Source organism: Pseudomonas syringae (assembly GCF_023278085.1).
GTDB lineage: Bacteria > Pseudomonadota > Gammaproteobacteria > Pseudomonadales > Pseudomonadaceae > Aquipseudomonas > Aquipseudomonas syringae_Q.
This window is the reverse complement of record NZ_CP066265.1, coordinates 3,696,110-3,750,907: the sequence shown is the minus strand read 5'-3', so window position 1 is coordinate 3,750,907 and position 54,798 is coordinate 3,696,110. Positions and strand designations below refer to the sequence as shown.

Here is a 54,798-nt window from a genome sequence, read left to right as displayed (position 1 = left end):
GGACGCTCTTCTTGCCGATGAAAGTGGTGCTGCTCCGACCTCTTTCATTCGAAGGGCTCGTGAGCTTGAAGCAGAGCAGGCCGAGGCGCTCAAAAGGGTGCAGCAACTCGAATATGAGCTTGCCGCTGTGTCCGGATCCGGTAAGCCGGCTCAAGCAGATCGCTGGGTTGAACTGGCAGAACTCGTCCGCGCTGGAGATTATCCTTCCAGGGAGAAAGTACGGCAACTCGTGATGGATACATTTGAAAGAATCGTTGTATTCATGCGCGGGATGGGTGCAGAGGACAGGTCCAGCAAATTCATTGATGTTCAGTTGCTGTCCCGTACGGGGCAACACAGGCTTTTGCAAATCAACCGTAAGACAGGTGCCTGGGTCGCTAGTGAGGATTGGGACTGACGGTTGCGTGCCTCGCCGCAGTCAATATACTGTACGTTCATACAGTTACATTTTGGAGTATTTATGCTGCAGGAAGTCCCTATAGGTGTCGCTCGCCAGCCGTCCACGCCCTTTCAAAGGCTGCTTAGGCGCATCTACCGACAGATCAATAGTCCTGCTTCCCAAAACACCCGACATACAACCATAGCCAAGCAACCCGATGAGAGCGCGTCAGACTGGGACGTGTTCCTGGAGCAACTGGAGCTTGAAGAAAGCGTACGTGTCACCCGCGTTGAACGCGGAGTCGCACGACTGAAATGGACGAATCAGCACCCGAGCTGACGTTTACCGCAGGTTAATAAAAGTAACCTGCGGTATTGCTTATTTGCGTTACCTGAGGTTAATCTACGCTCATCAGTTCAGCGCCAGGCGCTGCAGCGATCAAAGCGGAGATTAAAGATGCACCTGGTAACCCTTTCCTCGGAAGCAAGATCCCACCTAATCGTGCAGCTGGATAATAGCCAGCAACGTAGGGCAGGCTTCGTCTGTGCCTATCCGCTTAACGACACCTATGACCAAGTTATGGACGTCGCACAACTCATGGTGATTCCAGGCTCGTCGGAATGGCACGTCTGGATGACCATGGCTGGACGAACGACAACCGTTGCTATCCCGTGCAGCAGCGCAACGCCAGAGCGTATTACTCAAGTCATGGAAGACCATGTCAATTCAGACGTCGAAAAATCGCCAGGTCCGGATGTGATTCTGCATGCTCAATGTGATCTGGAGTGGACAATAAGAATTGCTATCGTAATGAAGCACGGCTCCTATCTAATCCCATCTGCTGAACTAGCTGATTTGTATCTCGTGATTGAAGGGGCGTTACAGGGCTATAAGCGGCCAAATTTTCGATTTGTGTTGAGCGGCGTGTCGCTGACTTTACCGATGCATCTTCCTCGCTCAAGTGACTTGGCTTTTCAATTGCTGATTGGCTGCACTAGAGAATTTATCAGTAATTACAAAAGCTGATGAGGAAAGGTAGATGAATGTTCCGCCAAACGAAAACGGTATGAATCTAAAGATTAATATCACCGAGCCTAGCACTCTTAAATTGCTTGTAGACAGCATCGAAGGATATCGAGTTGCAAACGTTGCTCTTGATGATGCTGTTGGCAGCGGGGACTGGGGGGCCATTTGTGGAATGCAAGGACTGCGCACAATGCACGCAAGCACGATTGCTCTTATCGTGAATCAATACGCAGATATTCGAGTAGGAGGGGTACACTAATGATTGGTATTCCAAAAACAGGTACTTTGGCCAAAGGATGTGTCAGTGCCAACGTAACGACAGGATACAAGTTAACGACAACCGATGGCAGGCCAGCACGTTTAGCTATCATCGATGACGAAGGCAACGTCGTTGAAGCTGGAGAAGAGGTGGCCAAAGAAGTTTGGAATGTCGCCATTGCAGTAATGAAGAACTTCAGGATCGGCAAGGGTCACATTGTTGTGCATAGCACGCCACCGGGCTCCTCATGACAGTCTAAGTGAGTATGAATAGGCCGTTACATACCTGTGATTTTGGCATCTATGGCGCGGCCAATAATTTCCCAATTACCCTCAAGCTGCACGGTTTGGTAAGCCTGATTCAGTGGCACAAGGTAACCAACACCTGCGTCCAAAATGTACTGTTTGAAAGTCGTATCACCTGTAGCGGTGTGGCGGGCAATGTAGAATTTCCCGCTGATGATATCGAATCCTTCAGGCCGGATCAGGATGGGCGTACCTTCGGGGAAGGTAGGCGGGGTATCAGATGTCATCGACTTGCCCTTCACCCTCAACCAGTAGCCACTCGGCCCCGCATTCTCGGTGGAGCTGAGCCACTCATCAGCGATCCCCAAGGGATAGGCCCCCGCCGATTCAATCCCAGCGCCTGCGTCAACCCAAGTAATAAGTGGGTAGTCCTTCGCTTCCCTTCGAGGCTGCACCATAGGGGTCACGTTGCTGTGATCGGTCGTAGCTGCCAGATCTGCAATCTCCGCTGCCAGGCGCGGACTAAACCGATCAACTGGTTCACCTAACAGCCTCGCCAGGGCGGATGCAAACCTAGCATTCAATGCGTTGGTCCCGCTGAGGTAGTGCGCCACTGCAGCAGGACTGACGCCTATCTCGTCCGCTATCTTTCTTTTGTTGAGCTTCAGCTCATTTTTTTTTGACAGGTACAGGGCGTTCGCCGCTTGGCATTCGGCTAATAGCTTGGGGGGGAGAGGGGGCTTTTTGGTCATAGGAGGCAATGATAAACCGGAGGTTAATCTAAAAAGATTACCTGCGGGTTCGTCTTCTCCGTTTTTATGGATACCTAAGGTTACTTTCGTCTTGTTTAAAAAATTACCGGAGGTTAACATTTAGACATCCAGTCAGAGAGTTCTGCCATGAATCAAATCCCATTGCCCGATCTGGTCGCCAAGATCGGTCAGGCATCGGTTGCTGAAGCGTTCGGTATCAGCCCTGCAGCAGTGCACAAGGCGATCCGTTTAGGGCGTCAGATCATGGTCACAGTCAACGATGACGGTACCTACTCCGCGCACGAGCTTCGCCCATTCCCGCATCACAAAGCGGTGAACGTCGTGCAGGCTAAAGCCAGCAGGCTCCTGTGACTATGTCCAACTCCGGACAGCTATTGGTCTCGCGGGATCAGGTGCTTGTGGCCCACGCCGCAGAGATGATTGCGCGCACTGGTTTCAGCCAAGACGACTTTGCGCAGTCATTGAGCGTACAGCTACATTCCCTGGTCCCTGAGAAAGCGGTTAGCAAGGACGTTCCCGATTTCACCCTGCTTGCCCAGGGAAACGACACCGTCGCTTTCTTGAAAGCCTCCGGAGCCTGGCTACGCCGGTTAGGCCGTTGGTTGAGCGGGGAGGTCGATCTGCCGAGCTGGATTGAAGAATCATGGGTTCTTTCTCTGGACGCTGATCATCAAGAGCGCTGCATCAACGAGCTGGCCAGCCGACACGGTCTGACGGGAGCGCGTGAATTGAACGGTGACGGGAATCCCGTCGGTGTGTTCGGGCAATTGGTGGCTCGCCTGGGGGCAACAGTGCAACTCGGTAGCGAGATCCTCGAGGACGGTCGGATCGACATTGATGACCTCGAAAAGCTACCCGAGTTTGTCGACCGGCTCCGGGCTGTAGAGGCTCGTTGCAGTGAGCTGCGTTCTCGTGCTCAGACAGTTATTGACGACCGTCCAGGCGTCACCTTGCTTCATCAGGTGAATTAGCGTCTGTGACAGTTCTCGATAAGGACATCCCCTCACGCGATCGAAAGGCCAGCCCCGGAAAGGGCCGGCCTACTGCCACGCCTCGCGACAAAAAAGATCCTCACGCCGCGCTCCATGCGCCAGTGCGTCCCCCTCGTTTCAGAGAAAAGCGGAACCTAACTGCTGATCAGCTGAAAATTCCTCTTGTTCGCATGGCGTTCTCCAGGCTCAGCCAGATCTTAGATCTGCGTGGCAAATACCTCCGGAGCCTTGACACTATCCACGGTAGCCGTCGCACGCGTTCAGAGCCATTTGTGGCGCTTTCTAGGGTTGCTGAGCAATTGTTGTTGCGCCTGGACCTGGCTACAGGTGTATTGGGTTGGCTCGACGTAGAGCGTGGACAATTCTTTCTCAACACCCAGTGCGGTGTTGCCGAGGACAGCGATATTTCGCCAGCGTCACTTAACCGGCTTATCTGTGGGCTTGAAATCGCAGGGCTAGTCTACCGAAGGATCGAGAAGGTCCGGCTCGATGAGAAAGATAATGCAGGCTTGAACCTGGTTCGTACTCGATGCCTGATCCGGTTCACTGAAAAGTTCTTCAGTGAACTCGGCTGTCGGTACCTTTGGCACAAGGCCAAGAAGGCTGCAATCAAGAAGCGTGAGCGCCAGTTACGCGAGGTTGGTGCCCTTCGTGCGGTTCGACAGGAGAAGGCATCTATTGAGACCCTACGGCGGGAGACGTCGAGGCGCAAGTGGCAGCAGAGCGAGGCGCGCAAGGCGTCTCCAGACGCCCAGGCTGCCCCTAGCTCGAACAGCCAGCACCGACCGCCATTAACGCCTGGTGGTGGGTCGTCAGGGCCTGACGACGCCTTAGCCCGCCTGCTGCGAAGTGTCCAGGTCAAGAAAGACACGTAACCCCCCGAACATATCGCGCCCCATGCGAGGCCAGGTCACGCCTGGCGTCTGAAAAACTCCCTCTCCCAACCTTACTCCCCCCTGACGTACCGGCAGAACGCCACGTTTGTGTCCGTTTTCTGTCGCCATTTTTCGGCTGCGCCGGCGGAATTCGCCCACGTCCAGGAAGCATTTGAATTAAATGGAATTTTAAACCCCCTACAGTACCCCCGTTGGGTAAAGAAAGAGGCTTCCGGAGTCGTTCGGGGTATCGCGTGTTGGGTACATGATTATGCCTTCGCCCAAGGGCTCAGCTCGCTGCGCTCAGCTTTCCAGAGGATCGCGGGCTACGCGCCCGCCTAGCGGCAGGGCAGTGCCCTGCACCCATCGCTGGCACTTCGGCACAAGGTGCCTAAGGTCCATCGGGCCAAGAGCGGTAATTGGGCGCGCCGAGGCGACATCGAAATATTGAGAGAGGCGCTCGCGGGCTTAACGCTTGGGCGCGCTTCAGAGTTCTGGGTAAGGTTTTGTCGGACAACCGGCCGCTGCGCGGGTTCCGCCGCGCCGGATTTTTATTCAGTCAAGGGGGATTGTGTTGGCGGCTTATATGCCTGCGGAGCAGGCATGGCGGCGGATGTTATTGCGAGGGTAGCCTTGGGTAGGCGAGGGAGTGCGGTTAAACAGACGCAGTTCTGTCCAAGCTAGCGAGAATTTCCTGCTGACGCTCGACAGGCATGTCCCGCAGTCGATCGAACAATGCTGATTCCAGCGTCCCTACTTTACGAGCAGATTCCCTCAGTGTGTGTGAATACACAAGATTTGCGACCCAAGTGTGGCCGCAAGTTGCGTCCAAGCATTGGCAATACAACTTCACATATTGGCACGTCACTTCCTCTCTTGAACCGATCCGGCCCTTGTGACCGCACGATGTACATTTGATCCTCATAAGTCCCTCTCCCAAGGTAATAATCTATGGCGTCATTTTGCCATGTTTTTAATGTGCTTACTCGATTTGTTGTTTATTTATACAGTGGTTTCCGATGAGGCCGGGACTGCCTTCCAGGCAAATCGCCTGTCCTCTCGCAGCGTCTCATTGGCTTGGTCAAACAACTGGCAGATCGGCCTAATCTCGTTGCTGGTATAAACGCGGTCTATCTTCTCGATGTCGCCGAATCCGCCGCTGTTCTCCGGGATGATTCCGGCCAGCGCCGGGTTCATGCGCCAGGCCGCGATCACGTCATTGCGCGTGATGTTCTTCACCTTCTCCAGTTCGTCCTTGGCCTGGAAGTCGCCCACCGGGATGATCTGAATGGCCTTCTCGGAGCCGCCTGGAATGTTGACGAACATCGATCGGAAGTTGCCCACGCCTTTGCTGGCCGTGATCTGGGCACGCAACTCCTCTTCGTCCTCCTCGGTCAGGTTCGGGTCGTTGGTGTAGAAGATGTATCCCGCGTGCGCGCCGTTGCTGTAGTAGCGCCGGCGAAACAGCGTCGCGGCTTCGTTGAGCAGCAGCGCCTGCAGGCCGCCCAGGTACTCAGGCACGCCATAAATGTTCTGCTCTACGTCGTAGTTGAGGACGTGCTCGATCTCGTCGGCGTCAAACTCGGTTTCCTTACCGTTCTGTTCCAACTGGACGAACCCACCGTCGACCTTCACCCGCATGTTGATGGCAGGTAGGTGTCGCAGCTCCAGGATCTGGCCGAGCATATTGGGTACGCGGTAGAAGTACGCTTCGCCAAACACCATGAAGTCCAGCGCAGCCCGACTCATATCGGCCACTGACAGGCCGGCCGAAGGGATGAACTCACGCAGCAGCAGATTGCGTTTGAACCCTGGTATCGCGCCGTGGTGTGCGTTGGCCTTGAGGAGCTTGGCCAGCCCCCTGCGTGAGACTGGCGGCGTGAAGATGCGACCGTCGTCGCTGGCGAACACGCCCAGGTACTGCGCGATGTTGTCGGTCAGCACGGATTCCGGCGCACCGAATGTGAATGCACGCATGGGCCGTTGCGCCGGTTTTTCCTGCTGCAGGGTTTTGGGTTTTGCCATGGGAAGTTGATCCAGTGAGTGCGTAGCGACTGCGCCGCTTTTTGTCGGTGTTGAGGGGTTCGTACTGCAGGGCGTGCATGACCGCCCAGGCCACGTCCGCGTGACCGGTCGCGTCGGTTCGCGACGCGCTGTAGGTCACCTGGCCGCTGGCGGTTGTGCCGCGCTTGATTGTCAGGAAGGCCTGGGCGATATCGTTCCAGCCGGCGTCCCATTCGATGCGGCTGCCCTGGATGGTGTCCTGCGCCTTGAGTACCAATAGGTTCTTGGTTTCCAGGCTGTAGTGGATCGAGGTCGCACGCGGGTAGAAGTCGCGCACCAGGTCGAAGACGCCGTAGCCGATGCCGGTCGTGTCGATCCCGATGTGCTGAACGTTGAAGCGCTCGGTCAGCTTCTTGACCTGCTCGGCCTGGTACTTGAATGACTGACCACGCCAGCTGTGCTTCTCCAGGATCCGGAACTTGCCGCCGTTCTGCAGCGGCGGTGCGATGACCACGCACGTCGCGTCGTCACGTGTCCGGCTCGGGTCGTAACCGATCCAGACCGGGCTGTTGCCATACGGGCGCGGATCGTCCGGGTCGAAGTCGGCCCACAAAGACAGGTCCGAGTAGCAGCGCTCCAGATCTGCCAGGGAAAACGCGCTCTGGCTGCTGTCGATGAATTTGCACATGAACAGCTGCTGGAATTTGTCGTCGTCGTACTCTAGCTGCAGCTGCTCAAGGTCGAACAGATCGCAGCCGCCGGCGATGGCGTCCAGGATGGTGATGACCTTGCGCCACTGACCGTCCGGACATAGCGCGCCGGCAGAGATCTGTTTGTCGCTCGGCCAGGGATCTTTGGCCGCCTTGCGTTTGCTGTTGCGGAATTTCTCACCCTGCCAGAACGGGTACGCCTGATGCGATACGGCGCTAGGCGTGGAGAAATAGGTTTTGCGCCACTTCTTATGGGTCGCCATGGCGCTGGCCACGGTGTTCAGTTTCTCGAAGTCGCGGATCCAGAAATATTCGTCGACATACACATGGCCATGGTGGCCCTGCGCAGTGCTGCTGTTGGTACTGAGAAAGCGCAGCTCGGCCCAGGGCTTGCCGTCCTTGCTGAGTACGATCGGGTTGCCGGTCAGCTCCAGGCCAAACCACGCCTGGGCGAAGGCGATGATGTAGCTGCGGAAAATCTCGGACTGGGCGCGGCTGGCCGACAGGAACACCTGGTTATCGCCCGTCAGCACCGCGTCCATGAAGGCTTCGCCGGCGAAGTAGTAGGTCAGGCCCACCTGGCGGCTTTTGAGGATGTTCCGGATCCTGGCGGTCAGCGGGTTCTGTTTCGCGGCGAACAGCTCTTTCTGGTAGCCGTACATTTTGCTGATGAACTTGTCGAGAAAGTCCACTTCGCGCAGCTCGCTGACGTCGTTCTTGACCTTCTTTTCCCGCTTCTTGCCGTCGCGCTTGCCACGCTCCCGACGCTCACCGCGTTGATCATCGCGGCGATGACCATCGTCGTCCTGGTCATCACGGATCGGCGCAGCCACCGGCTTTACACACTGCTTGACCAGTCGTTCGCGAACAGTCGTCAACCGGTCCAATTCGTCCAGTTCGCCCTTGGTCAGCGAGTCGGCTTTCTCCAGAAGCAAGGTGATACGCCTGCTGACGGCGGTCAGCGGTTCTTCATCCGTCAGCATGTCTTCCCAGCCACCAACGCGGATCCAGTGGTACACGATCCGGATGTTGGGCAGGTTCAACTGCGCCTGAATTTCCTTGGCCTTGTGACGGCGTAGAAACAGGCGTTTGGCGGCTTCTTTGACTTCGGTTGAGTAGTACATGGGCCGAAGTCTATGCGGCGAAAACGCGGAAAACGTGCAGTTAAAATCCGTGTTTCTCCTATAAATCAAATATAGGAGAAACGCGAAAGTAAACCGTTTGTTGGAGGCGTTGCGGCTCCCTATCTTGGGGCCTCAACTTACCGATGAGCGCAGTTCTTCACATGCCCCGTTCCCTTGTCAGCTTCTGGAAACGCGTCGCCACCAGCGGTCCTACTGTCGATGGTCGCGTCATCACGCCCCAAGAACTGCGCGACATCGCCGAGACGTACAGCACTACTACTTACACGGCCACCATCTGGTCCGAACATGACCGCTGGCCAGGCTCCTACGGCACCGTGTTTGCCGTGCGCCTGATCGAGGACGTCGAGGGTCTGGCCCCCGGCCAAGTAGCGCTCGAAGCGCAGTTGAAGCCCAACCAAAAGCTGCTGTGGCTCAACGACCAAGGCGAAAAGCTCTTCACCAGCATCGAGATCATGCCCGACTTCGCTGGCACCGGCAGGGCGTACCTGACCGGCCTGGCCGTCACCGACGAGCCGGCGAGCCTGGGCACTCAAGAACTCTACTTCTCCCGCAACCCCGGCAACCCCGGCAATCCCGGCAAGCGCGTGCATTACGCGGCGGCCGTCCCGCTGGGTTCGATTGGTGAAGACGAACCGCAGGGCGAGGTGGCCAAGCTGTTCAGCATGTTCACCGGCCTGTTCAAGCGCTTTGGCATTGAAGAGGTGCCAGCCGAAACCACCCCGCAAACCCCTACCGAGAGCAAACCCCCAATGGATGAAGCTACAGCCAAAGCGCTGCAGGCCTTGATCGAACAGCAACTGATCGTCACTGCCGGCATTCAGGCGCTGATTGACAGTTTCGCAGAGGCACCGCCGGCACCCGACCAGGCCCCGATTGACGACGTACAGACTGCGGTCGATGACATCGTGGCCACCGCCGAAGACGAAAAGCAGTTGAGCCGCAAGGGCTCGTCCAACGCTGCAGTGCTGGCCGGCATGAACAAGCTGCAGGCGCAATTCAGCGCGTTGCTGGACAAGCCGGAAGGCCGCCACCTGTCACGCACCACTGGTGCCGCTGACCCTAAACCGAAGCGGGTACTCTGACATGGCCCAGTCACTGAGCGCATACGGCGCGAAGATGTTTGCGGCCTTGCAGGTTTCCCTGGCTGAGTCTTACGGTGTCGAGTTGGCCAGCAAGACGTTCAGCGTCGAGCCATCGATTGCCCAGGAACTCAACGAGGCGATCACCCACAAGTCCGATTTCCTGCAGCGCATCAACGTCATCGGTGTGACCGAGATCAAAGGTCAAAAGGTGTTTCTGGGCGTGTCAGGTCCTGTGACCGGTCGCACTAACACCAAGACCACCGATCGTGAAGCCAAGGACGCATCGGCGCTTGATGACAGCACCTACGAGCTGTTTTCCACCGAGTCCGACGTCAGCCTTCCTTACGCCAAGATCGACGCCTGGGCCAAGTTCCCGGACTTCCAGCAGCGTTACTCCGCAGCGGTGCAGAAGCAGATCGCACTCGACCGTCTGATGATCGGCTTCCACGGCATCAAAGCGGCTGCGCAGACCAATCTCACTGAATTTCCGATGCTGCAGGACGTGAACAAGGGTTGGCTGCAGATCGCTCGTGAGCAGATCCCTGAACAGGTTCTGAGCCAAGGCCTGGAAGCGGGCAAGGTCAGGATGGGCGAAGGTGGCGACTACGCCAACCTGGACGCTCTGGTGCATGACACCAAGCAGATGGTCGACGAGCGCGTTCGCGATGGCGGCGACCTGATCGCAATCATTGGCAGTGACCTTCTGGCAGCCGACAAGGCCAAGCTGTACGCCAAGCAAGGCGACGTGCCGACCGAGAAAGAACGCATCGAAGACGCTCAGGTCATCGCGACCTACGGCGGTCTGCCAAGCTTCAGCGTGCCGTTCTTCCCGGTCAACGCCGTTGTGGTCACCAGCTTCGACAACCTGTCGATCTACTTCCAGGACTCCAGCTGGCGCAAGCAGACCGTTGATAACCCGAAGCGCTCCCGCGTCGAGGATTACAACAGCCGTAACGAAGGCTATGTGATCGAGCAGCTGGAAAAGTTCGCCATGACTGAAAACGTCGAATTGGTGAAGGCATGAGCCTGGCACTGGCGCACAAACGCCGCTTGATCGCAGAAGGCCCAGCGGCTGCGGTCGCCGGTGCACAGATGGCTTATTCGGCTGACACCGCGTTGTCCAGTCCTGCCAATGCACGCAAGCACTTAAAGCTGATGGAAGACGCCTTGGCGGGCGATCTGGAGCGCATCAGCGCGATCAACAGCCGCGAACAGCGCCAGCTGCTCAAGCGTGACGAGCTGCTGCCCAAGTACCTGGATTACGTACAGCGGTACCGCGATTCGGAATTGAATTTCCAGAACTCGGTGCTGGTGTATGTCCTGATCTGGCTGTTCGACACCGAGCAGTTCACCCAGGGCCTGGAGCTGGCCGACTTCGCTATATCCCAGGGCCAGGCGCTGCCTGAGCGCTTCAACCGCGACATTCCGACCTTTGTTGCAGACGAGGTGATCGACTGGGCCGAGGCTGAGTTCAAGGCCAGGCGCAGCCCTGAGCCCTACGTTTCCAACCTGCTGCCCCGTGTCGACGGCGAATGGCAGCTGTTCGAACGCATTCCGGCTCGTTACCACAAGTTGCTGGGGATGATCGCGCTGCATCGCAAGGACTGGCCTGTCGCTATTCACCACTTCGAGCGAGCCGAACAGCTCTACGAAAGCATCGGTGTAGGGACGCGCCTGGCTGACTGCCGCAAGGCCCTGGCCAAAGCCCAAGCCACAGAAAACGTCGGCAACGGCACCGAATAACCGACTACCCCCCCCCGGCGAGAAACTGTGGATGTGAGCCAACCATTTTATGGCCCCTGACCCACTGAAACAGTTTTCCCGCCCCTAATACAAAAAGCCCCGCATTGGGCGGGGCTTTGTGAGGCACAGATGTTTAACGGATCACTGCGAGAGCTTATCTATCGCCATCTTCCCCTCAGGGAAGGTCGCGGTGACTTCCAAACTACTGCCTCCCAGCACGTGGACGCACTCCCTCAGTGCTATGACGTACCGGTCAGCGACTTTCAGCGCTGCCTTGATCGTCGCCACATGATCACCTTGGGTGCGCATAAACATAAGCGCCATTGCGTGTGCGTCCTCAAGTCTTCTATCGGAGAGCTGCTGCTTACGCCTGGCAGCGGTCTGGCGCGCCTTAAGACGCTCTTTCATAGAAACAACCTTTCCTTGTTCGTCGGTCATGTTGAGCAGTCCTCCTTGGCTTGTGGGGAAAGTGTATGAGCTTTTCCGGAAAACCCACGGTGCTGGTAGACGAACGGATCGGGAACGATGGTTTTTGGCCCGACCTATCGATAGCCGAGTTCCAGAAAGGTTACCGCCTGCCGGCGGAGTACCTGGTAGAGATGCTGGCCGCCGATCTGAACATGGCCATGGTCGAGGTCAATACCGATCTGGCCAAGTTAAAAGCGCGCTGGCAGGGCGCTGGCGTGTCCAACGTTGAATCCGCAGACACCACCGTCCTGCCAGAGCGCACCTTTCAAGCGGCGACCTATAAGCGCGCCGTCTACAGCCGCGCCAAAGCCAGCCTGCTGACTCAGTTCGCCACGGTCAACCGCCGCGAAAGCGCCGAAAACCTAGGCAAGGAATTGCCAGAGCGGTCCGAAACCTTCCTCGCTTTCAGCCAGGCCGCCGTGCGGTCGCTGCAGGGCCGTGGCCGCATCACGGCGGCGCTGCTGTGATCAAGCTGAAGGCGTTGACCGCCTACCTGCTCGAACGCCAATTGGTTGCCCCTGAGCAGCTCGACAGCTGGACCGACCAGGTGCAGGTGGAGCTGATCTGGAAACCTGACACCCAAGGCATGCACATGGGTGACATGAATTACGGCGCGACCATCTCGATCGAGCGGTTCGCGGATCACCCGGCGCGCCTGTTTGCCCTGGTAGGCAGCTGGCTGGAAACCCACGACCAGGACCGCGACGGTCTGCCAAACGTGGTGTTCGACGTGGTCATGCTCGACAACGACCTGGCCGACGTCGACATCAAGCTGCAGTTCACTGAAGCGCAGTACCTGGCCGAGGATCCTGCCGGCGAGATCGAGGCGTTCGGCAATACCTGGTCGTTCGTGCCGTTCGAACTGTGGGTGGCTGAAAGCGGCGAGGTGACCGGTCATGGCCTTTGATCTGGACATTCGCGGCATGCTCGAAGCCCAGGACCTGCTGGCTTTGATGGAACTGCCGATGCCCAAGCGCAGACGTCTGTTGAACAACGTGGCCAAGCGCGTGCGCAGTCTCAGCCGCCAGCGGATCCGCAATCAGCAGAACCTGAATGGAACCCCATTTGCTGCCCGCAAGGACACGTCCAAGGGCAAGAAAAAGATGGAAACCGGTCTGGGCAAACTGCTCGATGTCACCCGCTTGACCGGCACCGAAGCCGAACTGGGCTGGCGCAACACGCTGACCCGCTGGGTTGCCTCGCAGCAGCACAATGGCGTATCCGAACGACGCACCGCCGCGCAGATGCGCCAGTGGAACAAGGTTCCGCCGGGCACCGCCGCTACCGAAAAGCAGGCCAAGACCCTGCGCCGTCTGGGTTTCAAGACCCGTCAGAAAGGCAAAAAGACCCTGACCCGCCCATCCGTGGCGTGGATCCAGCAACACCTGAACTACGCCCGGGCGGGATTGCTGATCCGCGTTCTGGACGACGAACGAGCCGAATCCACCGGTGCGCAAAGCTGGAACATCCAGCTGCCTGCGCGTCAGTTCCTCGGTGCCAGCGACAGCGAAACCAGCCAACTGGTGAACCTGGTGCTGCAACAAATCCTTAATTCACCCCGCTAACGAGGCACCGCTTTATGGCACTCGGCAAAGTCAGCGTTAACAATCTCAACCTCGGCCAGGGTGCCGTGAGCGAGATCGAACGCTATTTCCTGTTCATCGGTCCCGCTGCCAAGAACGTCGGCAAGCTGGTCCCGTTGGACACCCAAAGTGATCTGGACGTCCAGCTGGGCGTTGCGGACAGCGACCTGAAAACCCAGATCCTGGCGGCGCGCAGCAACGGCGGCGATCGCTGGGCCTGCATCGCCGCTCCGATCGCGGGCGAAACCACCTGGCAACAGGCGCTTGAGAGCGCCATCCGCAGTTATTCCTTCGAAGCGGTGGTGATCGTCAATCCGGTGACCTCTCAGGCCGAGCTTTCAGCGATGCACGTTGCCGCCAATGACCTGAGCAACAAGCTGGGCCGCCGCGTCTTCGTGCTCGCCGCGACTGCCGGCATTGCTCCGCAGTTGAGTTGGAGCGCTTACGTTGTCGAGCAGAAAGCCATCGTCGGCGGCCTGGCTGCGCCTCGGGTTCTGCCGGTACCGCAACTGCACGGCAATAACCTGGGCGTGCTGGCCGGTCGACTGGCCAATGCCGCAGTGAGCATTGCCGACACTCCGATGCGCGTTGCCACCGGCGCGGTTCTGGGCCTGGGCGCTGAACCCAAAGACATGGACGGCATCCCGCTGAGCACCGCGGTGCTTTCGCAGCTCGACGCAGCGCGTTTGTCTGTGCCGCAGACGTACCCGGACTATCCGGGCACCTACTGGGGCGACGGCAACATGCTGGACACCCCCGGCAGTGACTTCCAGGTGATCGAGAACCTGCGTGTCGTGGACAAGGCAGCCCGCCGCGTGCGCGCTCTGCTGATCCGCTACGTAGGCGATCGGACCCTGAACAGCTCGGCCAACAGCATGGCGACCACTACGTCCAAGCTGATGGCCCCGCTGCGCGCGATGGCCAAGTCCACCAAGTTCGCCGGCCAGGTGTTCCCGGGCGAGATCGAGCAGCCCAAGGACGGCGACATCGTGCTGACCTGGACGAGCAAAACCTCTGTCGTGGCTTACCTCAAGCTGCGCCCCCTCAATTGCCCGAAAGACCTGACCGCGAACATCGCGCTGGACCTTTCCGTTACGGATTCGGAGTAACCCATGGCCGCAAAAATTGGCGGTAAGAACTTCGACGTGAACCTGGGCGATCTGCTCGTTCACGTCGAGGCCGGCACTATCGATATCACGGACAACAGCACCGTGGCCCAGACCAAGGGTGTGCCCAATGGTCACGTCGACGGCGATGTCGCTGCAGCCGGCGAACTGGAGCTGGACACCACCAACTTCAATCTGCTGATCGAGCAGGCCAAGACTGCGGGCAGTTTCCGCGAGCTGGAGCCGTTCGACATCGTGTTCTTCGCCAAGGCCGGCGAAGAGGAACTGCGCATCGAGGCCTTCGGCTGCAAGGTCCGCGTGTCGAGCCTGCTGAGCATCGATCCCAAGGGCGGCGCGAAGAACACCCACAAGGTGCCGTTCGACGTCACCAGTCCGGACTTCATCAAGATCAACGGCGTGCCGTACCTGGCTGCTGCTGAAATCGAGGGCCTGACGTAATGGTTTGCCCGTTCGATCGTGCGCAGGCTCTGGAGCAGCGACAGCGCGACCAGGCTATTGCGGCCCAGTTGGCCAAACCGCGAGCGAGCGGGCCGAGCCTCACCCATTGCCAGGACTGCGACAAGGAGATCCCACCGGCGCGCCAGGCGTTAGGCGGCATGACCCGTTGCGTGCCTTGCCAAACCGTGACCGAAAAAGGACTTCGCTGATGAGCACGAATCAAGTTGCTCAAGACACAGCCATTGCCCTGGTAAAGGCATCGCCAGCCATTGGTGTTGCCGCCACGGGCGCGACCGGTGCCGTTGACTGGTCGACAGTGGCCTACATGCTGACCGCGTTCTACATGGTGCTGCAGATCCTGCTGCTGATCCCCAAGTACCGTCAGATGCTGCGCGAGTGGGAGACCAAGGCATGAGCCTGCGCGTCAAGATCACCGCCGGCTTCCTGCTGCTCTGCAGCGGCACGTTGACCGCCTTCCTGGGCACCTGGGAAGGCAACGGCCAGAACGTGGTGTATGCCGACAAGCTGGCCGGCGGTTTGCCCACGGTCTGCAAGGGCATCACCAAGCACACCAGCCCGGATCCAGTGGTGGTCGGTGAATATTGGTCCGATGCGCGCTGCGCCGAGGTGGAGGGCCTGGTGATCGCCAAGGGCCAGTTGAGCCTGGCCGACTGCTTGAGCAACCAGGCGATCGGGCAGAACACGTTCGACGCCTTAAGCAGCCATGGCCACAACTTCGGCGTGCCGACGACGTGCGCAAGCCGTGCCGTGGGCCTGATCAATTCGGGCCGCATTGCCGAGGGCTGCAAAGCGCTGGCCTGGGCTTCCGACGGCACGACGCCGGTGTGGGCCTATGTGACCGGTGCCGACGGCCGTAAGACCTTCGTTCGTGGCCTGCACAACCGTCGGCTGGCCGAAATGAGGATGTGCCTGCAATGACCATCAGCCCGCTGCGCCTTGCCCTGGTTTTGCTGGTGGTCGGTCTGCTGACCTGGTGCGCTTTCGAGTACCAGGGCAACCAGCTCGTCGCTGCCCGCGCTGATCTGGTCGACGCTACTGCAGATCTGCACACCGAGCGAGAGGCGGCGCGCCTGGCCCGCGATCAGCTGGCAGCGCGGGACCAGCTCGACACCCACCACACCGAGGAACTGAATCGTGCCCGCGCTCAAATCAACACTCTGCAGCTTGCTGTTGCTGATGGCAGTTACCGGATGCGCATCAAAGCTTTCTGCCCCGCAGTGCCCGGTACCGCCAGCGCCGCCGGCCTGGCTGATGCAGGCAGCGCCGAACTCGCAGCAGACGCTCGATCGGATTATTTCACCCTCAGAGACGAGCTTGCCCTCAGCCGGCAAATGATCCTCGGCCTGCAGGACTACATCCGCCAGGTCGTGCAACGCACGCCGGCACAACCCTGACCCTTTACAACTCAACCTTACGGAAACACCGACATGAGCGAAGTAAACCGCAGCATCACCCTGGAACGTGGCGACAAGGAATTCACGTTCAACCTGACCCCGCAGGTGATCACCAAGTACTTCAATGCCACGACCCAGGCCAACAAGGTCGCGCCGGCCCACAACCTGCTGATGTGCACCGTCAAGGACGAAGACAAGGCCGCACTGAAGGCGCTGCTGGAAAACCCGATCACCACCATGACCCTGGCCGGTGCGTTGCTTGAAGAGTATTCGCCGGACGTTGAAGTGATCGTAAAAAAGCCCTCGAACATGCCGAAGGCCTGACCCAGGACGGGCTGGGCCAGTTGCTGGCCCTGACCCAACGCTGGCTGCCTGGCGCCGAGCCCACGATTGAAAGCATGGGCACCGCCAAGTGGCTTGAAGACGAACACTGGAGACGCATGGAAATTGCCGTCGCCAACGGCATTTCCACTGCCTTTAACGGATAACCCTGATGGCTGACCGTTCCGCCCGCCTGGCCTTCATCCTGAAACTGACCGACAAGGTCAGTGCCCCGTTGGGCAAGGTGAAAACCAGCTTCAGCGACCTTGCCGCCAAGAGCCAGCAGAACATCATTCAGATGGGTGCAGGCCTGGCCGGCATGGTGGGGGCGGGCAAGGCCATCACCGAATCATTGGAACCGGCGCTGGAAGTGAACCGGGCGCTGGGCGACATGCGCGCTTTGGGCACCACCGAAGACGCGCTGGCTTCGCTGAACCGGACGGCCCTCGAATTCTCGATCACCTACGCCGCCAGCGCCGCCGAGTTCGTGGCGTCGTCACGCGTCATCGATGGCGCGATCAAGGGCCTGGTAGGCGGCCAGCTGGCCACCATCACCAGTGCCAGCAATCTGTTGGCCAAGGTCACCAAATCCGACGCCGAAACGACCGGCGCTTACCTGGGCACCATGTACAACCTGTTCAAGTCCCAGGCAGACAAGATGGGCCGGGTGGAGTGGGCGCAGCAGTTGACCGGCCAGACCGCGCTGGCGGTGAAGCTGTTCCGCACCGATGGTGCCCAGTTGAAAGACGCCTTCAAGGAAGTCGGGGCGATCGCGACCCAGGCCGGTGTCAGCTTTGCCGAACAAATGGCGGTGGTCGGTACGCTGTCCAGCACCATGGAAGGCGGCGACGCCGGCGGGCGCTACAAGGCGTTTTTCGAAAACCTCAGCGCGGCTGCCGAGAAAACCGGCCTGAGCTTCACGGACGCCTCCGGCAATGCACTGCCCATGCTGCAGATCATGGACAAGCTGCAGGGCAAGTACGGCGACCTGACCAGTGCTGCTGCCGGCACCAAGCTGATGGAAGTGTTCGGCGGTGAAGGTGCCCAGGTGATCGGCGCGCTAGCCAAGGACACCGATCGGCTGCGCAACGGAATTGCCGAACTGGGCAAGGTCCGGGGCCTGGAGAACGCCGAGAAGATGGCCAAGGCCATGGTCGACCCCTGGGAGCAGTTTGGCAAAGCCGTCGAAGCGCTGCGCATCGCTTTCGGTCAGTCCCTGATTCCGACGCTGACCCCGCTGATGGAACGTCTGGTGGGCATTGCCAAGACCTTGACCCGCTGGACGCAACTTTTCCCGAACATCACCCGGCTTATCGGTATCACCACGCTGGTGGTCTTTGGCTTCATCGCCGCGATGTCGTTGCTGACCCTGGTAGTCGGTGTCAGCAAAATGGTGTGGCTGGGCATGCTCACCGTATGGAAGCTGCTCACCTGGCAGGGCTTCAAATCGATCGCCATGTTCCTGTTCCACACGGTCATGGTCGCGGCTTTCGTGGTCGGCCTGATCGGTCTGTACACCTGGATGGCGATCGTGCGCGTCGGCATGCTGCTGTGGCAGGGCGCAATCTGGCTGGTCAACGCCGCCATGCTGGCCAACCCGGTGCTGCTGATCGTGGCCGGCATTGTCCTGCTGGCCGCTGCCGTGGTCGCAGCGGTCGTGTACTGGGACGAGCTGTGCGCCGCACTGATGAACACCACCGCGTTCCAGTGGATCAGCGATCAGATGGCCAAACTGTCCAGCTGGTTCGACTCGATGGGCGGCTGGTCAGGCATCGCCAAAACGGCCTGGGACAGCATCCTGTCTACGGTCAAGGGCGCAATCAATGGCCTGATCGAGATGGCCAACAAGATCCCCGGCATCAACATAGAAACCACGTTTGGTGATCTGCCAGAGCCGCCGAAGGTGCCAGATCTGCCCGGTCAGGTGGGAGCACCTGTACCGGGTCCACAACTGCCGGCAGCGGTCGCTCGATCTGCGCCGGCCCAGGGTGCTGCAGCGAGAGTCCAGGTGAAACCTGCACCGCCTATCAGCCTGCCGCAACCCAACGTGCTGCCCTTCAAACCGCTGCAGTTGCCTGCTCCGCAGATCAGCCAGGCCGACCCGATCATGCTGCCGCCGGCGTCGGCTGACCTGGCGTTTTCGATGCCGGCCAAAACGGCACTGCCAGAGCGCGTCGAGAAGGTCATCGAGCTGCCCGCCAAATCGGACAAGGGTATTGAGGCCCGCAAGGCGATCAACGCCAATACGTCGATCAGTCCCACCAAACCGCAGGCCGTCCCGAAAGGAGGACTGATGCAAAGCTTCCAGAGCCAGAGCAACGCCATGAACCCCAACCAGCGCCCCGGCACCCACGTCGAGACACTGAATATCAATACCTCTAAACCGATGACACCGCTGGAGCTGGAAAACATGATGGCCATGGCGGTGGGCGGCTGATGAGTGAATACGTCGACCTGCTGATCATGAACAACGACCTGGTACTCGACCCGGCTCGCCAGCCCCTGCTGGTGGATGACCGCGCCTCGATCGCTCAGGACATCGCGCATCTGATCCGCGAAAGTGGCCTGCTGATCACCCTGGTGGCCGAGCGCGACCGGTTGCGTCAGCGTGACTGCATTCAGCAGATGGAGCTGCTCGTCGAGGATGACGAACGCCTGGTACCAGGTACTGCGCAGATCGAGCAGACCCAGCCGGGTGTGTACCTGGTGACCGCCACGACCGTGAAGTTTGGCCAGGTGGAGATCACCTTATGACCGTCGACTTCAAAAAGGCGCTGGGTGACTCCGGCATTCCGACCACCGAGGCGCAGCTCAAACAGGCCTGGGAAAAGCTGGCCGTCGAGCAGGGCAGCACGCTGACCAACACCAGCGCGTACAGCCCGTTCTGGCGAATCATCACGGCGCTGGTCACCAAGCCAGTGCTTTGGCTGTTGGAGTTTGTCAGTGGCACGGTGCTGCCGAACTTCTTCGTCAAGACTGCCGGCGCGCAATGGCTGGACATGCTGGCGTGGGCGGTGAACATCGAGCGCAAGGCCGCGACGGTGGCCGTTGGTGAACTGCTCTTTACCCGCGCCAATACCGGTGGCGAGCTGGAAGTGCCGATCGGCACTGTCGTTCAGTCACCGACCCTCAATGGTCATATCTACCAGTTGGTAACCACCGAGCCGCGCAGCTTTGAAGAGGGCCAGAGCCAGTTGGTGGTGCCGGTCAAGGCCGTGGGAGCCGGCAGCGGCTACAACCTGGCACCGGGTTACTACGCGGTGCTGCCTCAGTCGGTACCGGGCGTTGTCCAGGTGGTAAACAACACCGACTGGCTGCAGACGCCTGGCGCGGATTCCGAGCATGACGACCAGCTGCGTCTGCGCGTGCGCAACCAGTTTTCGGCGGTCAACCAATGGCACACCGACGCGGTGTACCGGGCTATCATCACCGGGTTTCCTGGGGTTGCCGCTGATGGCGTGTACTTTGAACACGGCGCGCCGCGTGGGCCAGGCAGCGCCAATGCCTTCGTGCTGTTCGACGCCGGCGTGCCCGCCGATACCTTCCTCGAGCAGATCAACACGCATATCCGCGACGGCGGCAACCATGGCCACGGCGACGATCTGCTGGCCATGGCCATGCCTGAAACCCTGCACGCGATCAGCGTCAAGGTCTGGCCGGTGGCGAACCTGACAGCGCTGCAGTTGCAGACGCTGCAGGCTGAGGTCGGGCTGTTCATCCGCGCTGCGTTCCGCGAAAGCACCCAGAGTGACTACGCGCCGACTCGGACATTTCCCCAGTCACGTTTCAGTTTCAGCCGCCTGACCGAAGAGCTGCACGTTCAGTTTCCGGATATCAGTTCGTTGCGGTTTGCCAACAGTGACATCGTCTCGGCGTTGGACATCCCGCGCATCAGCACCCTGGCGGTGGTCCTGCAATGATCAAGCTCAAGCTGCCGTTCTGGCTCGAAGGGCTGGAGCTGACCAAGCTGGTCACCACCGCCCAGCTCTGGTGGGAGCAGGCCACCGAGTGGCTGCGCTGGCCGTACCTGCAGCTCGACGCGGACACGTGCCACCTGTCCATTTTGGAGCTGTGGGCCTGGCAGCGTGATGTCACGCGGTTTCCCGCCGAACCTGAAAGCCTGTTCCGTCTGCGGGTCAAGTACGCCTTTATCAACTCGGTGGACGCCGGCAGTACTGCTGGTTTGAAACGCATCCTGGAGCGCTTGGGCGTCGGCTACGTCGAGATCCAGGAGCGCATGCCCGAACGCGACTGGGACGTCGTGTTGCTCACCCTGAGCGATTCCCAACTGTCCGAGAACCCCGACCTGTTGCGTGTGCTGATCCGTCAGTACGGACGCACCTGCCGCCGGTATGACTTCGTAACCATCACCCCGGTGCGGCTTGCTGTTGCCCTGGTGGATTTCAATGACGATCAGCAAACGCTGGTCGCCAGCCTTTAGGAGCCCTCATGGCTGCAAGTATCACCCTCGCCGGCGAGAAACTGATCGCCCAGAAACAAGCGGCCAACCTGCCGCTGACCGTCGCCCGCTTCGTGCTGGCCAACGTGCCCGGCCTCAATGTGAGCGGCCCGGTCAATCGCGCCGGCGTGAAGCCGCCAGCGGCCCAGATCGTCTACACCGCAAACATCACCCAGCAGGGCTATGTGAACCCTAACCAGGTGGTGTACAGCCTCCTGATGGGCACCGATATCGGTGACTTCGACTGGAACTGGATCGGCCTGGAGACCAGCGACGACGTGCTGCTGTCGGTCGCCTACGTGCCGTTGCAACAGAAGCGCAAGAACGTCCTGCCTGACCAGATCGGCAACAACGTGACGCGCAACTTCCTGGTGGTGTTCGACGGTGCCCAGCAGCTGACCGGCATCAAGATCGATGCAAGCACCTGGCAGCACGACTTCACTGTACGCCTCAAAGGCATCGACGAACGCGAGCGGCTGAGCAATCGCGATGTGTTTGGCCGTGCCTGCTTCTTTGATAGCGGTTTGAAACTGGAGAAAGTCGGTAGCACCTACCAGCTCAAGGCGGGGGTGGCTTATGTCGAAGGAATTCGTCTGGAGTCGACAGCCGTCCTGCCGGTCGTCGTGCCGTCGGTGCCCAACAAGGCCTGGCTGGATGTGTCTCTGCAGCGCGATCACAGCGACGTGGTGGGTACGTTCCAAGTGGTGTTTGGCATGGACAAGGCGGATTACAACGACGGTGCCGGCGCACGCCATTACTTGGTGCCGTTGGCCGACTTGCCCACCTCATCGTTGATTACCGATCTGCGCAGCGTCGAGCCGATCATCACTGAACTGATCAAACACCTGGCCGCCCGGGTTGGCGACTATCCCAATCTGCGCGCCCGGGCCACCACGAAAGATGACGTGAAGCTGGACCAGATTCCCAACGCGATCAGCAGTGATCCAACCAGCAACAGTGATCAAGTGTTGGCCACCACCAAAATGGTCGTAGCTGTACGCCAACTGCTCGAGGCCCTGGTCGACACCAAGCTCAACAAAAACGGTGGGAATGTCACGGGTACGATCAACACTACGCAGTCCATCGTGCTCAATAACGGTAGCAATGACTCGCCAGAGGTGCGCTGGGCGACGACGTTACGTACCGTCTTTGCTGATGTGTATAACCATACGTTCCGAATCTTTTCGACAGGCGTACCGGATCCGCTGAACCTGGACCTGGCCAACCAGCGTGCTTATCTGTTTGGCCGCGAGCCGTGGGACACCGGTAACTTCAATCCGGCCCTTAAAGCTGATCTGGCGGGGGCAGCATTTACCGGCCCGGTCAGAGTGCCTTCGCTACCGGCCACGACCAAGGACCAGCAGGCCGCTAACACTGCCTTTGTGCATTCGGTGGTCGCCGCGCTGGTGGACTCGTCGCCGGCGGCGCTCGACACCCTCAAGGAGCTGGCGACGGCCCTGGGCAACGATCCCAACTTTGCCACCAGCATGACCAATGCCCTGGCGGGGAAACTGTCGACCAGCGGCGGCACGGTGGCCGGCCGACTATACAGCCGCAAATCAGATGCTCAACTCGGCGTTTGGGGATCTGCGGGTCTGGTTCTCGATTCGGATTTGCACCCAGCCATTACCTTTCATGCCTCTTCGCGTGGTGTGGCGCGGATGCTGGGGCTCCAAACTGACAATGAACTGTATCTGGGCGGATCTGACCCTGGCCAGCCGCAGTACAAGCTGTACCACTCGGGCAACTTCAATCCTGCCGGCAAAGCCAACGTCGCCACCACCCTCGGTGGCTATGGCATCACCGACGCCTATACCGCCAGCCAGTCAGATGGGCGTTTTGTGCGGCTCGCGGGTGAAAACGGCTACACCGCATTCAGCCTCGGTCAGGTTCCTTCGCTGGCAGCGGCGGGTGCTCACAACCAAGCCCACGCCCCTCTGGCGATTGTGAACGGCAATAACCCGGCCGCTGCGGCAGTGATTACATTTCATCGGGGCGGGTCCTACGGCACGTTCTTTGGTCTGGACACGGACAACCAGTTTGCTTTCGGTGGCTGGTCAGCGGGTAACGCCCGGTACCGTTTTTGGACCGAAGCCAACCGGCCGAAAAACACTGCCTCGGTTGAGGTCAACGGCTGGCACAAAGACGCTGACACCGGTCGCATCGAGCAGTGGGGGCGAGTCACGCTGGTATCGCCGAATGCCGTCGGGGCGGTGGCGGAAGCGGGGATTTATTTTCCGATGTCGTTCCCGGCCGCGTTCCACTCTGTGACGTTCGGCATTGAGGCGGTCGGAGAGACCACTGAAATTGCCGAGAACCTGGTGGGGTTTCATAGCTCTGGCTTGGGCGCCATGACCGTACGCGTTCAACGCGTTGCCGGCAGTAACCCAAGCAACACGCCCATCACCATCCACTACCGCGTAACGGGGAAATAAATGGAGTTCTTTTACGGTCGCCCGTCGGGCGGGTTTTACAGCAGCGCGAGCCACGGCCCCCGAACCATCACCATCGATGACCCAACCTTCGAACGACCGAAGATCCTGGTCCCGGATCCCGCATACATCGCGGGCGACCACAGCCAGGAGGAGTCCGTGCCGATGATCGAGATCGATGACCTCGGCGTCCCGGTGCCGCAGATTACCGTCGACAATCCGGAATGCCTGCTGCCCCCGGCGAGCGATCTGATCGAGATCAGCATAGAGCACTACCAATCCTTACTGGAGGCACAGAGCAACGGCATGCGTATCGGCCTGGATGACAGTGGTCGACCTGCTGCTATTGCGCCGTTTGGTCCCAGCATCGAGACGCTGCGCGAGAATGATCGTTGCTGGCGGGACTATCAGCTCAAACAGACCGATGGGATGGTCAACCGTCACCGTGACGAGCTCGAAGCGGGGCAGGCAACGACGTTGTCGGTGGAACACTACATGGCGCTGCAGGCCTATCGTGGCGCGCTGCGTGATTGGCCGGAGCATTCGTCGTTCCCTGACATTTCAGCCCGCCCATCAGCCCCGATCTGGTTGGTGCTGCCATGAGTTGGACCAACATCAAGTTTCGCTGGCCGGTACAAGCCACTCAATGGATGGACCAGATGGCCGGCGCTCGCAATCTCATCCAGGGCGAAATGCTCAGCACTGGGGAGCGAGTCTCCAAGCTAGCCGACATCGCGACCACCAGCCCGGGGCCGATCGGCGGCGCCGCACAAGCGGCGATCAGCGCCGGCCGTACCGCCTTGGCGGCCCAGTTCGATAATGTCCCGTCGTGTATCGTCGTGACGCCATTCCAGCACGGGGTTGGCCAGGGCAGCGGCGGCCACCAGCGCTTTTTGTCCGCGCCGAACCTGCTACAACTACTGGCTGACAAGCTGACGGACACCACTGACGCTGTCCGCCCTCAAGGTCAGCAAAGCGCCTTGGTGCTGATCTTCCTCGCCACGCGTCTGGACCAGCTTGCGGCGACGTTGGGTCGGTTCAACGTTGTGCTGCCTATGCCGGACCTGGTGCGCGCCGAACGTCGGGCCGAACACCTGGCCAAGCTGGAGGTGGAAAAGTGGGTCATGCCGATCGCCGGGCAAATGCCGCTCTGGAGCCAGTTGCCGCTGCAGCGGTGCCCGATCACCAAGCTGGCCAGCCAGTCCATGGCCGGCCAACTGGCTGTACTTGAGGGCTATGCTGCTGACAGCTCGCCCATGGCGGACCTCGCAGATCTGCAGGCACGAAAGAAGGCGCAGGCCCAGAAGCGCGATCAGCAGCTGGCCGACCTGAAAGCCCAGTTCACCAACAGTGCAGACGACGTGTCGATCCAGTCTAGGATGCTGGGACCGGGTGACCTGGGCCAGCTGCGCCGCGAACTACTCGAGGGCGAAGCACCGGGCCATGAATGGCCGCTGTGTGCCGGCGCGCTGCTAGTGGGATCTGCAGAGAGCCTGAGCTTTGTCCAGGAACTGGTGGGCCTATGACGCTGCTACTCAACGGCGAGCAGATCATCGGCCACCGCATGAAGCTGACAGCCAGCCTTAAGATTGAGGCCGACGAGCTGGGCGGGCAGACATCGGCAACCGACAAATCGCACAAGGGTTTCAAACCCAAGACTTTGACCGTTGCGCTGACAATCCCCTACAAGGCCCTCGAGGACCTGCGCACGATCATGCGCCTGGCCGAGGCGACTGCAGGCGGTGGCCAGCTACAGACCTACCGCATCGTGAACGACACGGCCAAGGCATTTGGCATCCGGCAGGTGACGTTCTCTGACGGGGTCAGCGCCCGTGAGGACGACACACTGGCCCAATGGATCGTCCAGTTCACGCTGAGCGAGAAGCTATCCAACCCGGAGAAGGTCGAGAACCGGCGCGCCGGCAACGGCGTCACGTCGCAGTCAGCACCAGGTGATGGTGTTGAGGGCAGCGGATCGGGCACGCCCGAAGAACTGACAGGCTTTGAGGCAGTGCTCAAGAAGGTGGACACCTACCTAGGCGGCGCTTCATGAGCATGAAGCTGCACAAGGTGCTGACGATCGGCGGCGCGGTCATGCCGCTGGTCAATGACGATGTCCGTCTGGACCTCAAGAGTCCAGGCCGCGCCACGTTCACGATCAAGGCGGGCGTAACCGTCAAAGGATTGGTCACGTTCGATATCGGCTACAACGAAGCGGTCCTGCAGCGTCATTTCATTGGCTACGTCGAACGCTGCACCGCCACCAACGGGATTGAGCAGGTGGTGCTGTGTCGTGAGTTAGCCGCGGTGCTGGCCAACCCATTGCCCATAAACCTGCGCCATGTAGATCTGCGCGCGGTGTTGGCCGATATCGGCAGCAAGACCGGCCTGCGTTTCCGGGTTCCGGATCAGGCCTACACACGCGTCAAGACGCCGTTTTTCTACAACCTGGCCGCTGGATACCAGGCGCTGGACAGCATGGCGCGGGTGTTCGGCATCAAGGATTTTATCTGGCAGCAACAGGGCGACGGCGAGATCTACGTCGGTGCTTGGGCTGACAGTTTCTTCGGCGCTCGGTCGCCGTTGCAGTTGCCGGTTAACCTTTTCGACGGTTACCAGGGCAGCCAGAGCGCAATGATCGCGGCCTTGCCAGGCCTGCGACCAGGCGTATCAATCAACCAGGGCGAGCGGATCACAAACGTGACGCTGGCCGGCACACAGATGGCTATCAAATGGACGACGCAATCAAGCGCAGCGTAGAGCGGCAATTCCCTGAACTCACTGGCGGCTATCACTTGCCGCGCTTCGCCAAGGTCGTGGCCGTGGCGGATGCGCCGGCCAGCGCCGGGCTGTGTGACGACTTCCGCCCGCGTTTCTCGGTCGACCTGCAGGTGATGGGGCCGGACGGCGAGATCGATACAGCATTGCCGGTACTGGCCGGCGTGCCGCTGCCCATGCCGGTGGGTGGTGATGAAATGGGGTTCTTTGCCTTTCCGGAGGAGGGCACCAGCGTGGTGGTGTGCTTCGCTTATGGCTTGCCACACAAACCCTACATCCAGACCATCCTGCCGCACGGCCTGACACTGCCGAAGGTTCCAAAAGGCGACCAGGTGTGGCAGCACAGCGACGCCGTGCAGCAGCGCGTCGACGCGGACGGTAACTGGCTGCGCAAGACTGACGGCAAGATCCAGGACCAGGCGATCGAGCGCGAGGTTGACGCTATGACGAACACCGAAAGCTTCCAGAGCCACACCAGGACGGTGGACGACCATTCGACCGAGTCAGTGGGTGGCGTGAAGAAGATCGAGGCTCTGGGGGCACTCAAGCTGCTGTCAGGCGGATCCGCGAGCCTGGCGGCAGTGGACGACTTGCACCAGGCGACCGGGCGCGATCTGAACCTAGTAGTCGGCCAGAAGCACAACGCCACGGTGGGTGGCGACATGGTGGAGAGGATTCAGGGATTGCGAAAAAGCATCACCAGCGAGAGTCAGCGTCTGCAGGCTCCTAAAAACTGGGTTGGGTCGGACGGTGTGAACATCTTTCAGGTCGTGTGTGATCTGCTCGATCTGATTCAGGACATGAACGCCCAACTGGCTGTGCATACCCACGGACCGACGCCGGTGCCTGGAAATGCTACGGCTTTCTCGACGCATTCGTCCCGTGCCGAAATACTCTCAGGAGCTCTTAGAGCCATTACTATCTGAGCAATCTCTGGTAACAAGAAAAATCTTATACAGCGCACTTCCACTAGGCTGGCCTCCAATGCACGAAGTCGCAAATTTACTGGACAGAGGTATGGCAAAAGGCTAGCTTGACAGTCCGAAAAAATAAAATGGATTTACTTATGAAAATGATTTCGCTGTTCAATCATAAAGGTGGCGTTAGTAAAACTACAACTACATTTAATTTAGGGTGGATGCTTGCCGAGCAAGGTTACAAAATACTAATCGTTGACACAGATCCTCAATGCAATTTGACCGCCCTCGTCCTCGGCTACTCTTCCATCGATGATACTTCAGAGTTTTACGCTAAGAATCCAAACTGTGACCTTTATACCTGTATCTTGCCTGTTCTGAATGGTGAAGGTCGTCATCTCGATGCAGCTCCGGTGGCTACGGCGCACCCTAATCTATCACTTTTATGCGGAAATCTTCAGCTCTCTGAAGCAGAAACGCAGATTAGCGTAGCTCTCACCACGGCTGCAAAGTTACCTGCTATGAGAAACATACCGGGAGTTCTCGGTGCATGCATCCGCTCAGCAGCAACTAAAAATGACTTTGATTATGTCTTAGTAGATATGAGTCCAAGCGTCGGGGCATTAAATCAATGTCTTCTTATGTCAAGCGATTATTTTATAGTACCTACAGCACCTGATTTCTTTTGTGCTCAGGCTATAAAATCCTTAACGCGTGTAGTACCTAAATGGAATAAAGAGGTTTCTGATTTCAGAGATTCAAGCTTTGTTTATCATTTACCGGAGAATCCGCCAAAATTTATCGGCATTATCTCTCAAAAATATAGACCACGAAATGGCGCTCCTGCTAAATCTTTTCAACGATGGATCGATATTATCAACAGCGAAGTGGCCAATGCCTTGGTTCCTGCTCTAGTTCCTTTTCATATGTGCTTGGACGATGCATTATTTAAATCTTTCTCGATAGAGGACGAGCCGTATAATCTTGCAAATATTGCAGATTTTAACTCTCTTATAGCGCAAGCTCAGAAGCATAATGTACCCGTTTTTGCTTTAACGGATGACCAAATTGAACAGGGTGGAAATATTCTTGATAATATGAAGCTTAGTCGAGATGATTTTGGAAAAACTTTTTATGAGCTGTCATTGAAGGTGGTCGGACTTACAGCGTAGCTGGAAGCCAGACGTAATAACGGTCGCATATAGGGCCGCTTAAAAGAGCTCTGATCTATAGCGCGGCAGAGGTGGATCCTCTGTCCCGCCCTGGTTGGTCAATTACTTTTTACACGTCACAGCTGGTTTAATTGGACTGCGAAGTTTTGGTTCATTGGTTCCCAATGCATCTACCAGTTCGGCTTTGCAGGTGTCGATCAGCACATCGATATCACTGGTGCCTACACCACCATGACTGCGCGTAGGCGCAGCCGTCGATGTATTCGATTCCACTCAGCACGAACCCATTGTGGGCCATTGTGGCCAACGTTACGTCCAGCAGCTCCGGCAGCCGCTGTGCCTCCTTTGGCATGCCTGCATCGAGCCAGGCAATGTTTGCATGTCTGCCAAAATGATCGCAGTGAACTGATCGGACTATTACGTTCCCTAGTACCGCTTCGAAACGGTCCCTTTCTTTTGGCCCCAACGCTACACCCTTGCGCCTCATTGGAACGACCAAGACCTGCATCAGGCGGCACTGTCCGAGGCAGGGAGGTCCAGCTGCGCCTCAATTGCATAGGCGAGCGCGCCGTCAGCTAGCTCCAGCATGTCGCTGTATTCCTCTGGACTCACGATCTGAGAGGCATGCAAAGCGCCGGCCTGCCGTACCAGCAGCTTGTGGTGACCGCCAGGGCTTGTGAGCAATGCGGTGCTGTCGTCAAGAAGCGTGATCCATGCAGCCACCGCTATTTTTTTCTCTGTGTTGGCCGTGGACATGATTGTCTACCCTCCGACTATTTTGCTGTATGTGCATACAGTACATTCGGTCGATCTTGGATTGCCACCGGTGTCCGATGAAATGCCTAAATCCGCTTGAGAAAACCAGAGGAGGAAATCTGCTCGGGAATAAAAAAAGCGAAGGAAATGCACTTATCCCCCTCCCGCCGACGGGCTTTGTGTCCGTTTTTTTTGCAAATCTCTGAGGTGTGCAAACATGGCTCGAGCCGCGCCAGGCCGTAGGCCTTGGCTGAGTGTTGTGAATTGCACGGAATGCAAAGAATTGCCAACAAGTGCATTAGGGCGCACATGGCAGAGTGCGGTGTGACCACGTATCTCAGTTTGCTCCGCCCCCGGCCCCATTGACTCAAAAAAATAAAAAGTGCGATTAAGTCGTTTTCCCGTTTCTGAATCGGCGATCCAGGCGGCAATCGCTTACTTGCTTCGGAATCGTAATTGGGTTGCGACAACCTTTCTAAACCGGGGCTTGCAGCGCATATGGGCGGACGCTGGCATTTGCACAAAATCACATCGATGGGGCGGAATTGACGTATGATAAAATACTGTTTATCCATACAGTAAAAGGTTTCTTTATGTCTTCTCCAATCATTCCCTGGATGGGTGGTAAGCGTCGTCTTGCCGATCGCCTGATTCCGCTGTTCCCGCCGCATGAATGCTATGTCGAGGTCTTCGGGGGCGGTGCCGCTCTTTATTTCATGCGACCGCAAGGTGCGCCAGTGGAAGTACTCAACGATATTAACGGTGACCTGGTGACCCTGTACCGGGTCGTGCAGAACCACCTCGAAGAGTTCGTGCGCCAGTTCAAATGGGCGCTCAGTTCACGCCAGATCTTTGAGTGGCAAAAAATGACCCGCCCTGAAACGCTTACGGACATTCAGCGAGCTGCACGTTTTTTCTACCTGCAGCATCACGCATTTGCCGGCAAGGTCACTGGACAATCGTTCGGCACGGCCACTACAGCACCGGCGATCAATCTTCTGCGCATCGAAGAGAATTTGTCCGCAGCCTGGCAGCGACTGTCCGGTACCTACGTCGAGAACCTTCCTTGGCTGGACTGCGCTGAACGATACGACCGCAGCCATACCTTCCACTACATGGATCCGCCTTACTGGCAGACCGCAGGGTATGGGGTAGAATTTGCGTTTGAGAACTACGAGCGAATGGCTGACTTCATGCGTAGGTGCAAAGGGAAGGTGATGGTAAGTATCAACGACCACCCTGATATACGCGAAGTGTTCAAAGGCTTCCATTTTGAAAGTGTTTTCATCCGTTATACTAATTCCAATCAGCGTAGAGCAAAAGCGGATGAGAGTGCAGAGTTGATCATCACGAATTGGGAGCCTTCCCAGTTAGGACAACTGTTTTAACAAAACGCCAGCAGAGTGCTGTAATCTGAAGCGCCAGTGGAAGGCTCACTACCACAATCCGCATCTTGACGGCTTTACATCGGAGGTAAATTTGGGCTGTTACTCAAAGCAATTTACGCTGGCCGTGCTGCAGGATAGACCTTACTTTGACAGGCTCTCGGAATATTTGATCGACCAAGTGATCGAGTTGTCATGCGATCGCCTGGCATTTTTCACTCGAGCGCTCGACGCGATGGAGCGAGGTTCGCCCATTACAAGAAGTCCTGGAGCTTTTAGCGCGTCTGGCGTCCTGGCGGGGTATGGGCATGTGCATTTCAAAAGGCAGGACTGGGCAGCAGGAAACTTAGCAGCGCTGCATGGAAAGCCTCCTTCACAGCCCATGGATGTCACACTAGATCAGATCGTACGGTCACTCTTGGCAGCAGGGAAAGGATACGAGGCAGTTAAAGCGGAAGCTGCTAGGTTCCAAACTCGAGCCTCGACTAAAGCAAGCGGCGACTGGGTCATCTATCGCAATGGGTCTAGAGGTACTGAGTATCTGGCGATACACGAGCACACCGAAAGGGGATCTGCTGAAGAGTTTCAATTGAAATCGCTTTTGGACAACCTATCTGCTCAACGTGGTCTTCTCACGTAAGATGATTAGATAGGAAACCCGGCGCTGCCGCAGTAGCCGGGTTTTTGTCGCATGTAAATTTTTATTTATGTCGTCGTTGCTAGTTTCTATCGGGCTTGCTGTCTGTGACAGCTTTTATTATCAATTCTATAGGTGTAGAAATTGCTGTCTCGGGTACGCCATTAGACTGGGTTGCACGAAACAAAGCTTCTAACACAAGTTTTCTATCGGTGTCTGTACTCAATTTTCCTTCGTTGGATAGCGCCAGATATGTTTTAGTCATTACGAGTCGTTCGGCAGACTCGTGTCTCAAATATGAGTGTGTGTTGAACTGACGAAGGCTCAGTCTTATAAAGATCGACAGCAGCGCTATAAGCAATGCAGCACCAGTCAAGTCAGCAATGTGGGCAGCAAGGGGAGACAAATTTAGATCCGTAGCCACTTTGGGCTCAACAACTGCCGTTTCACTTTGTGTTGGGGAATTAAAGCTATCTGTCTTCTGGATTTTTGCTGGCGTAGAGCCCGTATTAGATACGGTCCGCTCAGTGCTTGCTTGCGATAAACCAGTTATTCCTCCCAGGTGATAATAGAGAACAGGTGCGAGAAAAGTCACGGCGGTAGTGGCTACAACCGCGTACAGCCATTTCGAAGCTGTTTTGCGGTGCCGATCCATTTCCTCCGTCCAGTATTGAACAGAAGCTTTTAAGTCAACTTGCGCGTGATAAGTTTCTTGGGCGTTGATCAGGTCGCTCCGTGCATCCTTTAACGCGGTTTGGGAACTCTTGAAGCTTTCATGTCCTGACTTTGCGGCTCTATCAAGTAAGGCTCTGTACAGTTGTGCCCGGCGTTTGTTTTTACGTATAGCGTCTTTCGTCTCCTTCAGTTGGTCGGAGCGCGAAGTCTTAATATCTGCAATCGCACGTTTCAATTGCGAACTTGCAGTCTCAATAGCTTTGTCATAACCAGTTTTAAAGTCAAGCGTCTCTTTTTCTCTGGCTTGATGACGTTTTTTTGTTGTGAGTTTGCTGACGTTAATGGTTTCGAAAAATAAATGTAATGCCAGGCCGCGTTCATAATAAAGGCTATCAGTCTTGAAGAAATTCTCCAAAGAGCTGTACTGGTTCAAATTGCCTGCGAGCTGTGGGTGGGCCAAGAGTAAGAACATAAAGCTAGTAATCGGGCCATGTTCTTGTCTAATTTCCTGTGCAAGTCTGCCCAATTCACCGTCGGAGGATAGGTAAGTACTCATGTTGAGATGGCGAGCCGTTAGGCCGTCTACATTAAAGGCGCGCTCAGCTGCTTTTAAAGGTTTGGTTATAAATTGATGTGCGTATTCGTCAGTTGAAAAAGGAGCTGGCAGCCCGCTCACCCATGACCAAGCGTCAAATTCACCACCGATAAATTGCCTAAATGCGTTCGCTGTAGGGAATCGGTAACTCTCGTCACACGTCGCAACACTCGTAATCCTCTCAATTCGCTCTTCCATTTTCATTCCATTTTTTAGTAGTTGCTATCTCAGAAACGGATAGTGGCATTCTGAAACTGAAATTGAAAGCTATTGGACGTACTGATGACAGTGTTGCTCCGTTGGTAAAAATGCTGCCATGAGGTGTGTTTTCCAACCCGCCAAAAACGAGATCCTATCGGTTTATATCAGTCATCGCTAGGACAACCCAGAGAAACGAATCCGACCTTGGGGGCGGACGGCGTGGTAACGGTGGACATGGCAAACCTCGGCGTGAAGGGCGCCCATGCGCAAAGCGCAGGCACCGACTGGGCGCTGGGTGCGCCTCTGATCAAAAAGTGCGCAATTCTAGCGGTGAGCGGGCAGGATGACCAGCATTAGGGTGAGAAATGCGATGGGTGTGAGGCGGGATATGCAATAAAAGCGGGAATGCTGCAGATTTTTATGGCCTACCACGCTCCTGGCGCTCTAAGGCTTGCTGTCACTGCTGAACCGCACACGGGTTCACGTCTTCTTTTTAACATTGTCTTCACTAGTGCCAAATGCGGCAGGGCAAATGAGCTTCGACGGGAAATCAAGTCAGTTCAGGCGCTTTGTGTCTGCGATTTCACCCCTGTTAAAACTCAATGCTGCAAGAACGTGCTCTGGATCATTGTGTATCGCTCGAAGCAATGCACGCGCTGGCCCCTCTGGCTCGCGTCGTCCCTGTTCCCAATTACGAAGTGTCCCGACTGCGACATCAATGCGCTTGGCAAAGGTTGCCTGGGAAAGACCTGTCGCTTGTCTGATTTTTTTGACTTGAACGGCATCGATATGGAATTCACGCGAGGGCTGGCGCTCACCGCGATCTATCTCGTCCATCTCGGTCATGCTTTCTACAAGACGATCAAAGAGATTTTTTTCCATTATTTCCACCCGTTGTTGATAGCGCGAAGCTGAGCCTTCTGTTTGTCCGTCAGCGAATCCTGGATTCCTTTGCGATAGATCAAGATCATGCGTATCTGGAATCGCGCAGAGACATGGTAATAAATAACTCGCACGCCCCCGCTTTTCCCCTTGCCATGAGCCGCCCAGCGGATTTTTCGCAGGCCACCTGTATCTTCGATAAGCGCTCCAGATTCTGGATGCTCAGCCAGATAGATTTGTAGAGCCCTGTATGCTTCATCATCCAAATGATCTCTGAGGTCCGAAGTGAATACGGGAGTTTCGATGAAGATCATTCAATCCCTTGTATGAGTCATTGGCGTACATGGATAGTAGGGCCACACTCAACAATGCGCAAGTGAGCGGATACTCTGTCAGCCCCGCGGCTCATGCATAGGGCAGCCGTTATGCTGGCTGCGAAACCCGGCCGAATGTTCATAAGCTGGTTTGCGCACGCGCATGACTCCGCCCAGCGGACGATGCGCTTCCAGGCCGTGCCATGGGCTGAAGGCCATGGCTTCATCGATTTCCTGAACGCTTTGCTCAGACCATGAGGACTGACGAGGAACGTCGATTCTGGCTACCGCGACGTAAGGGCTGAGGTCTTCCGGCCAGACAACCGATGCGTCCTCGATGGGCATCTTTTCCACGTCTGTGGCGAGCTGGATGCGAACCTCCCAGCTGGCATCGTTTTCGAGAAAGAACGCTTTTATGGCTTCACGCAAGCCGTCCGGATTATCTTTCAAATCCACGGCCTGGTCAGTCAGCGCCACCAGCTCGGCAGAGACCGGTACGACGCTCAGCTTGGCGTAGTAAGGCCCGTATAGAAATGGCACAACCGTATTGAAGGTCTCGCCAAGCACATGGGTAATCGGGTGTCCGCCCAGGCTTTTCAGCGTGCCGCTTTCACCGCCTACGGACTCAATCACGGACTCGATGCCGCGCAATACGGCAGACAATGCCTTCTTCATGCCAGGCGCTTTGTCAGTTGTCCTGGCCAGCAACTTCAACGTCTTCAAAAAAGCCTGGGGGTCTTTGGCAGTAAACGCCTCGGCGTTTTGCATGACGAAGTCCTGAGTGGTTGCCTCTGCGCTACCAGGCAGTCGCGCACCCTCGACGCCGACCAGCTTGATGGCAAGACCACGCGGTGTTGAGACTTTGTCGTCGAGGATATCGCCAGGGTTGGTTGAAAATCGCATGATGACCGGCAGGCTGCCGGGTTTCGCGAATGCACCTTGGGCCAGTGGCTCGGGCAGGTCGTCATACACTTGAATGTGGCCACGCAGCAGCCCGTGAGCTTTGGCGTGCACGCTACGAATGGCGTGTCCGGTGTCCTGAAAAGTGGTTTCCAGAATGGAATGCATTGCTTCGACCAGTTCTTTGCTGGTCTGTGCTTCATCATCCGGGATGACTTCAAACGAAGGCTGGAAGCGTAACGGCTGGACAGTCAGATCTCGCTGGGTCATAGGTGCTTCTCGGTCAGGATAGTCAGGGCGGCCGGACGTCGATGCGGTGCTTGATGACCCCAATAGCGACAGGCTTATCTAAGTGACCGGCCGCTATTGGCACCGTTCATTGAAAGTCGCTCAGCAAGAAGCCGGGGCTGCATGGAATGTGCGTAAAGGCCTCGTCATGCGCCTGACTTGCGTTTCACCAAGAATTACAGCCAATGCTGCGTTATGCTTCGCGCCTTCGAGGTCAGGCGTGTCAATGTCTGGCTGAATCTGAATTGTTACGCGTTGTGATGTTCACAGTCTGTTGAACCTCATGTCTGTTTTCCGGGAGTAGTGGATGAGTCAAGCAAACAGTCATGCCGAGGCCGGAGGCACTGCGAAGCCCATAGGGCTGCTGATCGCAGCAGTGGGGGTGGTTTACGGGGACATCGGCACCAGCCCGCTGTACACCCTAAAAGAGGTGTTTCAGGGTGGCTACGGTGTGGAGGTCACCCACGACGCGATACTTGGCGTGTTGTCGCTGATCTTCTGGTCGCTGATCTGGGTCGTGTCCTTCAAGTACATGGCGTTCGTACTGCGTGCGGATAACCAGGGCGAGGGCGGCATCATGGCGTTGATGGCGCTGGCGCGTCGTGCATCGGCCAAGCATCCCCGGCTGCAAATGATGATGGTGGTGTTCGGCCTGTTCGGTGCTGCGCTGTTCTACGGCGACAGCATGATCACCCCGGCGGTCTCGGTACTCTCGGCGATGGAAGGGCTGGAGCTGGCCTTCGACGGACTTGATCACTGGATCGTGCCCATGGCGTTGATTGTGCTGGTGGGGCTGTTTCTGATCCAGCGTCATGGCACCGCGCGTATCGGGGTGTTATTCGGGCCGGTCATGGTGATCTGGTTTTTGGTGCTGGGTGCGCTGGGTGTTTACGGCATCATGCAGTCACCTGAAGTACTGAAGGCCGTCAACCCGGCTTGGGGCGTTCATTTCTTCATCATTCACCCCGGGATCGGCGTCGCCATTCTGGGCGCTGTCGTGCTGGCGTTGACCGGTGCCGAAGCGCTGTACGCCGACATGGGGCATTTTGGCCGCAAACCGATCTCCCGCGCCTGGTTCATCCTCGTATTACCCGCGCTGCTGCTTAACTATTTCGGGCAAGGCGCGTTGGTGCTGGGTAACCCTGAAGCGGTACGTAACCCGTTCTACCTGCTGGCGCCTGGCTGGGCGCTGTTGCCGCTGATCGGGCTGTCGACCATGGCGACCATCATCGCCTCCCAGGCAGTGATTTCCGGCGCGTTCTCGATGACGTTGCAAGCCATTCAACTGGGTTACATCCCGCGGATGCACATTCAGCACACGTCCAGCGACGCGCAAGGCCAGATTTATATCGGCGCTGTGAACTGGGCGCTGATGGCGGGTGTGATCATGCTGGTCATCGGCTTCGAGTCGTCCGGGGCGCTGGCTTCTGCGTATGGCGTTGCGGTCACCGGGACCATGCTCTGCACCACGATTTTGGTGTCGACGGTCATGCTGATGCTCTGGAAGTGGCCGCCTTTGCTGGCCGTGCCGCTGTTGATCTGCCTGTTGCTGGTGGACGGTCTGTTCTTCGCAGCCAACGTGCCGAAAATCTTCCAGGGCGGCGCTTTCCCGGTGCTTGCCGGTGCGGTGCTGTTCATTCTCATGACCACCTGGAAGCGTGGCAAACAACTGCTGGCCGAGCGTATCGATGAGGGCGGGCTGCCATTGCCGATCTTCATCGGCAGCATCCGCGTGCAGCCGCCACATCGCGTGCAAGGTACGGCGGTGTTCCTGACCGCACGTTCGGACGCCGTCCCTCATGCGCTGCTGCATAACATGCTGCATAACCAAGTGCTGCATGAGCAGGTGGTGCTGCTGACAGTGGTGTATGAAGACACGCCGCGTGTGCCTGCCGCACAGCGTTTCGAGGTGGAGTCCTACGGGGAAGGCTTCTATCGGGTCATTCTGCACTTCGGTTTCATTGACGAGCCGGATGTGCCTGCTGCACTGACGTTGTGTCACCTGGCCGAGCTGGATTTCAGTCCGATGCGCACCACCTACTTCCTCAGTCGAGAAACCGTGATCCCGTCCAAGATGGATGGCATGGCCCGTTGGCGCGAGGCGTTGTTCGCCTTCATGCTCAAGAATGCCAACGGCAACCTGCGCTTCTTCAAACTGCCGTTCAACCGTGTGATCGAGTTGGGTACGCAGGTCGAGATGTAAACGTGCAGGCATAAGCCCTGACGTGCAGACAAAAAAATCCCGGCAACCTCACGGTGCCGGGATTTTTTGTGCCTTCAGCTTTCCGTAAGCAAACGCTTACTGGGCAGCGGCCTTGCCCTGACGCTTGTTGATGGCGTCGATCAGGCGTTTGGCCAGTGCCGGGTAGTCTTCATCGAAGTGATGACCGCCGGGCAACTGAACGGCCTCGCCGACTGCGGTGGTGTCGGTGCAGCCGCTGTCCTTCTTCTCTTCGACGCCATAGACGCAGAACACCTTGGCAGCGGGTAGTTTTGCCATTTCCTGCCCGGTGGTCGCTTCCTTGCCTGCGTTGCCGAGCCAGCCGTCGACGTGAATCTCGAAGCTGCCGGTGCGGGCGAAGGCCAGCAGAATGATCGCGTCGACCCGATTCTGGTCGTCCGCGGCCAGACGGTTGTAGATCGCCGGCATGACGTCCGCGCCGAATGAGTAACCTGCCAGGATGAAACGCTTGGTGCCCCATTTCTGCCGGTAGTGGTTCATCAGGTCGGTCAGATCCACGGCGGTCTGCTCCGGGGTCTTGTGCTCCCAGTAGTAGCGCAGCACGTCGATGCCAACCACCGGATAGCCCATCTTGGCCATGTCACCCGCCACTACCTTGTCCAGGTCGCGCCAGCCGCCGTCGCCGGACATGAACAACGTCACGGTATCGGACGGCTGGCTGGCCGGGACTTCCACGACTGGAATGCCCAGGCCACCGCTGTCGTTCTCGCCGAGCAGCAGATGGCGCAGCTCAGTGTTGAGAACCTGCGGCAGGGGAATGTCGTAGTCACTGATGCTGGTGTCGGCATTGGTCTGATCGCGCACGAAGGCCGCACTCGGATCATCCGGAGCATCGTTCCATGCTGCCAGCCAGTGCCCGTGCGGCGCTTTCTGCGGCAATGGTACGTCGCAGATCTGTGGCGGTTTCTCGTCCTCTTCCAGAACCGGCGGCGGATTGGAGACGTGCTCAAGCGCAAAGCCCACCGAAATGGCCTGGGCCTTGTCATCGGTCTGTTCGGCCAGCCAGCGCCACGCCAGTGTTGCACCAGGGCCTATGCCGCCGACAACCTGTGCCGGGCCGTCCAGTTTCTCCAGCGCCGCCTGAAAGGTCTTCTGTTGCAGGACGCAGTCATCCTTGGGCAACACCACCTGAATGATGCGTGCCGACGCGTCTTTGCTGACGGCCAGCAATTGCTTGTCGGTGAGCATCTCTTCAGCGGTCACGGCCAGCGCAATGCGGGTTTTGACGCGGGTAGCCGGTGTCACGCTGGTCAGCGGCGCGCCGCCTTCCAGGTTCAGGTGTTCCAGCGATGCAGGTGGAGCGGGGCGGTTCCAGATCCATATTCCCAAAGCTACGGCTAAAAGAACAATTACCAGTACTGCAAGCAAAAGGCGCCAGGAGCGTCGAATCATCAGCGTTTCACCAATCCAGTCAGGCCGCCCGCAATCAGGGCGGCGGTGTCAGCCAGTGCGACAAGCGGATCGAGTCCGGCAGGCACGGCCATATAGCGAGGTTCCCAGTCGGGCTGAAACTTGTCCTTGAAGCGGCGCAGTCCCTGGAAGTTGTAAAGCTGTTCGCCACGACGGAAGATCATCGAACCCAGGCGCTGGGTGATCGGCGCGCCCCGTCGAGGTTGCAGGCCGGACAACGGCACCATGCCCAGGCTGAAGCGTGCATAGCCTTGGGCTTTGTAATGCAGGATCAGGCCAACCATCATGAACTCCATGGTCAGCTTCGGTGCATCCGGGTGAGAGCGCATCAGGTCAAGGCTGGCCAGTTCCGGGCTGGTGGTTTCCAGCAGGTTGGAAAAGGCGACGGGCTTGCCTTGAAAGTGGACGATGGCAATGCGGAAATATTTCAGATACCCGGGGCTGAAGCGGCCGAGGGAGAAGCCTTTCTCGCGCACGTTCTTGCCGGTCAGCCAGGCATCGGAAATCACTTTCAATTCATCGAGCGGCGCTTGGCCCGGTTCGTAGATTTCCAGCGAGAGACCATCGCGTCCACCCCGATTCCAGGTGTAACGCAAGTCTTTCATTTCCTTGCCCTTGGCTTCGATGTCAAAACGTCGCAGGTCAACGCGCGCTTCTTCGCCGAGCTTGATGGCGGTCAGGCCGATGTCCATGTAAAACGGCAGGTTCTCTGCGCGCACCTGGTAGAACACCGGGCGGGCATGGTGCACGTCGCACAGGTCGCGGAATTGCCAGATCAGTTCGGCGCGCTGCTGAGTCGGTCCAATCGGGTCGTACAGCGCCACCAAGCTGCGTCCGCGATGCGAATACATCAGAAACGCGTTGCCCGCCGGGTGAAACAGAATCGCCTTGTCACCGGTGAGCACCAGTCCGCCATCGGGTTGGCTGGAGGCCTTGAGAATTTCAGCTGCCTTGTCCAGATCCTCGGGGTCGGGCAGCTTGATCACCGGTCTCGCGGTGCGCAGCAGCCAGGTCAAGGACACCACGACCAGCAGCACTGCGCTGCCCAGAGCTGAGCGCAGGCCACGCGGAGCGTCGGCATCGAGTGTGAACTGCCACCAGAGCTGGTGGCTGTAGGGCACGTCCTGATAAGCGAACAGCAGCAGCCAGATCGAGGCACCGACCACACAGATACTGGCGATCAGATAGAGCGGCGAGAACGGCAACTCCAGCAGGCGGCTCGGGCGATAAAACGAGCGACGGAAGATTGCCAGCAGGCCAGCGGTCAACAGCAGCAGGCTGGCTTCCTCCCAGTCGAAACCCTTCAGCATCGACAGCAGTGCGCCCACCAACAACAGAATCACCGTCAGCATCCACGCCGCTGAAAGCCGTCGGCGCAAGCCTTGGGCGAGCAGCAGACACAGCACGCCGACCAGACTGGCACCAAAGTGCGAGGCATCGATCAGTCGGTGCGGGATCATGAAGCCGACGTTTTCCAGTCGGGTATCGATTTCAGGGGTGGCACCAGAGAAGAGCAGCACCACCCCCGACAAGAAAACCAGGAGTGCCAGAATGGGCGCCGCCAACCCCGAGGCGACGCGCATGGCCTGTTTGGTGGGTAGCAGGCGCTGGGCTTCGGTGAACAACAGGGTCAGACAGGCCAGCAACAGCGGCAGTACCACGTAGATCAGGCGGTACAGCAGCAGCGCAGCTGCCAGCGGCGCAGCGCCCAGTTCGTTGGCAAACGCCGCCAGCAGGATCGCCTCGAACACGCCGACGCCACCCGGCACATGGCTGAGTACGCCCGCAGCGAGAGCCAACAGGTAAATCAGGATGAATGCGCCGAGCGGCGGCGCATGCGGCAGCAAGAGATAAAGCACCATCGCTGCAGCGGCAACGTCCAGTGCGGTAATCACCAGCTGGATCAGGGTCAGCTTCAAGTCCGGCAGACGCAGAGTGCGGCGACCGAGGCGGACCAGGATGTTGTGCGGGATGTCCTGTTCCGGCAAGCGACGGCGGTAAATAAAGACCGCCAGCAGGAGGCTGCCAGCCAGTACCGCTGTGGCAACTACAGCCAGAATTTCCACCGGAAGCTTGAGCGCCAGCGACGCGCCAGACAGGTTGCTCAGCGTCGCCAGTGCAGCCAGTGGTGGCAATGCGCAGCCCAGCGACAGGCTGGCAAACACAGTCATCCGGGCAATTTCGATCGCGCCCACGCCATAGCGTGAATACAGGCGGTAACGCACCGATCCGCCAGACAGCATCGAAAGGCCCACCGCATTGCCGATGGCAAATGAAGTGAAACCGCCGAGCAGCAGCGTTTTTACGGGAAGGTCGACATTGGCATACCGACTGGCGGACAGTTCATAGCCCATCAGGATGACGTAGCCAACCACCGCAGCCAGCAATGCACCGCCCAGAGCGGGCAGGGGGACCGCGAACAGCGAATCGTGCAGCGCATACCAGTCCATTTCGACCAGCATATGGCGGCAAGCAATCAAGGCCAGGCCGAACAACAGCAGCATCACCGCCAGCCCGATAGGCTGTCGGTATTTGCTTAGCAGCTCCCGCCAGTGCAGGCGCGGTGGGGTGCTGGGTGGTTCGGCATCAACTGCTTTATGGGAATCTGACGTGTTGTCGCGCATCAATCACTCCTTGGATCGTGCGCGACAGGATGGAGGTATACAGCCAAGTTACCAATCCCTACGCAAAAAATATTTCAGGATGTTAGCGCGTCAACGTCTAACGAGCGAATAACGATTCAAACCGGGTAAAGCTGTTCAGCTGTGGTTCAGTAGTGATTCAGCTTAGTAACAGCCTATCGGCAGCGCCTGCAAAAACTGTCGTCGCCGATCACATTACGTTACAGCGGTGATGATAGGGTTTCAAAGGGCAGAGGAAAAAGCCTTTTTTGTCAGACAGTTAGCCAGTGCCTGAAGGCTTTTTCGATCGGAAACAAAAAAGGCCACTCTTTCGAGTAGCCTTTCTTGATGTTTGGTTGCGGGAGCCGGATTTGAACCGACGACCTTCGGGTTATGAGCCCGACGAGCTACCAGACTGCTCCATCCCGCGTCTGTGTGGCGGCATTCTACAGCCGAACGCCGAAGTGTCAACCCTTAATACAAAAAACAGATAAATGAGGCGTTGAGCGAGCGCCGTGTGACGTGATCAGGATCGACGGATAGCGTCCGGAACTGCGTGCCCGGGTAGAGCGCCCATCGTTATACACCAGTCCCGATGAGTCAAAAAAACGGGGCTCAGACCGCGATAGCTATCGCCCCGCCCCCAGCAACGAGAAGTGTTCTCCCTGGTACCGCTCGTTCCTCACGCTCCGCGTGGGAATGCAGTTCGTGACGCTCCGCGTCACACATTGGAGCGTTATCGCCTACTTCATACGCAAGAGATGCAGGCACTATCATAGCCTGAGCTCCGTTTCACACGTTTGCGCAACGCCGCGCAATCAGCTTCAGAGCATAGTAAGCAGCACTTTTCAGTCGCGCACAAAAAAGGCCACTCTTTCGAGTAGCCTTTTTTGATGTTTGGTTGCGGGAGCCGGATTTGAACCGACGACCTTCGGGTTATGAGCCCGACGAGCTACCAGACTGCTCCATCCCGCGTCTGTGTGGCGGCATTCTACAGAGAGATGGCGAGGTGTCAACGGTTAGTTTTAGAAAAGTGCTTTTTCTTCAATCGGTTAGCAAGGCAGTGCAACGGGCTGATAGCGCTTTGACGCCCGTGTGGCGGGTTTATCTGGCCGTGAGAATGGCGTTTACGGGTCAGCAGCGTTATTTTTCGGCAGTCTGTCGCATCATATAAGTGTTACTTGACGATACGGGTGAGATACTGCGCGGCCATGGATTTCCGAAACGCATCAGGTCATGACGCAGCGCAAGATCATCCACATCGACTGTGACTGCTTCTATGCAGCCATTGAAATGCGCGACGAGCCCGAGCTCGCAGGCAAGCCTCTCGCAGTGGGCGGCTCGGCTGATCGACGCGGGGTGATTGCTACCTGCAATTATGAGGCGCGCGCCTACGGCGTACGCTCAGCCATGTCTTCCCGGCACGCGCTCAAGCTGTGCCCAGACCTGACGATCGTCAAGCCGCGCATGGATGCCTATAAAGAAGCATCACGCGAAATTCACACCATCTTTCGCGACTACACCGACCTGATCGAGCCATTGTCGCTGGATGAGGCATTCCTGGATGTGTCGGATGCTGGCCACTTTTCCGGCAGTGCCACGCGTATCGCGCAGGACATTCGCCGTCGTGTTTCGAATCAATTGCATATCACGGTCTCGGCAGGCGTGGCGCCCAACAAGTTTCTGGCCAAGATCGCCAGTGACTGGAAGAAACCCAACGGGTTGTTCGTGATTACCCCGGATCAGGTTGAAGATTTTGTCGCCTCGCTACCCGTGACCAAGTTGCATGGCGTAGGAAAGGTCACCGCAGACAAACTGGGTCGACTGGGGATCGTCGACTGCGCAGATCTGCGAGGCCGCAGCAAGCTCGCACTGGTGCGCGAGTTCGGCAGTTTTGGTGAGCGTCTCTGGAGCCTGGCGCACGGTATAGATGATCGTCCGGTGCATAACGACAGTCGCCGTCAGTCTGTCAGTGTCGAAAATACCTACGATACCGACTTGCCCGATCTGACGGCCTGCCTCGAAAAACTGCCTGCCTTGCTGGAAACCCTGACAGCGCGCATGGACCGAATGGAAGGGCAGTACCGGCCCGGCAAACCGTTCGTGAAAGTGAAATTCCATGATTTCACTCAGACAACGCTTGAGCAATCCGGGGCTGGCAGGGATCTGGGCAGCTATGAGCAACTGCTGGCACAAGCCTTTGCCCGTGGCGGCAAGCCGGTTCGACTGCTGGGTGTCGGGGTGCGCCTGCACGATCTGCGTGCAGCGCACGAACAGCTGGAATTGTTCTCGCGTTAACGGCTGGCTGTGCCGGGGCTCACACGGCCAGGCACATCATTCGTTTTGAGTCGGGACAGCCACCAGTCGGCCTGCGTCTCTGGCCAGCGACTTGAGAAACTCGCCTTGCAGCTGCGGATCGTTGCGTGTCAGCTCAATCAGGCTTTGCTCAAGCTCGCTGGCCTCCTCTTCAAGACCCAGATCGGAGAGTCGCTTGACCCTGTGTACCCACTGGCTGACCTCATCGTCTTCGAGATCGTCATAAATCAGTGCGTGAGCTTCCAGTAACTTGCCGCGTAGCGAGTGGCTGATCGGCAAGCTGGCGCTGGCGTGCGCGCTGTCCTGATCATCCTCGACGCTGATGTACAAGCGAGTGATATGGCTCAGATCCTGTTCGGCAAACGGGCTGTCCAGCAGATTCAGTCGCAACACGCCGTTGCGATCAGTGCTCAGCTCATGCGTTGCGGCCCCTGCCTTGACCACGACCGGACGCTCGTTCCACGGCAGGTCAGAGTTCTCAATGCGTTTGTCTTTTTGTACTTCGTCGATGCTCGCCAGATTCTGCTCGGCTCGCCCGTGCGAAGGAGCATTCATGAATGGGTTGAGACCTGCCACGCCGTAATGAATCCAGTCCTTGGTCATGCTTTCCGGCAAATTACCCAGTGCGAACACATTGGCTACGTTCGCGCCAACTCCGGCGACGACTGCAACCGCGCCGAGCGGGATCTCGTAGATTTCTCGCCAAGGCTGATACGGGGTGTAACGGTCATAATGTCGGGTGACCTCGAAGTCAGTGACCTCGAAGGATTTGTGTTCGTGGATGCGGATGCGACGTTGCGGCAACTCCAGGGTCTTGGGTTCGCCGATGTCGACTTGCAGCGTATGTTCGAGCAATTTGCGCTCGACGCGCTCTTCGTGTTCGTTGCGTTGCGACAACTGATTGGCACAGCCACCGACGAGAAAAGTGCCGCACAGGACGACACTGCCGAGGCTTAGGGTGCTTCGTTTGAACATGAGATCTCTGATGCGGAATGGGCGAGTGATGAGCGACGCACCCGCAATGGGGTGCGCCTTCTAGGCTCAGCGGTTCACGCGGCCCTGGATGAACGACAGCACATCCGCCACCGCAATGGCTTGCGGTTGCGACTCGGTACGGCTCTTGTATTCCAGATTGCCTTCGGCCAGACCGCGGTCGCTGACCACGATACGATGCGGAATACCGATCAGTTCCATATCGGCAAACTTGATGCCGGGGCTGGTTTTCTTGTCGCGATCGTCCAGCAGCACTTCGAAACCGGCAGCGGTCAGCTCGGCGTACAGCCGATCGGTCGCTTCGCGGACGGCGTCTGTTTCGTAGCGCAGTGGAATCAGTGCGATCTGGAACGGTGCGAGCGTGTCGTTCCAGATGATTCCGTTCTCGTCACTGTTCTGCTCGATGGCGGCGGCAACTACGCGAGAAACACCAATGCCGTAACAGCCCATCGCCAGATTGACCGGTTTGCCGTTTTCACCCAATACCTGGCATTTCATCGCTTCGCTGTACTTGGTGCCCAGCTGGAAGATATGGCCGACTTCAATGCCGCGCTTGATTTCCAGCGTACCCTTGCCATCCGGGCTTGGATCACCGGCAACCACGTTGCGCAGGTCGGCAACGGTCGGCACCGGCAGATCACGCTCCCAGTTGACCCCGAAATAATGCTTGTCATCGATATTGGCGCCGACGCTGAAGTCACTCATCAGCTCGACGGAGCGGTCGATGATGCAGGGCAGTGGCAGATTCAGCGGGCCCAGCGAGCCTGCGCCAGCACCGATTGCATCACGCAGTTCGGCTTCGGACGCCATGACCAGCGGGCTGGCGACCAGCGCTTGCTGGCTTGCCTTGATTTCGTTGAGCTCGTGATCGCCACGGATAATCAGCGCGATCAGCTTGCCTTCTTCGGCAGCGTGAACCACCAGCGTCTTCACGGTTTTTTCGATGGGCAGCCCAAAGCCTTCGACCAGCTGTGCGATGGTCTTGGCATTCGGCGTGTCGACCAGGCGCAGCTCTTCGGTAGCAGCTGGGCGAGACGTCTCGCGAGGAACCGCCTCGGCTTTTTCAATATTGGCCGCGTAATCAGAACCGTTGCTGAACACGATATCGTCTTCGCCGGATTCGGCCAGTACGTGAAACTCGTGTGAGCCCGCGCCGCCGATCGAACCGTTATCAGCTTCGACCGGGCGGAATTTCAGGCCCAGGCGGCTGAAGATGTTGCTGTACGCGAGGTGCATGCGGTCATAAGTGACCTGCAGCGATGCGTTGTCAGCATGGAACGAGTAGGCGTCTTTCATGACGAACTCGCGGCCACGCATCAGACCGAAGCGCGGGCGGATCTCGTCACGGAATTTGGTCTGGATCTGGTACATGTTGATCGGCAGCTGTTTGTAGCTGTTCAGCTCGTTGCGCGCCAGATCGGTAATGACTTCTTCGTGGGTCGGGCCCAGGCAGAATTCACGGTTGTGGCGGTCGACCAGACGCATCAGTTCCGGGCCGTACTGTTCCCAGCGTCCCGATTCCTGCCACAACTCTGCGGGCTGAATGCCGGGCATCAGAATTTCGAGTGCGCCAGCGGCGTCCATTTCTTCACGAACGATGGCTTCGACCTTGCGCAGTACACGCAGGCCCATAGGCAGCCAGGTATAAAGGCCGGATGCCAGCTTGCGGATCATGCCGGCACGCAGCATCAGCTGATGGCTGACCACGACCGCGTCGGAAGGAGTTTCTTTCTGTGTGGCGAGCAAAAATTGACTGGTGCGCATGGTTGGCCGTTGTCGGTTGCTGAGACTGGATATGACTTGGCATTGTACGGCGCTGTTCCTGTGACGTACAGGGCAGGGCGGGCTTGCAGAGGCTGGAAACGGGCTTCGCAGGCTGAATGAAAAAGCCCGGCGTGTGCCGGGCTTCTTCTATTTACGAGTGCTGAATGGCGATTACAGGATCGAAATCGGGTAATCGACGATCAGGCGGAACTCGTTGACGTCGCCTTCGCCCTGATCGGCGTTGGCGCGGTGCCATGCTTGACGTACACGGAAGGACAAGTCCTTGGCCGCGCCGGTTTGCACTACGTATTTGGCTTCGAGGTTGGTCTCGTGGTGTTCACCATCAGCACCGTACAGGCCAGCGTAAGGACTGTTGACCGGCGTGTTGGTGCCGTCGATGTCAGTACCCTTGATGTAGCGGGTCATGAAGCTCAGGCCAGGAACGCCATAAGGCGTCATGTTCAGGTCATAACGAACCTGCCAGGATTTCTCACCCGGACCGTTGAAGTCGGAGTACTGGATCGAGTTGTTCAGGAAGATCGAGTCGCCACCGCGGTTGTTGTCACCAATACCGATGTAGTCAAACGGGGTGTCGCCGTTGATCTTCTGGAACGCCAGGGTCACGGTATGTGCAGCGAGGAAAGAGTAGGCTGCGGAACCCGAGAACGCGGTGTTGCTGATCGAACCGGCTTTGGCGCTGCCTTCATCAACCGTGCGATAGATGTTCGCATCGAATGCCAGAGACTGATCATTGCCCAGCGGCAGTGCGTAGTTCACGTTGCCGTAGTACTGGTTCCAGATGTCTTCGAGCTTGGCGGCATAGAATGCAACGCCCAGGCTGTCGTTGATGGCATATTTGCCGCCAGCGAAGTCAGCGGTTTTGGCTTCTACGCCAGCATAAGTAGCAAAGATTCCGCCACTATGGCTCGTGTCATCCTGGCTGGTACCCGAGTAGAAATGACCGGCTTCGACATCAAGGCCGGTAATTTCACTGCTCTGCAGGCTCAGACCACTTGCAGTCTGAGGCAGCAGACGCGAACCGCCAACGGCGAAGACCGGGCTGGTAGGCTGCATGTCACCGACTTTCAGCTCGGTTTTCGAAACCCGGAACTTGACTGCGCCGCCGAGTTTGCCTTGAGTGTTTTCGTTGTCACCGTTCGAGTTGGTGACCAGGTTGCCGGAGCCCGAATACTCGTCAGGACCCCAGAGCTTTACACCTGCGTAACCGAATGCTTCTACGCCCACACCTACGGTGCCTTGCGTGTAGCCGGTGCTGAAATTGGCCCAGATACCTTGGGTCCAGTCGCGATCGTCGTCAGCGCCAGCCTTTTTATCGCGGTTGTAATAATAGTTGCGCAACTTCAGGTCAAAGGTGCTGCCTTCAACAAAGCCTTTGGCATCAGCCTGATCGCTTACGAAAGGTGCCGCTGTTGCCAGTTGGGCGCTGGCTGCAGTAACGGCCAGTGCGATTGCGCTCCACTTCATCACTCTCATCGTGATTGCTCCTTTGGTTTTTAGAAGATTTTGTGCCGTCCCACCTGTTTTTTTATCTGGGCGGCTCTTTCTATTTTTGGTCGGCGAAATCTACATCACGCTGACTTGGGTTGCGATAGATACAGCTCTATCCTTTCAGAATCTTTACGGTGTTGCGCATGGCGAACCTTCCATGATGCATCAGTAACGTTGCACTCAGGCTTTCCGGTTTCTTGTGGCCTTCTGCGCCTGACCGTATTGATCCGTGCGCAGCCTGCCAGAAACTTTCTTCGGGGTCGCGAGACATTTTCCCTTGATCCTTCCACCTCTGTTTTCCGCCAGAGGTACCGGGATCATGTGGGTGATAAAGCAACAAGCGTGCACAAAGTTCCGGAAAATGAAAAAATTTTGTGAAAAATCAGAATCAAGATTGCCTTTTGCTCTTAAGTATATGTTTTTTAAGTATTTTATATTCGTTTAACAAGCTGGGTGACGTTCGAGCGTTCTGACCGATCCTTCATACATTTTTCGAAATACGTTACCCGAGGCTGCGTACCGTGTGTAAAAACGAACCTCTGGTGTTGCTGTCGCAACATCAGTGTGTTGTTTTGGTGCAGTCTGCCCAGCAAATGCCTGAACCTGGAGCGTCGTTCAGATAAAGGCCTATGGTGAGCATCGGGTTGTTTCATTTTCATGTACTTGGGCAGTCTTTTACAGGAAGGCCTTCCCAGAGAGGCGTTTTCGGCCGTATCGCGGGTGTTTTGGAGGCGTCAAGTCGGTGCGTTTGCTGTCAGGCAGGCTACATGCTGGTGCGCAAAAGGCCGGGGGGTGAAGCGACATCGGATCACGCGTATCCTGTGAGTGTTACGCGGCAGCCCGCCAGCCTCGGGGCTGGCTGACATTCATCTGGCATCAGGAGCTATTTATCGTGTTCGTTCTGGATTCACGTCTTCAACAAGACACTTTGCCGATTGGCGACTTCCCGCTGTGCCGGCTGTTGCTGTCCAACGATACGAATTATCCGTGGTTCATCCTGGTGCCGCGTCGCGCCGACATCAGCGAGGTATTTCAGCTTGAGGCCGCTGACCAATTGCAGCTTTGGCAAGAGACAACCGAACTGTCCAGAGTGCTGAAAGAAGCTTTTGATGCCGATAAACTCAACGTTGCTGCGTTGGGTAATGTGGTCAGTCAGTTGCACATGCATGTCATCGTACGCAAGCGCTCGGATATTGCCTGGCCCGCGCCGGTGTGGGGCAAGCATCCTGCGGTTGCCTACACTGATAAGCAGTTCGCCGAAATCTGTCGGCAGCTCAGGCCATTGCTGGCTGATGATTTTCGATTCGAGGAGGAATGATCATGAACCTTGATGAGCGAGTCATGGAGCTGGAGAGCCGTATGGCGTTTCAGGACGATACCATCCAGACACTGAATGACGTGTTGGTGACGCAGCGTCGTGAGCTGGACCGTCTGCAATTGCAAATGGCCGCGATGCTCAAGCGTCAGGAGGAAATGGGCAGTCAGTTCGAAACATTCGAGGAAGAAGCGCCTCCCCCTCATTATTGATAAAGTCAAAAAAAACCGCGACGCCCGTAAGGGTGTCGCGGTTTTTTTATGACCTCGGCAGAATCAGCGGCGCGGTAGCGCTGCAATGACGTCTTCGGCTTGCAGACCTTTGTCTCGGTTCATCACGGAGAATTCGACACGTTGGCCTTCGACCAGTACGCGGTGACCTTCACCACGAATGGCACGAAAATGCACGAAAATATCGTCACCGGAATCCCGGGAAATAAAACCGAAGCCTTTGGACGTGTTGAACCACTTCACGGTGCCTGTATCGCGATTGCCCATGTCATGGCTTTGAGTTGCAGGTGCTGGTGAGTAAGACCTGTAGAAGCTGACTGCAAGGTGCAGTGCAACGGCTACGACGGCGATGATCAAGCTCACCATAATGGCCGGTTGGCCTGCGATAAACGGCAGTGGAGCAAGTAATACCAGGGTTTGTATGACTACAGCGATAACAAGCAAGGCGCTGACCAGGTTTTGCAGATTATGACGTGGGCCTCGGTTCCAGTAAGGGATCACCGGAGCGAGTACCAGGTTGAGCAACCCGAAAAAAGCCAGACCAAGGGCGTCGGGCTGTTGCAGGTAGAGAGACAGGGTTTCACTGCGCAGGCTGGGTATGAAAGAGAGCAGCAAGGCTGCCGCTCCCGTTACCAGATGGACGATTTTCAACATTTTAAAAAGCTCACATGCAAGAAGGATTACAAGAAATAGCTGGTAACGGCCGGTACGCTTCTGAACAAGAGGAGGCGTGATGCACGAACGGTTGGCCAGCCTATGCGCCAACGCTGGATGGCAACTCATTGGCGACACGCTGTGTATTTAACAGCAAAGCCTGATCCTACTCAAATCAGCAATTGATGACGGCTGTAGTGTTTCGCAGTCATCGGCGTTCACTTTATCGACGCTGCCTCTGCGGCGACCGGGCCAGAGCGCTCCAGCCGTGGCTCGTGGTTTTCACCTGAACGTACCGGGATGTGCGCGCAGATGAGATGCGCCATGGTCGGGAGAGGGCTGTGCTGAATATGCGTCTGGCGGTGCCCGCCTGCCACGTCGCGCCACGGAAAGCTGCGCCGCTCCGCTTCTCTTGATAGAGTAGGGGTCGTTACTGATTTTCAATCCTCACCAAAAGGGCATGAAACATGGCAATCGATATCGGTATCAGTGAAGAAGATCGTAAATCGATCGTGGACGGTCTTTCGCATCTGCTCTCGGATACTTATGTGCTGTACCTCAAGACTCATAACTTTCACTGGAACGTCAGTGGGCCTATGTTTCGCACGCTGCACCTGATGTTTGAAGAGCAATATAACGAGTTGGCACTTGCCGTCGACTCTATTGCCGAACGTATTCGTGCGCTGGGCTTTCCGGCCCCGGGTACTTATTCGACCTATGCTCGCCTGTCTTCCATCAAAGAAGAAGAGGGTGTGCCAAGTGCCGAAGATATGATCAGAAGCCTGGTTCAGGGTCAAGAGGCTGTTGTCCGCACTGCCCGTAGTATCTTTCCTCTTTTGGATAAGGTCAGTGATGAGCCGACCGCCGACCTGTTGACGCAACGTATGCAGGTGCATGAAAAAACTGCCTGGATGCTGCGCTCGATGCTCGAGTTCAGGTAACGCTCGGGGCGAGTGGCCGTCAGGGTCGCTCGCCCGCTTCCAGATGTGCGCCTGGACGGGCGTTTCAAGGTTATCGCCCGTGCTTCAGGCTCCTGTCGCAGGTCAGTGGATTGTGTGCTGCGCTTGGCTTTATCCAGTGCATGATTCCCCTCTAAAATCATTCCGTTGCGCTTCTCTCCACTATCTCTTCAGTGCGAAACTACATTCCGCTCGTTTCTGTAGCCATATCCTACGCTATTAAGGTATGGGCCCCGCTGGATATAAAATCTCGAATACGGTTCTATAGATGACGTATTTATTTGTTTTTGAATATTTCTTTCGTGGTTTTAAATTCAGTCATTCAAAGGTGGCCATTGTGATAGTCAGAGATGTTGAACGCGAGGTAAGAGTATTAAATCGAGAGACGGAAATACGTCATGATCCTTTTGTCGAAGATTTTAATATGATGCTGGCAGAGCCTCATTCCAAATCGGTTCGGCTAAACGGCCTGGCCACTTGTCTGCGCCTGGAAAAAGTGTACTGGAATGTTCTTTCCGGTATTGCAAACTCCAATGAGTGCTCGGTCAATACTGTGCTGTCCTACATAGACAGGGAAGTCCACCTGCGCTACGGAGGGGTGAAGAATTTCAGCGGTCTGATTCGTGTGGTCTGTGTCGCGCATCTGCTCAAGGCTGACCCGGTGAATATTTCCCACGCCTAGATCAGTGTCCTCCTCATTCAGGCAGGCATGCTCAGGCGTGCCTGCGCTTTCCCGCGTTCGCGAGTCAATCGCTTGAATGCAGGGCCGTGACGAACTTATCCGGGCCGGATAGGTTCTCTCGGCTGCACGGTGTCAATTTACTCTATATAATCTCCCGTCTTGCTGAAGGGCGTGGCTCTTTGCTGAAGGGCGTGACTCTGCGCGAATCTGCGCGTGCCAACGCCGGCCTTGGCTTGCTGCCAAAGCCTCGCACTGCCGAGTGCAAGCCAGGAGCGAAAGCCCCCACCGAATTTCGAATTACCAGAAGTGAAAACACCATCATGATGCGTAGCCATTATTGCGGCCAACTGAACGAGAGTCTGGAAGGCCAGGAAATTACCCTTTGCGGATGGGTCCACCGTCGTCGTGACCACGGGGGCGTGATTTTCCTCGACATCCGCGACCGTGAAGGCATGGCTCAGGTAGTGTTCGACCCTGATCGTGCAGACAGCTTTGCCGCTGCCGACCGTGTTCGCAGCGAGTACGTCGTCAAGGTTGTTGGCAAGGTCCGCGCCCGTCCTGCCGGTGCGGTGAATGCCAACATGGCGTCGGGTGCCATCGAAGTTCTGGGTTATGAGCTCGAAGTCCTGAACGAGTCCGAGACGCCTCCGTTCCCGTTGAACGAATATTCCGATGTGGGCGAGGAAACGCGCCTGCGCTATCGCTTTATCGATCTGCGTCGCCCGGAAATGGCTGAAAAGCTGCGTCTGCGCTCGCGCATCACGACCAGCATCCGTCGCTATCTGGATGAAAACGGCTTCCTCGATGTCGAGACGCCGATCCTGACCCGCGCAACGCCGGAAGGCGCTCGTGACTATCTGGTCCCTAGCCGCACACACCCAGGCAGTTTCTTTGCTCTGCCGCAATCGCCGCAGTTGTTCAAGCAACTGCTGATGGTGGCCGGTTTCGACCGTTACTACCAGATTGCCAAGTGCTTCCGCGACGAAGACCTGCGTGCCGACCGCCAGCCGGAATTCACCCAGATCGACATTGAAACCAGCTTCCTCAATGAAGAAGACATCATCGGTCTGACCGAGAAGATGGTTCGTCAGTTGTTCAAGGAAGTCCTGGACCTGGAGTTCGACGAATTCCCGCACATGACCTTCGAAGAAGCCATGCGTCGCTACGGTTCCGACAAGCCAGACCTGCGCAACCCGCTGGAACTGGTGGACGTCGCCGATCAGCTCACCGGCGTGGAATTCAAGGTGTTCAGCGGTCCTGCCAACGATCCGAAAGGGCGTGTTGCTGCACTCCGTGTGCCGGGCGCTGCCAGCATGGCGCGCAGCCAGATCGACGATTACACCAAGTTCGTCAGCATCTACGGTGCCAAAGGCCTGGCCTACATCAAGGTCAACGAGCGCGCGAAAGGGCCGGAAGGCTTGCAGTCGCCGATCGTCAAGTTCATCCCTGAAGAAAACCTGAACGTGATCCTTGATCGCGTGGGTGCTGTCGATGGCGATATCGTGTTCTTCGGTGCCGACAAGTTCAAGGTCGTCAGCGAGGCTCTCGGCGCGCTGCGGATCAAGATCGGTAACGACCTCAAGCTGCACACCTGCGAATGGGCGCCGATGTGGGTCGTCGACTTCCCGATGTTCGAAGAAAATGACGACGGAAGCTTCACTGCGTTGCACCACCCGTTCACTGCACCCAAGTGCACGCCTGAAGAGCTGGAAGCCAACCCTGCTACGGCGTTGTCCCGTGCCTACGACATGGTCCTCAACGGCACCGAGCTGGGTGGCGGTTCGATCCGTATCCACCGCAAGGAAATGCAACAGGCGGTCTTCCGTCTGCTGGGCATTGCCGAAGACGAGCAGCAGGAGAAGTTTGGCTTCCTGCTCGATGCCTTGAAGTATGGCGCACCGCCGCACGGCGGTCTGGCTTTCGGCCTCGACCGTCTGGTCATGCTGATGACCGGTGCGCAATCGATCCGTGAAGTGATCGCGTTCCCGAAAACCCAGAGCGCGGCCGATGTCATGACCCAGGCGCCTGGCGTTGTCGATGCCAAGGCATTGCGCGAGCTGCACATCCGTCTGCGCGAGCAGCCAAAGGCCGAGTGATGTCGGGCAGGGCGTATCGCGGATACGCCCTGCATTTGTCCCTTATTGATTGAAGCTTTTTGCCATGCTGGTCATCGGCGAAAGGTGAAAGTGTTTCAAAAGAATCCGGAGCGAAAAATGGCAGGTCATTCTAAGTGGGCAAACATCAAGCACCGCAAAGAGCGTCAGGATGCCAAAAAAGGCAAGATATTCACCAAGTGGATTCGTGAACTGACTGTTGCTGCCCGTCAGGGCGGGGGTGATCCTGGCTCCAACCCGCGTCTGCGTCTGGCGCTGGACAAAGCGCTGGGCGCCAACATGACCCGCGACACCATTGATCGTGCAGTGGCGCGTGGCGTAGGTGCGTCTGACGGCGATGACGTCGAAGAACTGGGTTATGAAGGTTATGGACCTGGCGGCGTGGCTGTCATGGTCGAAACCATGACTGACAACCGCAACCGCACTGCCGCTGCTGTTCGCCATGCGTTCACCAAGTGTGGTGGCAATCTCGGCACCGACGGCTCGGTCGCCTATCTGTTTGATCGCAAGGGGCAGATTTCCTTTGCCGCAGGCGTCGATGAAGATTCATTGATCGAAGCGGCCATGGAAGCGGATGCCGATGACGTCGTGACCAACGAAGACGGCTCGATTGATGTGTTTACATCCTTCTCCGGATTCTATGCAGTACGTAACGCGCTGGAAGCTGCAGGTTTCAAGGCCGCCGATGCGGAAATCGTCATGTTGCCGACGACCAGTGCCGTGCTGGATCTGGAAACCGCTGAAAAGGTGCTCAAGCTGATCGACATGCTTGAGGACCTGGATGACGTGCAGAACGTCTACTCGAACGCGGAAATTCCCGACGACGTCATGGAGCAGTTGGGCTGACAGCCGACAGGCAGTACCGTGTCAGAAGCCGGAGGTGCGAGGCCGTGATCATCACGCAGCTATCGGCCTCCGGCTTCTGCCTTTATGCTGCATACATTGTTTTTGCGTGATCTTCTCAAGCTGCAGGCGTTATGACTCTTATTCTTGGTATCGACCCCGGTTCGCGA

Annotated in this window: 60 protein-coding genes and 2 tRNA genes (2 of these 62 only partly in view); 43 read left to right on the top strand and 19 right to left on the bottom strand. The window is 57.4% G+C overall.

The window, feature by feature from the left end:
* The 5 genes from I9H07_RS16715 to I9H07_RS16700 form a co-directional block, all read left to right on the top strand.
* Positions 1 to 397: the 3' end of a recombinase family protein gene (locus tag I9H07_RS16715; RefSeq protein WP_236424639.1), read on the top strand. 1,223 nt of this gene lie to the left of the window's left edge; only the last 397 of its 1,620 coding nucleotides appear in the window; its start codon lies off the left edge, out of view; it ends in the stop codon at positions 395 to 397.
* 63 nt (positions 398 to 460) lie between these two features.
* Positions 461 to 718: a DUF1654 domain-containing protein gene (locus I9H07_RS25130; RefSeq protein ID WP_419204113.1), complete on the top strand. Its 258-nt coding sequence runs from the start codon at positions 461 to 463 to the stop codon at positions 716 to 718.
* A 117-nt stretch (positions 719 to 835) separates the two neighbouring features.
* Positions 836 to 1,405: a hypothetical protein gene (locus tag I9H07_RS16710; RefSeq protein ID WP_236424640.1), complete on the top strand. Its 570-nt coding sequence runs from the start codon at positions 836 to 838 to the stop codon at positions 1,403 to 1,405.
* A 13-nt stretch (positions 1,406 to 1,418) separates the two neighbouring features.
* Positions 1,419 to 1,664 (top strand): hypothetical protein, encoded by a 246-nt coding sequence (locus I9H07_RS16705; RefSeq protein ID WP_236424643.1) that lies wholly within the window; start codon positions 1,419 to 1,421, stop codon positions 1,662 to 1,664.
* A complete protein-coding gene (locus I9H07_RS16700; protein ID WP_236424645.1) occupies positions 1,664 to 1,915 on the top strand; it encodes a hypothetical protein in 252 nt (83 codons plus the stop codon). The genes I9H07_RS16705 and I9H07_RS16700 overlap by 1 nt, the downstream gene beginning before the upstream one ends.
* Positions 1,916 to 1,941: 26 nt before the next feature.
* Here the strand turns inward: I9H07_RS16700 and I9H07_RS16695 are convergent, their stop codons facing one another.
* A complete protein-coding gene (locus I9H07_RS16695; RefSeq protein ID WP_236424648.1) occupies positions 1,942 to 2,781 on the bottom strand; it encodes a S24 family peptidase in 840 nt (279 codons plus the stop codon).
* 27 nt (positions 2,782 to 2,808) lie between these two features.
* Between I9H07_RS16695 and I9H07_RS16690 the strand changes: the two genes are divergently transcribed.
* The 3 genes from I9H07_RS16690 to I9H07_RS16680 are packed head-to-tail and all read left to right on the top strand — an operon-like array spanning position 2,809 to position 4,549.
* Entirely contained in the window at positions 2,809 to 3,033 is a 225-nt protein-coding gene (locus I9H07_RS16690; protein WP_236424649.1) for a Cro/CI family transcriptional regulator, read from the top strand.
* Between the two features lie 2 nt (positions 3,034 to 3,035).
* Entirely contained in the window at positions 3,036 to 3,653 is a 618-nt protein-coding gene (locus I9H07_RS16685) for a DnaB helicase C-terminal domain-containing protein (RefSeq protein ID WP_236424651.1), read from the top strand.
* A 5-nt stretch (positions 3,654 to 3,658) separates the two neighbouring features.
* Entirely contained in the window at positions 3,659 to 4,549 is an 891-nt protein-coding gene (locus I9H07_RS16680; protein WP_236424652.1) for a hypothetical protein, read from the top strand.
* 655 nt (positions 4,550 to 5,204) lie between these two features.
* Here the strand turns inward: I9H07_RS16680 and I9H07_RS16675 are convergent.
* The 3 genes from I9H07_RS16675 to I9H07_RS16665 form a co-directional block, all read right to left on the bottom strand.
* Positions 5,205 to 5,474, bottom strand: coding sequence for an ogr/Delta-like zinc finger family protein (locus I9H07_RS16675; protein ID WP_005743470.1), 270 nt, complete (start codon positions 5,472 to 5,474; stop codon positions 5,205 to 5,207).
* A gap of 77 nt (positions 5,475 to 5,551) precedes the next feature.
* Entirely contained in the window at positions 5,552 to 6,406 is an 855-nt protein-coding gene (locus I9H07_RS16670) for a phage portal protein (RefSeq protein ID WP_236424672.1), read from the bottom strand.
* Positions 6,333 to 8,387 (bottom strand): terminase large subunit domain-containing protein, encoded by a 2,055-nt coding sequence (locus tag I9H07_RS16665; RefSeq protein WP_236424653.1) that lies wholly within the window; start codon positions 8,385 to 8,387, stop codon positions 6,333 to 6,335. Before I9H07_RS16665 ends, I9H07_RS16670 begins: the two co-directional genes overlap by 74 nt.
* Before the next feature lie 161 nt (positions 8,388 to 8,548).
* On the opposite strand from I9H07_RS16665, the gene I9H07_RS16660 reads away from it, so the two are divergent.
* The 3 genes from I9H07_RS16660 to gpM are packed head-to-tail and all read left to right on the top strand — an operon-like array spanning position 8,549 to position 11,233.
* Positions 8,549 to 9,490, top strand: a complete 942-nt coding sequence (locus I9H07_RS16660; protein WP_236424654.1) for a GPO family capsid scaffolding protein — start codon at positions 8,549 to 8,551, stop codon at positions 9,488 to 9,490.
* Position 9,491: 1 nt separating this feature from the next.
* Positions 9,492 to 10,514: a phage major capsid protein, P2 family gene (locus I9H07_RS16655; protein WP_005737195.1), complete on the top strand. Its 1,023-nt coding sequence runs from the start codon at positions 9,492 to 9,494 to the stop codon at positions 10,512 to 10,514.
* Positions 10,511 to 11,233, top strand: a complete 723-nt coding sequence (gene gpM, locus I9H07_RS16650; RefSeq protein ID WP_236424655.1) for a phage terminase small subunit — start codon at positions 10,511 to 10,513, stop codon at positions 11,231 to 11,233. The genes I9H07_RS16655 and gpM overlap by 4 nt, the downstream gene beginning before the upstream one ends.
* 141 nt (positions 11,234 to 11,374) lie before the next feature.
* Here the strand turns inward: gpM and I9H07_RS16645 are convergent, their stop codons facing one another.
* A complete protein-coding gene (locus tag I9H07_RS16645) occupies positions 11,375 to 11,671 on the bottom strand; it encodes a hypothetical protein (RefSeq protein WP_003342323.1) in 297 nt (98 codons plus the stop codon).
* A gap of 35 nt (positions 11,672 to 11,706) precedes the next feature.
* Between I9H07_RS16645 and I9H07_RS16640 the strand changes: the two genes are divergently transcribed.
* From I9H07_RS16640 to I9H07_RS16535, 22 genes are all read left to right on the top strand, one after another.
* A complete protein-coding gene (locus I9H07_RS16640) occupies positions 11,707 to 12,168 on the top strand; it encodes a head completion/stabilization protein (RefSeq protein WP_236424656.1) in 462 nt (153 codons plus the stop codon).
* Entirely contained in the window at positions 12,165 to 12,608 is a 444-nt protein-coding gene (locus I9H07_RS16635; protein WP_024642300.1) for a phage tail protein, read from the top strand. The genes I9H07_RS16640 and I9H07_RS16635 overlap by 4 nt, the downstream gene beginning before the upstream one ends.
* Positions 12,598 to 13,266, top strand: coding sequence for a phage virion morphogenesis protein (locus I9H07_RS16630; RefSeq protein WP_236424658.1), 669 nt, complete (start codon positions 12,598 to 12,600; stop codon positions 13,264 to 13,266). Before I9H07_RS16635 ends, I9H07_RS16630 begins: the two co-directional genes overlap by 11 nt.
* A gap of 14 nt (positions 13,267 to 13,280) precedes the next feature.
* On the top strand, positions 13,281 to 14,393 hold the full coding sequence (locus I9H07_RS16625) for a DUF2586 domain-containing protein (RefSeq protein ID WP_236424660.1): 1,113 nt from the start codon (positions 13,281 to 13,283) through the stop codon (positions 14,391 to 14,393).
* Positions 14,394 to 14,396: 3 nt separating this feature from the next.
* The gene (locus tag I9H07_RS16620; RefSeq protein WP_003342306.1) at positions 14,397 to 14,849 is read left to right on the top strand and encodes a phage protein; all 453 of its coding nucleotides are present in this window, start codon (positions 14,397 to 14,399) and stop codon (positions 14,847 to 14,849) included.
* Complete coding sequence (locus I9H07_RS16615) at positions 14,849 to 15,058, top strand: TraR/DksA family transcriptional regulator (RefSeq protein ID WP_004415373.1); 210 nt, start codon at positions 14,849 to 14,851, stop codon at positions 15,056 to 15,058. Before I9H07_RS16620 ends, I9H07_RS16615 begins: the two co-directional genes overlap by 1 nt.
* On the top strand, positions 15,058 to 15,264 hold the full coding sequence (locus I9H07_RS16610) for a hypothetical protein (RefSeq protein WP_004415377.1): 207 nt from the start codon (positions 15,058 to 15,060) through the stop codon (positions 15,262 to 15,264). Before I9H07_RS16615 ends, I9H07_RS16610 begins: the two co-directional genes overlap by 1 nt.
* Positions 15,261 to 15,788: a lysozyme gene (locus I9H07_RS16605; protein ID WP_236424662.1), complete on the top strand. Its 528-nt coding sequence runs from the start codon at positions 15,261 to 15,263 to the stop codon at positions 15,786 to 15,788. Before I9H07_RS16610 ends, I9H07_RS16605 begins: the two co-directional genes overlap by 4 nt.
* Positions 15,785 to 16,264: a lysis system i-spanin subunit Rz gene (locus I9H07_RS16600; protein WP_236424663.1), complete on the top strand. Its 480-nt coding sequence runs from the start codon at positions 15,785 to 15,787 to the stop codon at positions 16,262 to 16,264. The genes I9H07_RS16605 and I9H07_RS16600 overlap by 4 nt, the downstream gene beginning before the upstream one ends.
* A gap of 33 nt (positions 16,265 to 16,297) precedes the next feature.
* A complete protein-coding gene (locus tag I9H07_RS16595; protein WP_236424664.1) occupies positions 16,298 to 16,588 on the top strand; it encodes a putative phage tail assembly chaperone in 291 nt (96 codons plus the stop codon).
* Positions 16,589 to 16,608: 20 nt separating this feature from the next.
* A complete protein-coding gene (locus tag I9H07_RS16590) occupies positions 16,609 to 16,752 on the top strand; it encodes a DUF6890 family protein (protein ID WP_003342293.1) in 144 nt (47 codons plus the stop codon).
* A gap of 5 nt (positions 16,753 to 16,757) precedes the next feature.
* The gene (locus I9H07_RS16585; protein WP_236424665.1) at positions 16,758 to 19,022 is read left to right on the top strand and encodes a phage tail tape measure protein; all 2,265 of its coding nucleotides are present in this window, start codon (positions 16,758 to 16,760) and stop codon (positions 19,020 to 19,022) included.
* Complete coding sequence (locus I9H07_RS16580) at positions 19,022 to 19,339, top strand: DUF2590 family protein (protein WP_003342289.1); 318 nt, start codon at positions 19,022 to 19,024, stop codon at positions 19,337 to 19,339. The genes I9H07_RS16585 and I9H07_RS16580 overlap by 1 nt, the downstream gene beginning before the upstream one ends.
* On the top strand, positions 19,336 to 20,505 hold the full coding sequence (locus I9H07_RS16575) for a baseplate J/gp47 family protein (protein WP_005737176.1): 1,170 nt from the start codon (positions 19,336 to 19,338) through the stop codon (positions 20,503 to 20,505). The genes I9H07_RS16580 and I9H07_RS16575 overlap by 4 nt, the downstream gene beginning before the upstream one ends.
* The gene (locus I9H07_RS16570) at positions 20,502 to 21,026 is read left to right on the top strand and encodes a phage tail protein (protein WP_236424666.1); all 525 of its coding nucleotides are present in this window, start codon (positions 20,502 to 20,504) and stop codon (positions 21,024 to 21,026) included. The genes I9H07_RS16575 and I9H07_RS16570 overlap by 4 nt, the downstream gene beginning before the upstream one ends.
* A gap of 8 nt (positions 21,027 to 21,034) precedes the next feature.
* Entirely contained in the window at positions 21,035 to 23,479 is a 2,445-nt protein-coding gene (locus tag I9H07_RS16565; RefSeq protein ID WP_236424667.1) for a phage tail protein, read from the top strand.
* Complete coding sequence (locus I9H07_RS16560) at positions 23,480 to 24,079, top strand: phage tail assembly chaperone (protein ID WP_122220354.1); 600 nt, start codon at positions 23,480 to 23,482, stop codon at positions 24,077 to 24,079. It begins immediately after the preceding gene.
* Positions 24,076 to 25,002, top strand: coding sequence for a hypothetical protein (locus I9H07_RS16555; protein ID WP_236424668.1), 927 nt, complete (start codon positions 24,076 to 24,078; stop codon positions 25,000 to 25,002). Before I9H07_RS16560 ends, I9H07_RS16555 begins: the two co-directional genes overlap by 4 nt.
* Positions 24,999 to 25,529, top strand: a complete 531-nt coding sequence (locus I9H07_RS16550) for a DNA-binding protein (RefSeq protein ID WP_074997942.1) — start codon at positions 24,999 to 25,001, stop codon at positions 25,527 to 25,529. Before I9H07_RS16555 ends, I9H07_RS16550 begins: the two co-directional genes overlap by 4 nt.
* Positions 25,526 to 26,236, top strand: coding sequence for a hypothetical protein (locus I9H07_RS16545; protein ID WP_074997943.1), 711 nt, complete (start codon positions 25,526 to 25,528; stop codon positions 26,234 to 26,236). Before I9H07_RS16550 ends, I9H07_RS16545 begins: the two co-directional genes overlap by 4 nt.
* A complete protein-coding gene (locus I9H07_RS16540; RefSeq protein WP_236424669.1) occupies positions 26,209 to 27,180 on the top strand; it encodes a hypothetical protein in 972 nt (323 codons plus the stop codon). Before I9H07_RS16545 ends, I9H07_RS16540 begins: the two co-directional genes overlap by 28 nt.
* 140 nt (positions 27,181 to 27,320) lie before the next feature.
* Positions 27,321 to 28,343 (top strand): ParA family protein, encoded by a 1,023-nt coding sequence (locus I9H07_RS16535; protein ID WP_236427025.1) that lies wholly within the window; start codon positions 27,321 to 27,323, stop codon positions 28,341 to 28,343.
* A 211-nt stretch (positions 28,344 to 28,554) separates the two neighbouring features.
* Here the strand turns inward: I9H07_RS16535 and I9H07_RS16530 are convergent, their stop codons facing one another.
* A complete protein-coding gene (locus tag I9H07_RS16530) occupies positions 28,555 to 28,851 on the bottom strand; it encodes a hypothetical protein (RefSeq protein WP_236425569.1) in 297 nt (98 codons plus the stop codon).
* Complete coding sequence (locus I9H07_RS16525; protein WP_236425568.1) at positions 28,851 to 29,099, bottom strand: hypothetical protein; 249 nt, start codon at positions 29,097 to 29,099, stop codon at positions 28,851 to 28,853. Before I9H07_RS16525 ends, I9H07_RS16530 begins: the two co-directional genes overlap by 1 nt.
* 593 nt (positions 29,100 to 29,692) lie before the next feature.
* Here I9H07_RS16525 and I9H07_RS16520 point away from each other — a divergent pair.
* On the top strand, positions 29,693 to 30,487 hold the full coding sequence (locus I9H07_RS16520; protein WP_236425567.1) for a DNA adenine methylase: 795 nt from the start codon (positions 29,693 to 29,695) through the stop codon (positions 30,485 to 30,487).
* 716 nt (positions 30,488 to 31,203) lie between these two features.
* Here the strand turns inward: I9H07_RS16520 and I9H07_RS16515 are convergent.
* The 4 genes from I9H07_RS16515 to I9H07_RS16500 form a co-directional block, all read right to left on the bottom strand.
* Positions 31,204 to 32,589: a hypothetical protein gene (locus I9H07_RS16515; RefSeq protein ID WP_236425566.1), complete on the bottom strand. Its 1,386-nt coding sequence runs from the start codon at positions 32,587 to 32,589 to the stop codon at positions 31,204 to 31,206.
* 558 nt (positions 32,590 to 33,147) lie between these two features.
* Positions 33,148 to 33,474, bottom strand: a complete 327-nt coding sequence (locus I9H07_RS16510) for a helix-turn-helix domain-containing protein (protein ID WP_032606649.1) — start codon at positions 33,472 to 33,474, stop codon at positions 33,148 to 33,150.
* Positions 33,474 to 33,788 carry a hypothetical protein gene (locus I9H07_RS16505; protein WP_024675597.1) on the bottom strand — a complete coding sequence of 105 codons (315 nt, stop codon included), beginning with the start codon at positions 33,786 to 33,788 and terminating at the stop codon, positions 33,474 to 33,476. The genes I9H07_RS16510 and I9H07_RS16505 overlap by 1 nt, the downstream gene beginning before the upstream one ends.
* A 78-nt stretch (positions 33,789 to 33,866) precedes the next feature.
* The gene (locus tag I9H07_RS16500) at positions 33,867 to 34,958 is read right to left on the bottom strand and encodes a catalase family protein (RefSeq protein WP_024675596.1); all 1,092 of its coding nucleotides are present in this window, start codon (positions 34,956 to 34,958) and stop codon (positions 33,867 to 33,869) included.
* Between the two features lie 325 nt (positions 34,959 to 35,283).
* On the opposite strand from I9H07_RS16500, the gene I9H07_RS16495 reads away from it, so the two are divergent.
* Positions 35,284 to 37,179, top strand: coding sequence for a potassium transporter Kup (locus tag I9H07_RS16495; protein ID WP_024675595.1), 1,896 nt, complete (start codon positions 35,284 to 35,286; stop codon positions 37,177 to 37,179).
* 96 nt (positions 37,180 to 37,275) lie between these two features.
* On the opposite strand, the gene I9H07_RS16490 is transcribed toward I9H07_RS16495, so the two are convergent.
* From I9H07_RS16490 to I9H07_RS16475, 4 genes are all read right to left on the bottom strand, one after another.
* The gene (locus I9H07_RS16490) at positions 37,276 to 38,610 is read right to left on the bottom strand and encodes a virulence factor family protein (protein ID WP_058824096.1); all 1,335 of its coding nucleotides are present in this window, start codon (positions 38,608 to 38,610) and stop codon (positions 37,276 to 37,278) included.
* The gene (gene mprF, locus I9H07_RS16485) at positions 38,610 to 41,252 is read right to left on the bottom strand and encodes a bifunctional lysylphosphatidylglycerol flippase/synthetase MprF (RefSeq protein WP_058391753.1); all 2,643 of its coding nucleotides are present in this window, start codon (positions 41,250 to 41,252) and stop codon (positions 38,610 to 38,612) included. The genes I9H07_RS16490 and mprF overlap by 1 nt, the downstream gene beginning before the upstream one ends.
* A 350-nt stretch (positions 41,253 to 41,602) precedes the next feature.
* Positions 41,603 to 41,679, bottom strand: a tRNA-Met gene (locus I9H07_RS16480).
* Positions 41,680 to 42,147: 468 nt separating this feature from the next.
* Positions 42,148 to 42,224 (bottom strand) — tRNA-Met (locus I9H07_RS16475).
* Positions 42,225 to 42,485: 261 nt separating this feature from the next.
* Here I9H07_RS16475 and dinB point away from each other — a divergent pair.
* Complete coding sequence (gene dinB, locus I9H07_RS16470; protein ID WP_236425468.1) at positions 42,486 to 43,547, top strand: DNA polymerase IV; 1,062 nt, start codon at positions 42,486 to 42,488, stop codon at positions 43,545 to 43,547.
* A gap of 36 nt (positions 43,548 to 43,583) precedes the next feature.
* Here dinB and I9H07_RS16465 read toward each other — a convergent pair whose 3' ends face one another.
* From I9H07_RS16465 to I9H07_RS16455, 3 genes are all read right to left on the bottom strand, one after another.
* Entirely contained in the window at positions 43,584 to 44,540 is a 957-nt protein-coding gene (locus I9H07_RS16465) for a hypothetical protein (RefSeq protein WP_058824095.1), read from the bottom strand.
* Between the two features lie 66 nt (positions 44,541 to 44,606).
* On the bottom strand, positions 44,607 to 46,322 hold the full coding sequence (locus I9H07_RS16460; protein ID WP_024672427.1) for a proline--tRNA ligase: 1,716 nt from the start codon (positions 46,320 to 46,322) through the stop codon (positions 44,607 to 44,609).
* A 171-nt stretch (positions 46,323 to 46,493) separates the two neighbouring features.
* Positions 46,494 to 47,816 (bottom strand): OprD family porin, encoded by a 1,323-nt coding sequence (locus tag I9H07_RS16455; protein WP_236425469.1) that lies wholly within the window; start codon positions 47,814 to 47,816, stop codon positions 46,494 to 46,496.
* Positions 47,817 to 48,723: 907 nt separating this feature from the next.
* Here I9H07_RS16455 and I9H07_RS16450 point away from each other — a divergent pair.
* Together I9H07_RS16450 and I9H07_RS16445 are read left to right on the top strand one after the other, a co-directional pair.
* The gene (locus I9H07_RS16450; protein WP_058391758.1) at positions 48,724 to 49,149 is read left to right on the top strand and encodes an HIT domain-containing protein; all 426 of its coding nucleotides are present in this window, start codon (positions 48,724 to 48,726) and stop codon (positions 49,147 to 49,149) included.
* A gap of 2 nt (positions 49,150 to 49,151) precedes the next feature.
* Positions 49,152 to 49,358, top strand: coding sequence for a SlyX family protein (locus I9H07_RS16445; RefSeq protein WP_024644439.1), 207 nt, complete (start codon positions 49,152 to 49,154; stop codon positions 49,356 to 49,358).
* A 63-nt stretch (positions 49,359 to 49,421) separates the two neighbouring features.
* On the opposite strand, the gene I9H07_RS24895 is transcribed toward I9H07_RS16445, so the two are convergent.
* The gene (locus I9H07_RS24895) at positions 49,422 to 50,030 is read right to left on the bottom strand and encodes a cold-shock protein (protein WP_024644440.1); all 609 of its coding nucleotides are present in this window, start codon (positions 50,028 to 50,030) and stop codon (positions 49,422 to 49,424) included.
* A gap of 467 nt (positions 50,031 to 50,497) precedes the next feature.
* Here I9H07_RS24895 and I9H07_RS16435 point away from each other — a divergent pair, with 467 nt between their 5' ends.
* The 5 genes from I9H07_RS16435 to ruvC all read left to right on the top strand — a co-directional run.
* Positions 50,498 to 50,971, top strand: a complete 474-nt coding sequence (locus I9H07_RS16435) for a Dps family protein (protein ID WP_058824093.1) — start codon at positions 50,498 to 50,500, stop codon at positions 50,969 to 50,971.
* A gap of 352 nt (positions 50,972 to 51,323) precedes the next feature.
* Positions 51,324 to 51,671 carry a ribbon-helix-helix domain-containing protein gene (locus I9H07_RS16430; protein ID WP_024672423.1) on the top strand — a complete coding sequence of 116 codons (348 nt, stop codon included), beginning with the start codon at positions 51,324 to 51,326 and terminating at the stop codon, positions 51,669 to 51,671.
* A 320-nt stretch (positions 51,672 to 51,991) separates the two neighbouring features.
* A complete protein-coding gene (gene aspS, locus I9H07_RS16425) occupies positions 51,992 to 53,767 on the top strand; it encodes an aspartate--tRNA ligase (RefSeq protein WP_024672422.1) in 1,776 nt (591 codons plus the stop codon).
* Positions 53,768 to 53,884: 117 nt separating this feature from the next.
* Positions 53,885 to 54,631 carry a YebC/PmpR family DNA-binding transcriptional regulator gene (locus I9H07_RS16420; protein WP_024672421.1) on the top strand — a complete coding sequence of 249 codons (747 nt, stop codon included), beginning with the start codon at positions 53,885 to 53,887 and terminating at the stop codon, positions 54,629 to 54,631.
* Between the two features lie 131 nt (positions 54,632 to 54,762).
* Positions 54,763 to 54,798: the beginning of a crossover junction endodeoxyribonuclease RuvC gene (gene ruvC, locus I9H07_RS16415; protein ID WP_024672420.1), read on the top strand. The gene runs 489 nt beyond the window's last position; the window shows 36 of its 525 coding nt (coding positions 1–36); the start codon lies at positions 54,763 to 54,765; the stop codon falls past the right edge of the window.

What these genes read in the sequence shown, in the direction of transcription:
- I9H07_RS16640 (WP_236424656.1), top strand. Translation starts at nt 11,707, where the DNA reads ATGAGCTTTTCCGGAAAACCCACGGTGCTGGTAGACGAACGGATCGGG.
- I9H07_RS16575 (WP_005737176.1), top strand. Translation starts at nt 19,336, where the DNA reads ATGACCGTCGACTTCAAAAAGGCGCTGGGTGACTCCGGCATTCCGACC.
- I9H07_RS24895 (WP_024644440.1), bottom strand. Translation starts at nt 50,030, where the DNA reads ATGTTGAAAATCGTCCATCTGGTAACGGGAGCGGCAGCCTTGCTGCTC.
- I9H07_RS16465 (WP_058824095.1), bottom strand. Translation starts at nt 44,540, where the DNA reads ATGTTCAAACGAAGCACCCTAAGCCTCGGCAGTGTCGTCCTGTGCGGC.
- I9H07_RS16645 (WP_003342323.1), bottom strand. Translation starts at nt 11,671, where the DNA reads ATGACCGACGAACAAGGAAAGGTTGTTTCTATGAAAGAGCGTCTTAAG.
- dinB (WP_236425468.1), top strand. Translation starts at nt 42,486, where the DNA reads ATGACGCAGCGCAAGATCATCCACATCGACTGTGACTGCTTCTATGCA.
- I9H07_RS25130 (WP_419204113.1), top strand. Translation starts at nt 461, where the DNA reads ATGCTGCAGGAAGTCCCTATAGGTGTCGCTCGCCAGCCGTCCACGCCC.
- I9H07_RS16495 (WP_024675595.1), top strand. Translation starts at nt 35,284, where the DNA reads ATGAGTCAAGCAAACAGTCATGCCGAGGCCGGAGGCACTGCGAAGCCC.
- I9H07_RS16510 (WP_032606649.1), bottom strand. Translation starts at nt 33,474, where the DNA reads ATGGAAAAAAATCTCTTTGATCGTCTTGTAGAAAGCATGACCGAGATG.
- I9H07_RS16600 (WP_236424663.1), top strand. Translation starts at nt 15,785, where the DNA reads ATGACCATCAGCCCGCTGCGCCTTGCCCTGGTTTTGCTGGTGGTCGGT.
- I9H07_RS16565 (WP_236424667.1), top strand. Translation starts at nt 21,035, where the DNA reads ATGGCTGCAAGTATCACCCTCGCCGGCGAGAAACTGATCGCCCAGAAA.
- I9H07_RS16595 (WP_236424664.1), top strand. Translation starts at nt 16,298, where the DNA reads ATGAGCGAAGTAAACCGCAGCATCACCCTGGAACGTGGCGACAAGGAA.
- I9H07_RS16705 (WP_236424643.1), top strand. Translation starts at nt 1,419, where the DNA reads ATGAATGTTCCGCCAAACGAAAACGGTATGAATCTAAAGATTAATATC.
- I9H07_RS16665 (WP_236424653.1), bottom strand. Translation starts at nt 8,387, where the DNA reads ATGTACTACTCAACCGAAGTCAAAGAAGCCGCCAAACGCCTGTTTCTA.
- I9H07_RS16660 (WP_236424654.1), top strand. Translation starts at nt 8,549, where the DNA reads ATGCCCCGTTCCCTTGTCAGCTTCTGGAAACGCGTCGCCACCAGCGGT.
- I9H07_RS16685 (WP_236424651.1), top strand. Translation starts at nt 3,036, where the DNA reads ATGTCCAACTCCGGACAGCTATTGGTCTCGCGGGATCAGGTGCTTGTG.
- mprF (WP_058391753.1), bottom strand. Translation starts at nt 41,252, where the DNA reads ATGCGCGACAACACGTCAGATTCCCATAAAGCAGTTGATGCCGAACCA.
- I9H07_RS16570 (WP_236424666.1), top strand. Translation starts at nt 20,502, where the DNA reads ATGATCAAGCTCAAGCTGCCGTTCTGGCTCGAAGGGCTGGAGCTGACC.
- I9H07_RS16610 (WP_004415377.1), top strand. Translation starts at nt 15,058, where the DNA reads ATGAGCACGAATCAAGTTGCTCAAGACACAGCCATTGCCCTGGTAAAG.
- I9H07_RS16630 (WP_236424658.1), top strand. Translation starts at nt 12,598, where the DNA reads ATGGCCTTTGATCTGGACATTCGCGGCATGCTCGAAGCCCAGGACCTG.
- I9H07_RS16615 (WP_004415373.1), top strand. Translation starts at nt 14,849, where the DNA reads ATGGTTTGCCCGTTCGATCGTGCGCAGGCTCTGGAGCAGCGACAGCGC.
- I9H07_RS16420 (WP_024672421.1), top strand. Translation starts at nt 53,885, where the DNA reads ATGGCAGGTCATTCTAAGTGGGCAAACATCAAGCACCGCAAAGAGCGT.
- I9H07_RS16505 (WP_024675597.1), bottom strand. Translation starts at nt 33,788, where the DNA reads ATGATCTTCATCGAAACTCCCGTATTCACTTCGGACCTCAGAGATCAT.
- I9H07_RS16445 (WP_024644439.1), top strand. Translation starts at nt 49,152, where the DNA reads ATGAACCTTGATGAGCGAGTCATGGAGCTGGAGAGCCGTATGGCGTTT.
- I9H07_RS16580 (WP_003342289.1), top strand. Translation starts at nt 19,022, where the DNA reads ATGAGTGAATACGTCGACCTGCTGATCATGAACAACGACCTGGTACTC.
- I9H07_RS16625 (WP_236424660.1), top strand. Translation starts at nt 13,281, where the DNA reads ATGGCACTCGGCAAAGTCAGCGTTAACAATCTCAACCTCGGCCAGGGT.
- I9H07_RS16500 (WP_024675596.1), bottom strand. Translation starts at nt 34,958, where the DNA reads ATGACCCAGCGAGATCTGACTGTCCAGCCGTTACGCTTCCAGCCTTCG.
- I9H07_RS16710 (WP_236424640.1), top strand. Translation starts at nt 836, where the DNA reads ATGCACCTGGTAACCCTTTCCTCGGAAGCAAGATCCCACCTAATCGTG.
- I9H07_RS16525 (WP_236425568.1), bottom strand. Translation starts at nt 29,099, where the DNA reads ATGTCCACGGCCAACACAGAGAAAAAAATAGCGGTGGCTGCATGGATC.
- gpM (WP_236424655.1), top strand. Translation starts at nt 10,511, where the DNA reads ATGAGCCTGGCACTGGCGCACAAACGCCGCTTGATCGCAGAAGGCCCA.
- I9H07_RS16560 (WP_122220354.1), top strand. Translation starts at nt 23,480, where the DNA reads ATGGAGTTCTTTTACGGTCGCCCGTCGGGCGGGTTTTACAGCAGCGCG.
- I9H07_RS16490 (WP_058824096.1), bottom strand. Translation starts at nt 38,610, where the DNA reads ATGATTCGACGCTCCTGGCGCCTTTTGCTTGCAGTACTGGTAATTGTT.
- I9H07_RS16690 (WP_236424649.1), top strand. Translation starts at nt 2,809, where the DNA reads ATGAATCAAATCCCATTGCCCGATCTGGTCGCCAAGATCGGTCAGGCA.
- I9H07_RS16545 (WP_074997943.1), top strand. Translation starts at nt 25,526, where the DNA reads ATGAGCATGAAGCTGCACAAGGTGCTGACGATCGGCGGCGCGGTCATG.
- I9H07_RS16620 (WP_003342306.1), top strand. Translation starts at nt 14,397, where the DNA reads ATGGCCGCAAAAATTGGCGGTAAGAACTTCGACGTGAACCTGGGCGAT.
- I9H07_RS16605 (WP_236424662.1), top strand. Translation starts at nt 15,261, where the DNA reads ATGAGCCTGCGCGTCAAGATCACCGCCGGCTTCCTGCTGCTCTGCAGC.
- I9H07_RS16700 (WP_236424645.1), top strand. Translation starts at nt 1,664, where the DNA reads ATGATTGGTATTCCAAAAACAGGTACTTTGGCCAAAGGATGTGTCAGT.
- I9H07_RS16585 (WP_236424665.1), top strand. Translation starts at nt 16,758, where the DNA reads ATGGCTGACCGTTCCGCCCGCCTGGCCTTCATCCTGAAACTGACCGAC.
- I9H07_RS16515 (WP_236425566.1), bottom strand. Translation starts at nt 32,589, where the DNA reads ATGGAAGAGCGAATTGAGAGGATTACGAGTGTTGCGACGTGTGACGAG.
- I9H07_RS16655 (WP_005737195.1), top strand. Translation starts at nt 9,492, where the DNA reads ATGGCCCAGTCACTGAGCGCATACGGCGCGAAGATGTTTGCGGCCTTG.
- I9H07_RS16535 (WP_236427025.1), top strand. Translation starts at nt 27,321, where the DNA reads ATGAAAATGATTTCGCTGTTCAATCATAAAGGTGGCGTTAGTAAAACT.
- I9H07_RS16530 (WP_236425569.1), bottom strand. Translation starts at nt 28,851, where the DNA reads ATGCAGGTCTTGGTCGTTCCAATGAGGCGCAAGGGTGTAGCGTTGGGG.
- I9H07_RS16435 (WP_058824093.1), top strand. Translation starts at nt 50,498, where the DNA reads ATGGCAATCGATATCGGTATCAGTGAAGAAGATCGTAAATCGATCGTG.
- I9H07_RS16460 (WP_024672427.1), bottom strand. Translation starts at nt 46,322, where the DNA reads ATGCGCACCAGTCAATTTTTGCTCGCCACACAGAAAGAAACTCCTTCC.
- aspS (WP_024672422.1), top strand. Translation starts at nt 51,992, where the DNA reads ATGATGCGTAGCCATTATTGCGGCCAACTGAACGAGAGTCTGGAAGGC.
- I9H07_RS16550 (WP_074997942.1), top strand. Translation starts at nt 24,999, where the DNA reads ATGACGCTGCTACTCAACGGCGAGCAGATCATCGGCCACCGCATGAAG.
- I9H07_RS16675 (WP_005743470.1), bottom strand. Translation starts at nt 5,474, where the DNA reads ATGAGGATCAAATGTACATCGTGCGGTCACAAGGGCCGGATCGGTTCA.
- I9H07_RS16555 (WP_236424668.1), top strand. Translation starts at nt 24,076, where the DNA reads ATGAGTTGGACCAACATCAAGTTTCGCTGGCCGGTACAAGCCACTCAA.
- I9H07_RS16455 (WP_236425469.1), bottom strand. Translation starts at nt 47,816, where the DNA reads ATGAGAGTGATGAAGTGGAGCGCAATCGCACTGGCCGTTACTGCAGCC.
- I9H07_RS16520 (WP_236425567.1), top strand. Translation starts at nt 29,693, where the DNA reads ATGTCTTCTCCAATCATTCCCTGGATGGGTGGTAAGCGTCGTCTTGCC.
- I9H07_RS16695 (WP_236424648.1), bottom strand. Translation starts at nt 2,781, where the DNA reads ATGTTAACCTCCGGTAATTTTTTAAACAAGACGAAAGTAACCTTAGGT.
- I9H07_RS16540 (WP_236424669.1), top strand. Translation starts at nt 26,209, where the DNA reads ATGGACGACGCAATCAAGCGCAGCGTAGAGCGGCAATTCCCTGAACTC.